Origin of the sequence: Xanthomonas dyei (genome assembly GCF_002939865.1) — a bacterium.
Taxonomy (GTDB): Bacteria; Pseudomonadota; Gammaproteobacteria; order Xanthomonadales; family Xanthomonadaceae; genus Xanthomonas; species Xanthomonas dyei.
Genome location: NZ_MDEE01000004.1, coordinates 111915 through 168445, shown reverse-complemented (window position 1 = coordinate 168445; position 56531 = coordinate 111915). Strand labels below are relative to the sequence as shown.

48 protein-coding genes, 1 tRNA gene, 2 other RNA genes and 2 pseudogenes (2 of these 53 cut by a window edge) are annotated in these 56531 nt (G+C 65.7%); 26 read left to right on the top strand and 27 right to left on the bottom strand.

From position 1 onward, the window contains the following. Together XdyCFBP7245_RS05420 and XdyCFBP7245_RS23695 are read left to right on the top strand one after the other, a co-directional pair. Positions 1-290, top strand: partial view of an efflux transporter outer membrane subunit gene (locus XdyCFBP7245_RS05420; RefSeq protein WP_170068533.1) — the 3' end only. The gene continues 1201 nt to the left of window position 1, outside the view; 290 of the gene's 1491 nt are visible here — the last part of the coding sequence; its start codon lies beyond the left edge, outside the window; its stop codon occupies positions 288-290. A gap of 3 nt (positions 291-293) precedes the next feature. Then, on the top strand, positions 294-476 hold the full coding sequence (locus tag XdyCFBP7245_RS23695; protein WP_146091646.1) for a hypothetical protein: 183 nt from the start codon (positions 294-296) through the stop codon (positions 474-476). 109 nt (positions 477-585) lie between these two features. Here the strand turns inward: XdyCFBP7245_RS23695 and XdyCFBP7245_RS05415 are convergent. Beyond that, positions 586-664, bottom strand: a non-coding RNA gene (locus XdyCFBP7245_RS05415) — sX9 sRNA. Positions 665-1005: 341 nt separating this feature from the next. Between XdyCFBP7245_RS05415 and XdyCFBP7245_RS05410 the strand changes: the two genes are divergently transcribed. The 4 genes from XdyCFBP7245_RS05410 (at position 1006) to XdyCFBP7245_RS05395 (ending at position 5558) form a co-directional block, all read left to right on the top strand. Then, entirely contained in the window at positions 1006-2133 is a 1128-nt protein-coding gene (locus XdyCFBP7245_RS05410; protein WP_170068529.1) for an ABC transporter ATP-binding protein, read from the top strand. Beyond that, a complete protein-coding gene (locus XdyCFBP7245_RS05405; RefSeq protein WP_104614717.1) occupies positions 2130-3044 on the top strand; it encodes an ABC transporter permease subunit in 915 nt (304 codons plus the stop codon). Before XdyCFBP7245_RS05410 ends, XdyCFBP7245_RS05405 begins: the two co-directional genes overlap by 4 nt. Next, a complete protein-coding gene (locus tag XdyCFBP7245_RS05400) occupies positions 3041-3889 on the top strand; it encodes an ABC transporter permease subunit (protein ID WP_055851842.1) in 849 nt (282 codons plus the stop codon). The genes XdyCFBP7245_RS05405 and XdyCFBP7245_RS05400 overlap by 4 nt, the downstream gene beginning before the upstream one ends. Positions 3890-4193: 304 nt before the next feature. Further along, entirely contained in the window at positions 4194-5558 is a 1365-nt protein-coding gene (locus XdyCFBP7245_RS05395) for an NAD-dependent succinate-semialdehyde dehydrogenase (RefSeq protein WP_104614744.1), read from the top strand. Positions 5559-5819: 261 nt separating this feature from the next. On the opposite strand, the gene XdyCFBP7245_RS05390 is transcribed toward XdyCFBP7245_RS05395, so the two are convergent. The 10 genes and pseudogenes from XdyCFBP7245_RS05390 to XdyCFBP7245_RS05345 form a co-directional block, all read right to left on the bottom strand. Then, positions 5820-6821 carry a magnesium and cobalt transport protein CorA gene (locus XdyCFBP7245_RS05390; protein WP_104614716.1) on the bottom strand — a complete coding sequence of 334 codons (1002 nt, stop codon included), beginning with the start codon at positions 6819-6821 and terminating at the stop codon, positions 5820-5822. A 14-nt stretch (positions 6822-6835) separates the two neighbouring features. Next, positions 6836-8101, bottom strand: coding sequence for a lipoprotein N-acyltransferase Lnb domain-containing protein (locus XdyCFBP7245_RS05385; RefSeq protein WP_170068528.1), 1266 nt, complete (start codon positions 8099-8101; stop codon positions 6836-6838). Next, entirely contained in the window at positions 8098-8976 is an 879-nt protein-coding gene (locus tag XdyCFBP7245_RS05380; protein ID WP_104614742.1) for a CorC family transporter, read from the bottom strand. The genes XdyCFBP7245_RS05385 and XdyCFBP7245_RS05380 overlap by 4 nt, the downstream gene beginning before the upstream one ends. Positions 8977-9072: 96 nt before the next feature. Then, positions 9073-9591, bottom strand: coding sequence for a hypothetical protein (locus XdyCFBP7245_RS05375; protein ID WP_104614715.1), 519 nt, complete (start codon positions 9589-9591; stop codon positions 9073-9075). Then, positions 9591-10076 (bottom strand): rRNA maturation RNase YbeY, encoded by a 486-nt coding sequence (ybeY, locus tag XdyCFBP7245_RS05370; protein WP_055851860.1) that lies wholly within the window; start codon positions 10074-10076, stop codon positions 9591-9593. Before ybeY ends, XdyCFBP7245_RS05375 begins: the two co-directional genes overlap by 1 nt. Positions 10077-10170: 94 nt before the next feature. Further along, on the bottom strand, positions 10171-10728 hold the full coding sequence (locus XdyCFBP7245_RS05365) for a hypothetical protein (RefSeq protein ID WP_104614714.1): 558 nt from the start codon (positions 10726-10728) through the stop codon (positions 10171-10173). Next, the gene (locus XdyCFBP7245_RS05360; protein ID WP_104614713.1) at positions 10725-11711 is read right to left on the bottom strand and encodes a PhoH family protein; all 987 of its coding nucleotides are present in this window, start codon (positions 11709-11711) and stop codon (positions 10725-10727) included. The genes XdyCFBP7245_RS05365 and XdyCFBP7245_RS05360 overlap by 4 nt, the downstream gene beginning before the upstream one ends. Positions 11712-12352: 641 nt before the next feature. Further along, a non-coding RNA gene (locus tag XdyCFBP7245_RS05355) (sX9 sRNA) lies at positions 12353-12419 on the bottom strand. Positions 12420-12513: 94 nt separating this feature from the next. Then, positions 12514-13983, bottom strand: coding sequence for a tRNA (N6-isopentenyl adenosine(37)-C2)-methylthiotransferase MiaB (gene miaB, locus XdyCFBP7245_RS05350; RefSeq protein WP_104614712.1), 1470 nt, complete (start codon positions 13981-13983; stop codon positions 12514-12516). Positions 13984-14049: 66 nt separating this feature from the next. Continuing rightward, positions 14050-14669: pseudogene (locus XdyCFBP7245_RS05345) on the bottom strand (glutathione S-transferase family protein). A gap of 109 nt (positions 14670-14778) precedes the next feature. On the opposite strand from XdyCFBP7245_RS05345, the gene XdyCFBP7245_RS05340 reads away from it, so the two are divergent. The 8 genes from XdyCFBP7245_RS05340 to XdyCFBP7245_RS05305 all read left to right on the top strand — a co-directional run bounded on the left by XdyCFBP7245_RS05340 (position 14779) and on the right by XdyCFBP7245_RS05305 (position 21781). Beyond that, complete coding sequence (locus XdyCFBP7245_RS05340; RefSeq protein ID WP_104614711.1) at positions 14779-15744, top strand: helix-turn-helix transcriptional regulator; 966 nt, start codon at positions 14779-14781, stop codon at positions 15742-15744. 49 nt (positions 15745-15793) lie between these two features. Next, positions 15794-16777, top strand: coding sequence for a lytic transglycosylase domain-containing protein (locus tag XdyCFBP7245_RS05335; RefSeq protein ID WP_104614710.1), 984 nt, complete (start codon positions 15794-15796; stop codon positions 16775-16777). A 366-nt stretch (positions 16778-17143) separates the two neighbouring features. Continuing rightward, positions 17144-17788 (top strand): ubiquinol-cytochrome c reductase iron-sulfur subunit, encoded by a 645-nt coding sequence (gene petA, locus XdyCFBP7245_RS05330; RefSeq protein WP_104614709.1) that lies wholly within the window; start codon positions 17144-17146, stop codon positions 17786-17788. Next, positions 17788-19047, top strand: coding sequence for a cytochrome b (locus tag XdyCFBP7245_RS05325; protein WP_104614708.1), 1260 nt, complete (start codon positions 17788-17790; stop codon positions 19045-19047). Before petA ends, XdyCFBP7245_RS05325 begins: the two co-directional genes overlap by 1 nt. Beyond that, the gene (locus XdyCFBP7245_RS05320) at positions 19040-19798 is read left to right on the top strand and encodes a cytochrome c1 (RefSeq protein WP_170068527.1); all 759 of its coding nucleotides are present in this window, start codon (positions 19040-19042) and stop codon (positions 19796-19798) included. The genes XdyCFBP7245_RS05325 and XdyCFBP7245_RS05320 overlap by 8 nt, the downstream gene beginning before the upstream one ends. A 422-nt stretch (positions 19799-20220) precedes the next feature. Further along, complete coding sequence (locus XdyCFBP7245_RS05315; RefSeq protein ID WP_024939278.1) at positions 20221-20856, top strand: glutathione S-transferase N-terminal domain-containing protein; 636 nt, start codon at positions 20221-20223, stop codon at positions 20854-20856. 78 nt (positions 20857-20934) lie between these two features. Further along, positions 20935-21375, top strand: a complete 441-nt coding sequence (locus tag XdyCFBP7245_RS05310) for a ClpXP protease specificity-enhancing factor (protein WP_104614707.1) — start codon at positions 20935-20937, stop codon at positions 21373-21375. A gap of 31 nt (positions 21376-21406) precedes the next feature. Then, positions 21407-21781 (top strand): hypothetical protein, encoded by a 375-nt coding sequence (locus XdyCFBP7245_RS05305; protein ID WP_104614740.1) that lies wholly within the window; start codon positions 21407-21409, stop codon positions 21779-21781. Positions 21782-22008: 227 nt separating this feature from the next. Here XdyCFBP7245_RS05305 and XdyCFBP7245_RS05300 read toward each other — a convergent pair whose 3' ends face one another. Further along, positions 22009-22389 carry a DUF3301 domain-containing protein gene (locus XdyCFBP7245_RS05300; protein WP_170068532.1) on the bottom strand — a complete coding sequence of 127 codons (381 nt, stop codon included), beginning with the start codon at positions 22387-22389 and terminating at the stop codon, positions 22009-22011. Positions 22390-22936: 547 nt separating this feature from the next. Here XdyCFBP7245_RS05300 and XdyCFBP7245_RS05295 point away from each other — a divergent pair. Further along, positions 22937-27331 (top strand): DEAD/DEAH box helicase, encoded by a 4395-nt coding sequence (locus XdyCFBP7245_RS05295; protein WP_104614706.1) that lies wholly within the window; start codon positions 22937-22939, stop codon positions 27329-27331. Here the strand turns inward: XdyCFBP7245_RS05295 and XdyCFBP7245_RS05290 are convergent. Beyond that, positions 27271-27889: pseudogene (locus XdyCFBP7245_RS05290) on the bottom strand (DNA-3-methyladenine glycosylase). The gene XdyCFBP7245_RS05295 and the pseudogene XdyCFBP7245_RS05290 sit on opposite strands and share 61 nt — an antisense overlap. A 301-nt stretch (positions 27890-28190) precedes the next feature. Between XdyCFBP7245_RS05290 and XdyCFBP7245_RS05285 the strand changes: the two are divergent. Further along, positions 28191-29849 carry a methyl-accepting chemotaxis protein gene (locus XdyCFBP7245_RS05285; RefSeq protein WP_104614705.1) on the top strand — a complete coding sequence of 553 codons (1659 nt, stop codon included), beginning with the start codon at positions 28191-28193 and terminating at the stop codon, positions 29847-29849. Positions 29850-29860: 11 nt separating this feature from the next. Next, positions 29861-30370, top strand: coding sequence for a chemotaxis protein CheW (locus tag XdyCFBP7245_RS05280; protein WP_104614704.1), 510 nt, complete (start codon positions 29861-29863; stop codon positions 30368-30370). Positions 30371-30713: 343 nt separating this feature from the next. On the opposite strand, the gene XdyCFBP7245_RS05275 is transcribed toward XdyCFBP7245_RS05280, so the two are convergent. From XdyCFBP7245_RS05275 to rnd, 5 genes are all read right to left on the bottom strand, one after another. After that, positions 30714-31799: a GGDEF domain-containing protein gene (locus tag XdyCFBP7245_RS05275; protein ID WP_104614703.1), complete on the bottom strand. Its 1086-nt coding sequence runs from the start codon at positions 31797-31799 to the stop codon at positions 30714-30716. Positions 31800-31988: 189 nt separating this feature from the next. After that, complete coding sequence (locus XdyCFBP7245_RS24130; RefSeq protein WP_170068526.1) at positions 31989-32165, bottom strand: hypothetical protein; 177 nt, start codon at positions 32163-32165, stop codon at positions 31989-31991. A gap of 153 nt (positions 32166-32318) precedes the next feature. Continuing rightward, positions 32319-32394, bottom strand: a tRNA-Ala gene (locus XdyCFBP7245_RS05270). Positions 32395-32479: 85 nt separating this feature from the next. Next, positions 32480-32881 carry an H-NS histone family protein gene (locus XdyCFBP7245_RS05265; protein WP_104614702.1) on the bottom strand — a complete coding sequence of 134 codons (402 nt, stop codon included), beginning with the start codon at positions 32879-32881 and terminating at the stop codon, positions 32480-32482. Between the two features lie 521 nt (positions 32882-33402). After that, positions 33403-34497, bottom strand: coding sequence for a ribonuclease D (gene rnd / locus XdyCFBP7245_RS05260; RefSeq protein WP_104614701.1), 1095 nt, complete (start codon positions 34495-34497; stop codon positions 33403-33405). A 118-nt stretch (positions 34498-34615) separates the two neighbouring features. Between rnd and XdyCFBP7245_RS05250 the strand changes: the two genes are divergently transcribed. Both XdyCFBP7245_RS05250 and XdyCFBP7245_RS05245 read left to right on the top strand, forming a co-directional pair. Further along, positions 34616-36463, top strand: coding sequence for a formylglycine-generating enzyme family protein (locus XdyCFBP7245_RS05250; RefSeq protein ID WP_244907768.1), 1848 nt, complete (start codon positions 34616-34618; stop codon positions 36461-36463). Positions 36464-36909: 446 nt separating this feature from the next. Then, the gene (locus XdyCFBP7245_RS05245; RefSeq protein WP_104614700.1) at positions 36910-38157 is read left to right on the top strand and encodes an AcvB/VirJ family lysyl-phosphatidylglycerol hydrolase; all 1248 of its coding nucleotides are present in this window, start codon (positions 36910-36912) and stop codon (positions 38155-38157) included. A 317-nt stretch (positions 38158-38474) separates the two neighbouring features. On the opposite strand, the gene xseA is transcribed toward XdyCFBP7245_RS05245, so the two are convergent. Together xseA and queG are read right to left on the bottom strand one after the other, a co-directional pair. Further along, a complete protein-coding gene (gene xseA, locus XdyCFBP7245_RS05240; protein WP_104614699.1) occupies positions 38475-39812 on the bottom strand; it encodes an exodeoxyribonuclease VII large subunit in 1338 nt (445 codons plus the stop codon). A gap of 54 nt (positions 39813-39866) precedes the next feature. Further along, entirely contained in the window at positions 39867-40934 is a 1068-nt protein-coding gene (gene queG, locus XdyCFBP7245_RS05235) for a tRNA epoxyqueuosine(34) reductase QueG (protein ID WP_104614698.1), read from the bottom strand. A gap of 24 nt (positions 40935-40958) precedes the next feature. On the opposite strand from queG, the gene XdyCFBP7245_RS05230 reads away from it, so the two are divergent. The 6 genes from XdyCFBP7245_RS05230 to XdyCFBP7245_RS05205 all read left to right on the top strand — a co-directional run bounded on the left by XdyCFBP7245_RS05230 (position 40959) and on the right by XdyCFBP7245_RS05205 (position 48638). Then, the gene (locus tag XdyCFBP7245_RS05230) at positions 40959-42446 is read left to right on the top strand and encodes an NAD(P)H-hydrate dehydratase (RefSeq protein ID WP_104614697.1); all 1488 of its coding nucleotides are present in this window, start codon (positions 40959-40961) and stop codon (positions 42444-42446) included. Then, positions 42443-42943: a tRNA (adenosine(37)-N6)-threonylcarbamoyltransferase complex ATPase subunit type 1 TsaE gene (tsaE, locus tag XdyCFBP7245_RS05225; protein WP_104614696.1), complete on the top strand. Its 501-nt coding sequence runs from the start codon at positions 42443-42445 to the stop codon at positions 42941-42943. The genes XdyCFBP7245_RS05230 and tsaE overlap by 4 nt, the downstream gene beginning before the upstream one ends. 70 nt (positions 42944-43013) lie before the next feature. After that, positions 43014-44690 carry an N-acetylmuramoyl-L-alanine amidase gene (locus XdyCFBP7245_RS05220; protein WP_211287641.1) on the top strand — a complete coding sequence of 559 codons (1677 nt, stop codon included), beginning with the start codon at positions 43014-43016 and terminating at the stop codon, positions 44688-44690. Between the two features lie 138 nt (positions 44691-44828). Then, the gene (gene mutL, locus XdyCFBP7245_RS05215; RefSeq protein WP_104614736.1) at positions 44829-46700 is read left to right on the top strand and encodes a DNA mismatch repair endonuclease MutL; all 1872 of its coding nucleotides are present in this window, start codon (positions 44829-44831) and stop codon (positions 46698-46700) included. Beyond that, positions 46700-47635 carry a DUF1684 domain-containing protein gene (locus XdyCFBP7245_RS05210; RefSeq protein ID WP_104614737.1) on the top strand — a complete coding sequence of 312 codons (936 nt, stop codon included), beginning with the start codon at positions 46700-46702 and terminating at the stop codon, positions 47633-47635. Before mutL ends, XdyCFBP7245_RS05210 begins: the two co-directional genes overlap by 1 nt. Before the next feature lie 40 nt (positions 47636-47675). After that, entirely contained in the window at positions 47676-48638 is a 963-nt protein-coding gene (locus tag XdyCFBP7245_RS05205) for a TraB/GumN family protein (protein ID WP_104614694.1), read from the top strand. 47 nt (positions 48639-48685) lie between these two features. Here XdyCFBP7245_RS05205 and phaR read toward each other — a convergent pair whose 3' ends face one another. From phaR to gluQRS, 3 genes are all read right to left on the bottom strand, one after another. Continuing rightward, positions 48686-49261, bottom strand: a complete 576-nt coding sequence (gene phaR / locus XdyCFBP7245_RS05200; RefSeq protein WP_104614693.1) for a polyhydroxyalkanoate synthesis repressor PhaR — start codon at positions 49259-49261, stop codon at positions 48686-48688. Positions 49262-49420: 159 nt separating this feature from the next. After that, positions 49421-50161, bottom strand: coding sequence for a beta-ketoacyl-ACP reductase (gene phbB / locus XdyCFBP7245_RS05195; RefSeq protein WP_104614692.1), 741 nt, complete (start codon positions 50159-50161; stop codon positions 49421-49423). A gap of 85 nt (positions 50162-50246) precedes the next feature. Continuing rightward, positions 50247-51146 carry a tRNA glutamyl-Q(34) synthetase GluQRS gene (gene gluQRS / locus XdyCFBP7245_RS05190; protein ID WP_104614691.1) on the bottom strand — a complete coding sequence of 300 codons (900 nt, stop codon included), beginning with the start codon at positions 51144-51146 and terminating at the stop codon, positions 50247-50249. A 97-nt stretch (positions 51147-51243) separates the two neighbouring features. On the opposite strand from gluQRS, the gene htpX reads away from it, so the two are divergent. Continuing rightward, complete coding sequence (gene htpX / locus XdyCFBP7245_RS05185; protein ID WP_104614690.1) at positions 51244-52122, top strand: protease HtpX; 879 nt, start codon at positions 51244-51246, stop codon at positions 52120-52122. A 228-nt stretch (positions 52123-52350) separates the two neighbouring features. Here htpX and XdyCFBP7245_RS05180 read toward each other — a convergent pair whose 3' ends face one another. From XdyCFBP7245_RS05180 to XdyCFBP7245_RS05165, 4 genes are all read right to left on the bottom strand, one after another. Further along, entirely contained in the window at positions 52351-54420 is a 2070-nt protein-coding gene (locus XdyCFBP7245_RS05180; protein WP_104614735.1) for a GGDEF/EAL domain-containing response regulator, read from the bottom strand. A gap of 117 nt (positions 54421-54537) precedes the next feature. Continuing rightward, positions 54538-55719 carry a BaiN/RdsA family NAD(P)/FAD-dependent oxidoreductase gene (locus XdyCFBP7245_RS05175; protein ID WP_104614689.1) on the bottom strand — a complete coding sequence of 394 codons (1182 nt, stop codon included), beginning with the start codon at positions 55717-55719 and terminating at the stop codon, positions 54538-54540. After that, positions 55716-56264, bottom strand: coding sequence for a YaeQ family protein (locus XdyCFBP7245_RS05170; protein WP_104614688.1), 549 nt, complete (start codon positions 56262-56264; stop codon positions 55716-55718). Before XdyCFBP7245_RS05170 ends, XdyCFBP7245_RS05175 begins: the two co-directional genes overlap by 4 nt. A 56-nt stretch (positions 56265-56320) precedes the next feature. Further along, positions 56321-56531 carry the end of a YaiI/YqxD family protein gene (locus XdyCFBP7245_RS05165; protein ID WP_104614687.1) on the bottom strand. 275 nt of this gene lie beyond the right edge of the window, so only the last 211 of its 486 coding nucleotides appear in the window; its start codon lies beyond the right edge, outside the window — the gene reads right to left on this strand; the stop codon is at positions 56321-56323.

Below are 56531 nucleotides of genomic sequence, written 5' to 3'. Positions count from 1 at the left end.
TGGCGGCGTTGCAGGACGCCAACGCCGCGTTGTCGCGCTTCGGTTCGGCGCGCAAGCAGCTGGTGGTCGCGCGCCAGGCCGAAGCCTCGGCCACGCGCTCGGCCGGGCTTATGCAGCAACGCCGCGATGCCGGCGCAACCTCGTCGATCGATCTGCTCGACGTGCAACGCCAGCAGTTGTCCGCACAGGACGCCGCCGCGCAGGCGCAGGTGCAGCTATTGGTCAACTACGTCGCGCTGCAAAAAAGTCTGGGTCTGGGCTGGAGCGAGGCGCCGCAGGAGACGCGTTGACTGTTGTCGATGGTCGATGGGCTTCAAGCAGGCAAGCAAGCATGCATGCGCTGCCATTGCGGCGCGCCGGTGATGGTGGCGCATGCGGTCGGCATCAGGAGTATTGGTGGCCAGGAGTTCATCGGATTAATGGGGTTTGCACAAGCCCCGTCAGTGAGTGTGGAGACCAAGACTTTGCTGGACTGAAACACGCACCGACGAGGACGGCTTGCATACCGATCTACGCATCGTCTTACACGTTTGCACGGCGTGCGTTTTGCACCCGAACATCCGGTTGATCAGACCAACTTGGAGCGGCTAACAAAAAAACGGAGCCAGCAATCGTCAGGTGGGTGCGGACGGCCCGGAGGAACCGGAATGTACGAGTGGTAGATGCCGCAACGAACACTGAGCACTGAGCACTGGCCGCCTGGCGTTGAGCACAGTTGTTTTGTTAGCTGCTCGTCTAGCGTTGGCCCCGCTTGATTGGCTGGTATTGCCCGGCGATGTCTTCTCCAATCGAAACAAGTCGCCACTGATGCAGTCGCGGACACTTGCCGCGATGCCCGTTGATCGTCACTCTCAGCCGCAGACGCGCAGACGCGCAGACGCGCAGACGCGCAGACGCGCAGACGCGCAGACGCGCAGACGCGCACGACAGCCGATACATGCTTTTGCCATCATGGTGCGCAGGCTCTGCCCCCGGCGCCTGCGTTTGCCGTCATCGAGAGGAACCATGTCACTGACCGACGCCTTGCCGCCCCTGTCCACCCCTGCGGATGCCGGCTACCTGTCCATCAGCGAGGTCCGTAAGGAATTCGATGGCTTTGTCGCGGTAGACGATGTCAGCCTGCAGATCCGCAAGGGCGAAATCTTTGCGCTGCTGGGCGGGTCGGGCAGCGGCAAATCCACCTTGCTGCGTTGTCTGGCCGGCTTCGAGCGACCCACCAAGGGGCGCATCACACTCGATGGCCAGCCGATCGATGCGCTGCCGCCGTACGAGCGCCCGATCAACATGATGTTCCAGTCCTACGCACTGTTTCCGCATATGAGCGTGGAGCAGAACATCGCCTTCGGGCTGAAGCAGGAGGGCTTGTCGAAGGCCGCTATCGCCAGCCGCGTCGGCGAGATGCTGGAGCTGGTGCAGCTGGGCGCGTTGGCCAGGCGCAAGCCGCATCAGCTCTCCGGCGGCCAGCAGCAGCGTGTCGCGCTAGCGCGCTCGCTGGCCAAGCGGCCCAAGCTGCTGCTGGACGAACCGATGGGCGCGCTGGACAAGAAGCTGCGCTCGCAGATGCAGCTGGAACTGGTCAACATCATCGAAACCTCCGGCGTCACCTGCGTGATGGTCACCCACGACCAGGAGGAGGCGATGACCATGGCCACGCGCATCGCGCTGATGGATCAGGGCTGGATCCAGCAGGTCGGCACGCCCGATGAAATCTACGAACAACCGGCCAACCGTTTCGCCGCCGAATTCATCGGCTCGGTCAATCTGATCGATGCCGTCATCGCCGAAGACGCGCCCGATTACGTCACGCTGAAGACGCCGGCCTTCGACGCCCCTATCCGCATCGGCCACGGCATCACCGGCTTCGAAGGCCAAGCGGTGGCGTTTGCGCTGCGTCCGGAAAAACTCGCCATCGGCAAGGACGAACCCACGCAGGCCTGCAACAAGGCGCAGGGCGTGATCGAAGATATCGCCTATTTCGGCAGCCATTCGGTCTACCACGTGCGGCTGCCCAGCGGGGTCAAGCTGATGGCCAACTTTGCCAATCGCCAGCGCTGGGCCAGCGAAGCGCTGACCTGGGGCGATGCGGTGTGGGTGGGTTGGGGCGAGGACGACGGCGTGGTGCTTACCGCATGAGGCCGCGTCTTTTCCGTCGCGGCTTGCCGGGTGCACGTTGGGGCGTGATCGCCGCACCGTACCTGTGGTTACTGGTGTTCTTCGCGATCCCGTTCCTGATCGTGCTGAAGATTTCGTTTGCCGAGCGCGCCACCGCAATGCCGCCATACACGCCGCTGTTCGTATCTGCGGCCGATGGCGCCGTCAGCGTCAAGCTGCATCTGGGCAATTATCTGGCGCTGCTGCGCGACAGCCAGTACGTGGCCGCGTACCTCAGCTCGATCAAGATCGCGGCGATCTCCACCGTACTGGCGTTGTTGATCGGCTACCCCATGGCGTCTGTGATCGCACGCTTGCCGTTGGCTACCCGCAACGTGGCGATGATGCTGGTGGTGCTGCCATCGTGGACCTCGTTTTTGATTCGTGTCTACGCATGGATCGGCATTCTCGACAGCAACGGCCTGCTCAATCAGGCGCTGCTGGCGCTGGGCCTGATCAAGCAGCCCTTGCAGTTGCTGTACACGCCCATCGCCGCCTATATCGGCATCGTCTACTGCTATCTGCCCTTCATGGTGTTGCCGCTGTACGCCAATCTGGTCAAGCACGACAACCGTTTGCTGGAAGCGGCCTACGATCTGGGCGCGCGTCCGTGGCAAGCGTTTGTGCGCATCACCTTGCCGCTGTCGCGTAACGGCATCGTGGCCGGCTGCATGCTGGTGATGATCCCGGCGGTGGGCGAGTTCGTGATTCCGGAAATGCTGGGCGGCCCCAACACCTTGATGATCGGCCGCGTGCTGTGGGGCGAGTTCTTCAATAATCGCGATTGGCCGGTGGCCGCTGCCGTGGCCACGGTCATGCTGGTGTTGTTGCTGGTGCCGATCGTGATCTTCCATCGTTACCAGCAGCGCGAGCTGGAAGGGCGGCTGACATGATGCGCGCCTCGCGCGGTGGGCGCGTGCTGGGCGGCAGTGTGCTCGCGCTGGGGTTCGGCTTTTTGTATCTGCCGATCCTGTTGCTGATGGTGTATTCGTTCAACGCCTCGCGTCTGGCCACGGTGTGGGGCGGGTTTTCGACGCGCTGGTATGGCGAGTTGCTGCGCGACCGGCAATTGCTGGAGGCGGCCTGGGTCAGCCTGGAAGTTGCGTTCTGGACCGCCTGTGCGTCGATGGTGCTGGGCACGATGGCCGCGATGGCGATGGTGCGCATGCGGCGGTTTCCCGGCAAAACGCTATTCGGTGCGCTGATCACCGCACCGCTGGTGATGCCGGAGGTGATCATCGGCTTGTCGATCCTGCTGTTGCTGGTCTCGATGGGTGGCGTGCTCGGCATCGCACCGCGCGGCGCAGTGGCGATCTGGGTCGCGCATGTCACCTTCACCGTGTCGTTTGTCACCGTGGTGATTTCCTCGCGCCTGCAGGAGCTGGACCGCTCGCTGGAAGAAGCCGCGATGGATCTGGGGGCCACGCCGCTGAAGGTGTTCTTCCTGATTACCTTGCCGATCATCGCCCCGGCACTCGCATCGGGGTGGCTGCTCGCCTTTACCCTGTCGCTGGACGATGTAGTGATTGCCAGCTTCCTGGCCGGACCGAGTTCGACCACGCTGCCGATCAAGGTGTTCGCCTCGGTGCGGCTGGGCATCAGCCCCAAGATCAACGCACTGGCCACAGTGATGGTGCTGGCGGTGTCGGTGGCCGCGGTGATCGGGTGGTGGCTGCTGGCCCGCAGCGAAAAACGCCGTCTGCGCGATCAGCAACTGGCGCTGCAAGCGGCTCCCTGAGCACGTGCCCGCGGTGGTGTGGCCAATGAACTGCAGCAGGCGGCCATCAAAATGGATGGATGAATCTGCCGCCGCGCAATGCTAGAGCAATGCGCGGTTGGACCGTCTGAACAGGGCAAGGCTGCTTTCGTTACCTCGTCTGGGGGCGTTATCCCAGCGGTCATTGATCAAAGAGTTGTGCGATCAAGGTGCGGCACTGCGTCGCGGTGCGGGTAAACACAGCGTTGCAGCGGTTTGCAGCGGTTGTGACGCGGCTGCAACTTCCCGGCGACTAGCATTGGGCGCCTTGCAACTGGAGACCGCCATGTCCTACGACACCGTCAACCCGGCCAACGGCCAGGTCGAACATACCCAGCAGACGCTGGACGCTGCCGCCATCGAGGCGCGTCTGGCTGCGTCCGCCAAGGCGTTTGCGCAGTGGGCAGCGCTGCCTTTGGCCGAGCGCAGCGCCTTGCTGCGCCGGGTCGGCGAAGAGCTGACCACGCGGCGCGAGGACCTGCAGCGCATCATGACCGCCGAAATGGGCAAGCTGCGCCGCGAGGCGCTGGCCGAGGTCGACAAGTGCGCGCAGGCCTGCGCGTATTACGCCGACCACGCTGCCGAGTACCTGGCGCCGCGGGAGATTCCAACCGAGGCGCAGTCCAGCTATGTGCGCTATGAACCGCTGGGCTGCGTGTTTGCGGTGATGCCGTGGAATTTCCCGCTGTGGCAGGCGTTTCGCTTTCTTGCGCCGGGCCTGATGGCCGGCAATGTGGCGCTGCTCAAGCACGCCAGCAACGTGCCGCGTTGCGCCGATGCGATGAAGCAGGTGCTCGATGCCGCCGGCATTCCGCCGGGTGTCTTCGACGTGCTGCATATCGACAACGACCAGGCCGCCGATGTACTGCGCGATGACCGCATCGCGGCAGTCACGCTGACCGGCAGCGAACGTGCCGGCCGCTCGCTGGCCGCCAACGCCGGCGATCAGCTGAAGAAATGCGTGATGGAACTGGGCGGCAGCGACGCTTTTGTGGTGCTGGAAGACGCCGACCTTGAACACACCGTGCAAGCGGCCGTGCAGTCGCGCTTCGACAATAGCGGGCAGACCTGCATCGCTGCCAAGCGCTTCATTGTGGTCGATGCCATCGCCGACCAGTTCATCGAACGCTTCGTCGCCGCCGCCTCCAAGCGCGTGGTCGGCGACCCGCAGCAGGAACGCACCACGCTCGCACCGATGGCGCGCGCCGATTTGCGCGACGAATTGCACAAGCAGGTGCAGGCCAGCGTGGAGAAGGGCGCCAAGGTATTGCTGGGCGGCGCACCGGTGCCGGGCTCGCATGCCGGCTACCCGGCCACGATCCTCGACCAGGTCGCCCCCGGCATGCCTGCCTACGACGAAGAATTCTTCGGCCCGGTGGCTTCGATCATTCGTGTGGCCGACGAGGCCGAAGCGGTACGTGTGGCCAACGACACCACTTTCGGCCTGGGCGGCAGCGTGTGGACCGCAGACGCCAAACGCGGCGAGCGCGTGGCGCAGCAACTGCAGTGCGGCGCCGCCTTCGTCAATTCGGTGGTCAAGAGCGATGTGCGGCTGCCGTTTGGCGGCATCAAGCGCTCAGGCTTTGGCCGCGAACTCGCCGAACACGGCATCCACGAGTTCATGAATATCAAGACGATCTATGTGGCTTGAGAGCGGGGATTCGGGAGTGGGGATTCGCAAAGGCCAAGGCGTTTCCCTTCTCCCATCGGGAGAAGGTGCCCGAAGGGCGGATGAGGGTACGCATCAGCAGGTATTTGGCTAGCGCGCGCCAACAGAAACCACCGCCCATCAAACAATCTTGATCAAACGATCAAACGCAACAGCGATCAAACTCAACCATCACTCAAGCTCGATCAGCAACCAGCCAACCCGCTCCAACCAATCCCGAATCGCCACTCCCCAATCCCCGCCCTACAGCCACCGCGCGCGCTTGAACAGGCGATACAGCACCAGGCACGAGGCCACCACGCCGCCCACCAGCAAGGGGTAGGCGTAGGGTTTGTCGAGTTCGGGCATGTGGCTGAAGTTCATGCCGTACCAACTGGTGATCAGGGTCGGTGCGGCGAGCAGGGCGGCCCAGGCGCCCAGGCGCTTGACGGTTTCGCCCTGCGCCAGCGTCACCATCGACAGGTTGACGCTCAAGGCGGTGCCCAGCATCTCGCGCAAGGTGTCGATGGCGTCGTTGATGCGCACGGCGTGATCGAGTACGTCGCGCAAGTAGATGCCGACCTCGTCATGGATCAACGCGCCCGGATTGCGTTTGAGATGCGAGAGCACGTCCTGCAACGGGGCGACCACCAGGCGCATCTTGTTGAGTTCGCGCTTGAGTTCATACAAGCGCACCACGGTTTCGCGCTTGTAATTTTCGGCGAAGATGTCTTTTTCCAGGCCTTCCAGCGTGTCGCGGAACTCGTCCATGATCGGCAGATAGTTGTCGACCACAAAGTCCAGCACGCCGTACAGACAGAACGAAGCGCCCTTGCGCAGCATCGCCGGGTCACGTTCGACGCGATGACGCACCGGCGCATACGACAACGAGGCGCCATGGCGTACCGTCAACAGAAAGCGCCTGCCCAGGAACGCGTGGGTTTCGCCGTAGCGGATGCGCTCGTTGACCAGTTGCGCTGTGTTGACCACCACAAACAACGAATTGCCGTAGCTCTCGGCCTTGGGGCGTTGATGCGCCTTGAGCGCGTCTTCGATGGCCAGATCGTGCAGGCCGAACTCGTCCCGCAACTTGTGCAGCACCGATTCCTGCGGCTCGTACAGGCCAACCCAGACGAAGCCGTCCGGGCGCTGCAGCACATCGCTGATCTGCTCCAGGCTGATATCGTGCCGCGTGCCTTCGTCGTCGTAGTAGGCGCAGGTGATGACGCAGGACGGGTTGTCTGGATGGCGACCGTGATTGTTCATGCGCGCATCCTGGATCAGCGCGTGCGCAGCGACAAGTCGCGCGGTTGCAGCGCGATCGCGAGCGCGACATGGATCGGCAACAGCAGCATCACCCACTGCAGGTTGTCCTGCGCCTGGAACGAAAGCCAGTGAATGACCAGGGCCAGCAACGCTCCCGCGGCCACCACCCAGCGCAGCCCAGCGAACCAGCGTCCGGGCCGGCGACCACGCAGCACCTGCAGGCCGCCGATCAACAGCACCACGCACAGCGGATTGACCAGCAACAGATTGCGATTGGCCCACGCGGATTGATGGGCGGTAAAGCCCCACAGATACACCAGCAGGCCGCCGCCAATGGCGCATAGCAACCACAATGGCAGCGCAAGGCCGGCCAGTAAGCGCGGTTTGCGGCGCAGTGCCAGCACGCCGGCGGCAAGCGCCAGGCCGACCAGCAACCACGGCCACCAATGGCGTTGCTGTTCGGCAGGTTCCGGCGCGATGCGATGCGGCAGCAGCACCTGCGTGGCTTGCACCAACGGGCGGCCGGCGCTGTTGTGCACCTGGGTCAGGCTGTCGGCCAGCCGCATCGGCACGAAGGCTTCTTCCCAGCGCGACAACGGGCGATCTGCATACGGCCCCAGCCCCAGGTCGAAGCCCAGCCACATCCACGGGGCAGGGGAGGCCAGGCGCACCGCTTCGCTGCGGAAGGTATTGCCGCGCGAGCGGCCGGCCAGTTGCGACTTGAGCGCGCCGCCCATCGCACGGTCCAGGGTGTCGCGCACCATGGTGGCGCAGTTGGCTTCGAAATAATCGTAGTGATAGCGGGCGTTTTCCGGCCGGCTGCGGACCGCCAGGCCATCGGCAAGCGCGCGCGCCTGCTCCGGCGGCAGATCCAGCCACTGCACGCTGACGCCGCGGCCAACGTTGCGGTATTGCGACAGATCTTCTGCCAGCGGCAACGCCACCAGGTAATACATCATTTCGCCGCGGGTGAAGCGCGGCACGAAGTCCGGCTCGCTCGGGTCGAAGAAGCCGAAGTTGTACGAGGTCGCCTGCTGGGTCAGCGGGTCGACCACCACGATGGCGTCATGCCCGAAGCGTTCGAAGAACACTTCGCCCGGTTGCATGGTGACTACGCCTATGCGCGGTGGCGGTGTGCTGCTCGGAGCAGCAGCCTGCGTCATCTGGGCCGACGCAAGCGGCGCCACCAGCAGCGTCAGCAGGAGCAGCGCCCAGGACGCAACCCATTGCCAACCACCACGGCCGCATCGCACCGTGGCGTGACGGCGTGCGAGGTTCAAGCGTCGTCCTGCGGGTCGGGCGGCAGGATGGTGACGTGGAAGGCGTGCACACGGCGCGCGTCGGCCTTGGCCACGCGGAACGCAAACCGGCCCAAGGTCAGCTCTTCGCCGGTTTCCGGCAGGTGCCCGATCGCATCGGTCACCAAGCCACCCACGGTGTCGTACTCGTCGTCCGGAAATTCGGCGCCGAAGCGTTCGTTGAAGTCCTCGATCGGCGTCAGCGCATCGACCACGTAGCGGCCATCGGCCTGGATCGCGATCAGCGAATTTTCTTCTTCGGCGTCGTCGTGCTCGTCGTCGATCTGGCCGACGATCTGCTCCAGCACGTCCTCGATGGTGACCAGCCCGGCGACGCCGCCGTACTCGTCCACCACGATCGCCATGTGGTTACGCGACAGGCGGAATTCCTTGAGCAGCACGTTGAGCTTCTTGGACTCGGGGATCAGCACCGCCGGGCGCAACAGCTCGCGCACGTTGCCGGGCCCGTTGTCGGCGACTACGCCGCGCAACAGGTCCTTGGCCAGCAGGATGCCGAGCACTTCGTCCTTGTTTTCGCCATGCACCGGGAAGCGCGAATGGCCGGATTCGACCACTTGCTTCATCAGGTCGATGAAGCGCGCTTCCACCGGCAGCGAGACCATTTGCGAGCGCGAAATCATCACGTCGCCCACGGTGAGCTCGGACACGGAGATCGCGCCTTCCATCATGCGCAAGGTGTCTGCGGCGATGAGACCGTCTTGTTCGGCGGTCCGCAGCAACGCGACCAGTTCGTCGCGGGTATGGGGTTCGCCAGAGAAGGCCGCGCTCAGGCGTTCGAGCCAGCTGCGGCGTTTTTCGGGGGTTTCTGAGGTGTGGCTACTGTCGTCTTCGGACATCATGACGGGGAAGGGCACCCGGCAAACCAGGCGATAGGTTGCAGTCTAGCAGGAAGCCGGCAGGGCGCTGTGGATCCGCTGCCCGGCGCCGGGGTGTCAGGGCAGGTCCAGGCTGTAGCCGCAGCCGACCACGGTCTTGCCGGGGTGCGATTTGACGTTGGTCACACTGAGCACCACCGACTCGATCATCGCCTCGCCGGTCTTCGGGTTGGTGGTGTCTTCGCTGACCAGCTCGCGGCCGTACATGACCTTTTCGGCGTTATCCACGCCCAGTTCCAGGTCCAGTTGCTTGGCCAGCGGGCGCGGGTCGGGCAGGTCCAGGATCGCCATGATGCTGGCGCCGGAAAATGCGATATGCGTGGTGCTGTGGCCGAACACGCTGATTGGCGTATTGAGCGTGTATTCGGTCATGAACAGGTTGGACTGATCCAGCGGCGTCCAGCCCAACGCCACTGCCTTGAGCGGGTCGGCCAGCACCGGCGCCAGCGCGGTGAAATCGCCGATACGCTGCCGGCACTCGATCAATGCCGGCAGGTCCGGGCGCACCGGTGCGCTCTGTGCCAGCACCGTCGAGGGGTTCAGCAGCAGGCAGGTCAAGGCGAACGACGCGCGCATCAGCGCTCCCCCGCATACGGATCGTCGATGCCCAGATCGGCCAGGATTTCGCGCTCCAGTTGCTCCATCGCATCGGCTTCCTTGTCGTCTTCGTGGTCCCAGCCCAGCAGATGCAAGGTGCCATGCACGGTCAGATGCGCGTAATGCGACGCCAGCGATTTGCCTTGCTCGGCCGCTTCGCGTGCCACCACCGGCGCGCAGATCACCAGATCGCCGAGCAGCGGCATCTTGATGCCTTTGGGCAGGCCTTCGGGCAGCTCGGCCGGAAAGCTCAGCACGTTGGTGGCGTAGTCCTTGCCGCGGTAATGATGATTGAGCGAGCAGCCTTCCTTCTCGTCGACCACACGCACCGCCAGGTCGGCCTCGCGGATGCGGCCCTTCAGCGCCGCAGCCACCCACTTGCGAAAACTCACCGCCGACGGCAGGCCGGCGCGCGGTAGCGCGTAACTGACGGCAACGTCGAGGCGGACGGGGCCTTTGGTCATGGGGGCACGTCTGATGTGGGCAGCTGAAAGGAGTCGACAGTATCGCGCGTGTGACGCTTCACCGCGACCTCTGGCAACGAGGCCGGCGTAGGCCTCATCGGACACATTCGGTCACCTCCATCAGTAACGGTCCACCATCGGCGATGCGATACAAGATCCAGCCATGCGGACCCTCCTGGCATTGCGGGTCGGTATGTTGGACGGTGATCGCAGGTGCGAAGCCACTCGGCGCGCGCGTCCACACCGCAGCTTGCCCGCGTTCGAGCAGGTCTCCCACCAGGTACATGCCGTCGCCAGACGCCTGCGCAGCGTCCACTGCGGCGCAGCCGAATCGGTCTTGGGTGTCGCCGGCTGCCGCCAATAGCGCCTGCGCCCGGTCGCCGGCGATCCAGGCCAGCCGCTGTCGCTCACTGCCTCTGGGGACGCTGGCAAAGCTGCGCCGGAACGCTGCAGCGCGCTGGAGTTCCGATTCGGGGAGAACGATGGTGCCTTCTTCGAGCGCGATCGACAGGCATGGCAGGGTGACGGTCTGATTGAGGGCGATGCGCTGTTGCGTGTTCGCCTCAGCCTCTGGTGGCTGTGCCGAACCGCTAGGGCTACATGCAATGCCAAGCAGGGCGGCCAGCGCCACCCTGATGAGACGCCGGCTCATGCAGCCGGACCTGTCTCTTTGTCGATGCTGTCGCGCTTTTCGTAGGCATTGACGATACGTGCCACCAACGGATGCCTCACCACGTCGCGCGCCTCGAAGAAGGTGAAGCTGACCCCGTCGACCTCGTGCAGCACCTCGATCGCATCGCGCAGGCCGGATTTGACATGCTTGGGTAGGTCGATCTGGGTCAGGTCGCCGGTGACCACAGCGGTGGAGCCGAAGCCCAGGCGGGTCAGGAACATCTTCATCTGTTCGATGGTGGTGTTCTGCGCCTCGTCCAGGATCACATACGCATCGTTGAGCGTGCGGCCGCGCATATAGGCCAGCGGTGCGATTTCGATCACGTTGCGTTCCAGCAGCTTGATCACCTTTTCCACGCCCAGCATTTCGTACAACGCGTCGTACAGTGGGCGCAGGTACGGGTCTACCTTCTGGCTGAGGTCGCCTGGCAGGAACCCCAGCTTTTCGCCGGCTTCCACTGCCGGGCGCACCAGGATCAGCCGTTGCACGCGCGATTCGTTCAGCGCCTCCACCGCGCTGGCCACTGCCAGGAAGGTCTTGCCGGTGCCGGCCGGGCCGATACCGAAATTGATGTCGTGGGTAGTGATCGCGTGCAGGTACTTGGCCTGGTTGGCACCACGGCCGCGCACGGTGCCGCGCTTGACCTTGATCGCCACGTCCTGTGCCTGGTAAGCACGTTCGGCCACATGCTCGACGTTGGCATCGTTCAAGCGCAGGTGGATCGCATGGTTATCGAAGGTGGTGGAGGCGGCTTCGTCGTACAGCGCGGTCAACAACGTCTGCGCGGCGGTGATCGCCGGTTCCGGGCCGGTGATACGGAAGATATTGCCGCGGTTGGCGATCTCCACGCCAAGCTTGAGCTCGATCTGGCGCAGGTGCGCGTCGAACGGGCCGGCCAGATTGGCCAGGCGCTCGGTGTCGTCGGGTTCCAGGGTGAAATCGCGGTAGGCAGGTGAGTTCATGGTCGGATCGGACAGCGCGCGCGGGGCGTCGGTAGGGTGGCAGACGAGGGTAGCGCGCAGGATGTGATCCCACCAACACGCCGGGCGTCGTGGCATGGCCAATACGCGCGCGGGCGGCTTTTCCACAAGCGCTGTGGAGTCACGCATCACTAACCTGTGGATAGATTGCGTCAGCCTTACTGGTATAAGGCTTGGACGGCATGTGGTGAAAAAATCGCCAGTGCGCGCAGGGTTGTCCACACGCGGTGTGGATCGAATTCGGCAAAGCCTGTGGGTAAGTGGCACCATCCCTTGTGCTGCAAGGTGTTGCGGCGGTGTGGTGAATTTTTGATCACTGCCGCAGACGCTGCACACTGCTGCTTGCCGTGATACAGCCGCTGCGTCGCCCAGCATCGGATGCGTGGGCGGCGGCGCGGCCGTGCATCGCGCGCGGCCAACACAAGCAGCTAAGCGGTGAGTGCGCCGCGCTGCCGTAAAGACAGGGGTAACCCACACCAGCATGCGCGCAACACAGCACAGCGCACGCGCTGGTACGCAATGCTCCGAGCAGCGTGCGTAGAACGTTCAATCGTTGATCGCCCACACGGCATGACGCGTGCAACGTACGCGCGACGTGCATCTGCCGCGGTCATCCTCAGAGCGGCTGACAAGATGTAGCGAGCAGTCGTCAGGTAAGTGCGCAAGAACCGGAATGTACGAGTGGCACATGCCGCATCGAGCGCCGGCCGTGCACGCCTGGCGGCGAGCACAATCGTTTTGTTAGCTGCTCTCAACGCAACGCCGCACAGATGCGGCGCGCGTGTCAGCTGGTGCTGTCGTCCAGGTGGATGCGACCACGCAGCGAATTGCTCATCGCCTCGGTGATCAACACATCCACAAACTGCCCGATCAGACGCGGATTGCCGGGGAAATTCACCGGGCGCATGTTCTCGCTCTTGCCGGTCAGTTCGTTCGGATCGCGACGCGACGGGCCTTCCACCAGCACCCGTTGCACGCTGCCGACCATGGACTGCGAGATAGTCGCCGCATGCGCGCTGATATGCGCCTGCAAGCGGGCCAGACGCGCCTGCTTGACCGCATCGGGCGTGTCGTCTTCCAGGTCTGCGGCCGGCGTGCCGGGGCGACGCGAATACACGAACGAAAAGCTCTGATCGAAGCCGACGTCTTCGATCAACTTCATGGTCTTTTCGAAATCCGCTTCGGTCTCGCCGGGAAAACCGACGATGAAGTCCGAGCTGATCGAAATATCCGGGCGCACCGCGCGCAACTTGCGGATCTTGGATTTGAATTCCAGCGCGGTGTAGCCGCGCTTCATCGCCGACAGAATGCGGTCGCTGCCTGCCTGCACCGGCAGATGCAGATAGTTGGCCAGCTGCGGCACGTCGCGATACGCATCCACCAGCGAATCGGAAAATTCCAGCGGATGCGAGGTGGTGAAGCGGATGCGGCCAATGCCCTCGATCTGCGCGATGGTGCGGATCAACAGGCCCAGATCGGCGTACTGCGCCGCCTCGCCGGCATCGGCGCCACAAGCGCCGCGATACGCGTTGACGTTCTGGCCGAGCAGGTTGATCTCGCGCACGCCTTGCGCCGCCAGTTGCGCCACTTCCACCAGCACGTCCTCGAACGGGCGGCTGACTTCTTCGCCGCGCGTGTAAGGCACCACGCAGAACGAGCAGTACTTGGAGCAACCTTCCATGATCGATACGAATGCCGACGGACCATCGGCGCGCGGTTCGGGCAGGCGATCGAACTTCTCGATTTCCGGGAAGCTGATGTCCACTTGCGACTTGCCGGACTGGCGCCGTGCACGGATCAGTTCCGGCAGGCGATGCAGGGTCTGCGGCCCGAACACCAGATCCACATACGGCGCGCGCTTGACGATGGCTTCGCCTTCCTGCGAGGCCACGCAACCGCCCACGCCGATGATCACCGGCGTGCCGCCGGCCTTGGCGCGGCTTTCCTTGAGCAAGCGCCAGCGGCCCAATTGGCTGAACACCTTTTCCTGCGCCTTTTCGCGGATGGAACAGGTGTTGACCAGCACCACGTCGGCGTCTTCGGGGTTGTCGGTCAGCTCCAGCCCTTCGGAGGCCGCGAGAACGTCGGCCATCTTGGCCGAGTCGTACTCGTTCATCTGGCAACCGTGGGTCTTGATGTACAGCTTGCCGCGTACCACGGCAGGCGCCGCCGGGTGGGCGACCGGCAACGGCAGCAGGGCGGGGGCGTCCACGGCGGTGGCCGCGGACAGATCGGAATCGGGTGTCCCGGGCATGGCGCTTATTCCAGGCGGGTAAGAGATAGCCGCGCAGTTTACCCGCTCACGGCAGCGCTTGCGCTCCTAGCTTGCTGCCTGCGCGTCGACGCCGGCTGCGCGCGCGACTGCCGGGCGCTCGGCCATCCGTGCGATGTAGGTGTGGGTCGGGGCCGGCGGGTCGATCATGCCGAACTGCACCATCCATGCCAATGCGCCGCCCATAGCACGTCGGCTGCGCTGCAGCGCGTGCCCAGTAGGTAGTCGCCTTGCGCCAGCTGTGCATAGACCACGTTCAGGACGGTGTCGGAGTCGGCATAGGGCGAGAGCGAGCGCGGTGGGGGCGAGCGCTTGAGCGCAAGGTCGACGATTGCCGGTTCGAATGCCGCGCCATAGAACGCCAACCAGCGCAGGTAGGCACCGCGGTCGGCATCGCCCGGCGCAGGCGACAGGCCGGCTTCCGGGTAGAGCTCGGCCAGGTACTGATAGATGGCGCCTTGTTCGGTGACCACGCTGTCGCCGTGCACGATCGTCGGGATCTTGCCCATCGGGTTGATCGCGAGGAACTCCGGCGCAAGCTGCTGCTCCTTTTCCAGATCGATGATCTGCAGGCTGTAGCTGGCGCCCAGCTCTTCCAGCAGCACCAGGACACCGCGTGAGCGTGAGCGGGGATTGTGGAACAGGGTGATATGGCGGTCGGCGGACATGGCGGGCTCCTTGAGATCGGTTGTTGAGTGGTTGAGTGCGGGGTGATTGCTGGTATGACGATCCTAAGGGGCCCTTGCGGACAGTTTCTGTCCGCAATACCGTCTCGCCATGGCCTCGACCGCTGCCCGTCTGTTGCGACTGCTTTCCTTGCTGCAAGGTGGCCGCAGCTGGCCGGGCGCTGCACTGGCCGAGCGCCTGGAGGTGCACCCGCGCAGCCTGCGGCGCGATATCGAGCGACTGCGCGCGCTTGGCTATCCGGTGCATGCGGCGCCGGGATCCGGCGGCGGTTACCGGCTGGGGCAGGGCGCGGCCGCCCTGCCGCTGCTGTTCGAAGAAGAAGCAGCGCTGACCGTGGCGATCGCCCTGCGCGCAGCCGCCCCGGCCATCGCCGGCATGGATGCGGCCGCCGCCCGCGTGCTGGCGAAGCTGGACCCGCTGCTGCCACGCCGGAGCGGTCAACGCGCCAGCGCCGCACACGCCGCCATGGCGAGCATGCCGATTGCCGAGGCGGGCACCCGGGTGGACGCGGCCTTACTGGCGCAGCTTGCCGGCGCCTGCCGCGACCGCATCACGCTGCGGCTGGACTATCGACGTCACTCCGGCGTGGCCATCACCCGCTGCGTCGAGCCGGCGCTGCTGGTCAACTACGGCCGGCGTTGGTACCTGCTGGCCTGGGATTGCGAACGCCAGGATTGGCGCACGCTGCGCGCAGATCGTATCGATCTGGCGGTCATGACCGGGGCCCGGTTCGCCGCGCGTGCGCTGCCGGAGGAGCCGCTGCAGTTGCTGCGCACAGCCATCGGCGAAGCGCCGTTTCCGTGTCGGGCGCGGGTGCGCCTGCCCGGCACGCTGGAGGTGTTGGCCGCGCAGGTTCCACCCTGGCTGGGCGCGCTGGAGGCAGACGGGGCAGGCCATTGCTGGCTTGGGCTGGGCGCGCCGAGCATGCCGGCGCTTGCGGCCAATCTGCTGTTGCTGGAGCTGCCGTTCGAGGCGATTACGCCGGACACCCTGCGGCAACCGCTGCTCGATGCGCTGGACGCCTTGCGGACGCGGCTGCACCGGCCGTCGGCCTGAGACTTGCAGCCTCTTGGCAAGCCCGAGGCAAGCTGTGACACTCCGCCGCATGAAGGGGATGTCAAGATTGCTGGGGCTGTTGCTTGTCACGTTGTCGGCTGCGCCGGTCAGCGCCGGCACGCTGTACAAATGCGTCAGCGGCGATGGCATCACCAGCTACCTGAGCAAGCGCCAGAGCGGCGCCACCTGTAGCGTCATCAGCAGCTATACCCCGGATCGTTCGGCACGCCGCCTGCCATCTTCACCTGTGTATCCAGCGTCGGCAGTGTCCAATGCGTCGGCCCGTTCCGCCGCCAATCTCGACAGCGGTGCACCCGCCACCATCATCAGCCCGCCACCACGCCGCACTGCCGAGGCCGCTGTGGCCGCGCCGCGTGCATTGCCGATGGCAGAGCGTGCGACATCGATCATGCCCGCCGCCGTGCCGGCCGCTGCGGTCAACCCGCGTCGGGTGGTCAGCGGACAGGTCTATTCGTATATGAAGGACGGCGTGCGCCATTACACCAGCGCACGTCCGCGCCAGGTGGCCAGCGTCGAAGGGCTGCGCACCATCCACTACAGCTTCATCGAGACCTGTTACGCTTGCGGCGCCAAGCCGGGCGTCAACTTCGGCGCAATCCGGCTCAACACTGCGGCCTATCAGCAGGAGATCGCGTCGGCGGCGCGCGAGTTCGGGGTCGAAGAAGCGATCGTGCGGGCCATCATCCATGCCGAGTCGGCCTATAACCCGTTGGCGCTCAGTCGCGCCGGCGCGCAGGGATTGATGCAGTTGATGCCGGGCACCGCCCGCCGCTTCGGCGTCAACGATGCGTATGACGCATCGCAAAATATTCGCGGTGGCGTGCAATATCTTTCGTGGTTGCTGAAGCGCTTCAATGGCGACCTCACGCTAGCGGCCGCTGGCTACAACGCCGGCGAAGGTGCCGTGGATCGCTACGGTGGCGTGCCGCCCTACAGCGAGACCCAGCGCTACGTGCAGCGTGTCGGCCTGCTGGCCGGCCGTTATCGCGGTCAGAGCGCAACTGCCAACTGAGCAACGTGCTGCGCCCCAGCGCTTGCAGATGCAGGCAGCGCCGAGGCGGTCACGCCATGAGTCCTTGTCGTTCGCATGGCCGCCAATGCTGCACCTGCGTAGCGATGCCATCGCTGCGGCATCGCGCCCGCGCACCGATACGCTGTCTGCGCGCACTGCGTCACAGCCATTGCATGGGGCATCGCGCTTGGCCCGCATCACCTGAGGCGACCGCGCACGTCGGCCATTGCATCGCACATGCCCGACTGCGTACATTGCATTGTCTGTGCATTAAGCGTTCCGCTACACTGCGGTCGACTCATCGCGGCTGGACCCCCCGCCAGCCGTTGGCAGCCTCACGCTACCTAATCAAGATCGGAGAGCCGGATGGCCAACGATGGGGTTAACGCACCTGCTGATATCGGGCGTCGCCGGTTTTTGACCGCGACGACGACCGTGGTCGGTGCGGTCGGAGCAGGATTTGTTGCAGTTCCGTTCGTGAAGTCGTGGAATCCCAGTGCACGCGCCAAACTGGCCGGTGCACCGGTGACCGCCGACATCAGCGCCTTGCAGGAAGGGCAACGGCTGGTCCTGGAATGGCGCGGTCAGCCGATCTGGATCGTCAAGCGCTCCAAGGCGATGCTCGATGCATTGCCGTCGTTGGACGACCGGCTCAAGGATCCCAAGTCCGAGAACAAGGACCAACAGCCCGAGTACGTGCTGAAGAATCCCGAGTACCGCTCGATCAAGTCCGATATCTCGGTGCTGGTCGGGCTGTGCACGCATCTGGGGTGCTCACCGGAAATGGTGGCCGAGATCCGGCCCGAGCCCTACGACCCGCAGTGGAAGGGCGGCTATTTCTGCCCGTGCCACAAATCGCGCTTCGACATGTCCGGCCGCGTCTTCGATGGCGTGCCCGCACCGATCAATCTGCTGGTGCCCCCGCATCACTATGTGGACGACAACACCCTGGTGATCGGCGTCGATCCGGATGGTGCCGGTACGTCGGCCAAAAGCACGGGGGCTGCCTGATGAGCAATATTCTGGTTCGTACCGCCAACGGCGTGTTCGAGTGGGTCAACGAACGCGCGCCCGGGCTGATGCCCACGTACCGCAAGCACATCAGCGAGTACTACGCGCCGAAGAACTTCAACCTCTGGTACTACTTCGGGTCGCTGGCCATCGTGGTGCTGGTGAATCAGATCGTCACCGGCATCTTCCTGACGATGCACTACAAGACCAGCGCCGCCGATGCGTTCGCGTCGGTCGAATACATCATGCGCGACGTGGAGTGGGGCTGGCTGATCCGCTACATGCACAGCACCGGCGCCTCGCTGTTCTTCATCGTGGTGTATCTGCACATGTTCCGCGGGTTGATGTACGGCAGCTACCAGAAGCCGCGCGAGCTGGTGTGGATTCTGGGCATGCTGATCTACCTGGTGCTGATGGCCGAAGCCTTCATGGGCTACGTATTGCCGTGGGGCCAGATGTCGTTCTGGGGGGCGAAGGTCATCATCTCGTTGTTCGGCGCCATCCCGGTGATCGGCAACGGGCTGACGGAGTGGATCATGGGCGATTACCTGCCTGGCGATGCCACCCTCAACCGCTTCTTCGCGCTGCACGTGATCGCACTGCCGCTGGTGCTGTTGCTGCTGATCGTGCTGCACATCGGCGCGCTGCACGAAGTGGGCTCCAACAACCCCGACGGCGTGGATATCAAGAAGGGGCCGAAGGGCAACCGCTGGGATGCGCACAAGCCCGCCGACGGCATCCCGTTCCACCCGTATTACACGGTGAAAGACCTAGTTGGCGTCGGCTTTTTGCTGCTCATTGCTGCCTTCATCATCTTCTTCGCCCCTGCGTTCGGCGGCCTGTTTCTGGAGCACGATAACTTCACCGAGGCCAATCGGCTGGTAACGCCGGAGCACATCAAGCCGGTCTGGTACTACACGCCGTACTACGCGATGTTGCGCGTGGTGCCCAACAAGCTCGGCGGCGTGCTGGTGATGTTCTCGGCGATCGCCATCCTGTTTCTGGTGCCGTGGCTGGATCGCGCCAAGGTGCGCTCGGTGCGCTATCGCGGCTGGATCTCAAAGGCGGCGCTGGGCGTGCTGGTGGTGTGCTTCGTGTGGCTGGGCGTGATCGGCTCCGGCCCCGGCACCGATGCGCACGAAACCTATGTGGGACGCGTGCTGACCTTCCTGTACTTCGCCTTTTTCATCACCATGCCGGTGTGGACGCGGCTGGACAGGACCAAGCCGGTACCAGAGCGGGTGACGACCCATGACTAAGCGCATCGTGATGTCATGGAAGTCGCGCGTGGCGGCAGTGCTTTGCGGGCTGACGCTGGCTGCAGGCGCGATGGCGGCCGAAGGCGGGAAAGTACAGCAGGCCGGCAACGATCTGGGCGACCGCGCATCGCTGCAACGCGGCGCGCAATTGTTCATGAACTACTGCTCCGGCTGCCATTCGTTGAAGTACCTGCGCTATTCGCGCATGGCCAGCGACCTGGGATTGAGCGAAGCCGAGGTCATGGCCAACCTCAACTTCACCGGGGCCAAGGTCGGTGAGCACATCGAAGGCACCATGCCGCACGATGCGGCGACCAAGTGGTTCGGCAAGGCGCCGCCGGATCTGACCTTGATCGCGCGCGTGCGCGGCACCGACTGGGTGTACACCTACCTCAAGTCGTTCTATCTGGATCAGACCCGCCCGTTGGGCTGGAACAACCAGTTGTTCCCGAACGCGTCCATGCCCAATCCGCTATGGGAACTGCAAGGCCTGCAGCAGGCGCAATTCGGCCCGCCCGACAAGGCCACCGGCGACAAACCGGTGGAGGCGCTGAAACTCGGGCAGCCGGGACGTCAGACGCCGGTGGAGTTCGACCAGACCGTGCGCGATATCGCCAACTTCCTCGAGTATGCAGGCGAACCGGCCGTATTGAAGCGGCAGAGCATGGGCGTGTGGGTGATCCTGTTTCTGGCGTTTCTCACCTTCATCGCGTATCTGCTGAAGAAGGAATACTGGAAGGATGTGCATTGAGACTTGAAGGACGTGCATTGATCGGGGCGTGATCTCCGATCAATGTCTGCACCAACGGCACGCCTCAAATACGTACCAAGCCAGGCACCAAGCAGCGGATGCCAGGCGCAGACACTGGCCTGCATGCTCAAGCCCCTCTCCCCGTGGGGAGGGGTTGGGGTGAGGGGGCGGAGAGCACGCCATGCATGGCCGGCCAGTCGTCCTGATCGTACTGCCGCAGCGCGATATCCAGTCAAAACGGCGCAAAGCGTCGGCCATACCTGACAACTCCGCAACGTCATCCGTTACCTGTGCATTAATAAGGCCTATCACTCTTGGCTTTTGCGTGACGTGATTGCACACTCGAAGGACCGTGGTGACGGTCGGCGTTGGGCCGGCCGCGCCGATGCGGCCGGCGGATTCCGGTCGTCGGAGAGCCTTGAATGGCGACGAGTGTGCGTATGCGGAATACCTTGACTTTGTTTTCGTCCAACGACGACGTGTTGTGCCACCGGGTCCGTCTGGTCCTGGCGGCGAAAGGGGTGACCTACGACCTGGTGCCGGTCGACCCGCAAAATCCTCCCGAAGATCTGATCGATCTCAATCCCTATCATTCGGTGCCGACGCTGGTCGAGCGCGACCTGGTGCTGTATGCCGCATCGGTGGTCAGCGAATATCTGGACGAGCGCTATCCGCATCCGCCGCTGATGCCGGTCGACCCGCTATCGCGCGCGCGCCTGCGTCTTGCGATGTTGCGTATCGAACACGACTGGGTGCCGCAGGTGCAGGCGATCCAGCTCGGCAACAAGACCCAGGCCGAAGCCGGCCGCAAGCGGCTGAAAGAACTGCTCACCGCCTCGGTGCCGTTGTTCAAGGCCAGCAAGTTCTTCCTCAATCCGGAAATGAGTCTGGCCGATTGCGCGATGGCGCCGATCATCTGGCGACTGGATGCATTGGAGATCGGCCTGCCCAAGGATGGCAAGGCGATCGAGGACTACGGCAACCGGATCTTCCGCAATCCTGGTTTCATTCGCAGCCTCACCGATCAGGAAAAAAAGCTGCGTGATTTGCCGGGCTGATGCGACGGCTGTATGCCAACAGACCGACTTGCGCGCGCGTCGCCGCCGTTGCGGGCCATGTCCGGGTAAAATGACGTCATGAGCGAAGATTTCCCCCGCATGACCAGCCATCGCCCGTACCTGTTGCGGGCCTTGGTCGAATGGATCAACGACAACGGCATGACGCCGCACGTTTTGGTGGATGCAGGACTGCCCGGCGTGCAAGTGCCGGCCAGTGCTGTCAAAGATGGCCGCGTTGTGTTGAACATCGCCGAGCGCGCCGTGGTCGGGCTGCAGGTCGACAACGAGAGCGTGAGTTTTACCGCACGCTTTGGTGGCGTCAGCTATCCGGTGATGGTGCCGATGGCGGCCGTGTTGGCGGTCTATGCGCGCGAAACCGGGCAGGGCATGGCATTGCCGGACGACATCCCCGGTACCAGCAGCGAGCCGCCGGATCCCGGTGCACCGCCGCCGAGCGCGCCGACGCCGGATGAGCCGCCCAGCGGTGGTAAGCGCCCGCACCTGCGCGTGGTCAAGTAACGCGCGCAAGGTGACCGGCGGCGACGTTCCCGTGCAGGTGGAGCGCGCGCGTCATGTCGATTGCAGTGAGCCGGATGCGTCCGGCGCAGTCGATTACCACTACGAGTACGACCTCTATCGCTTCACGCAAGGCGCGCGCTGTCTTGTGGCGCGCAGCTATGTCGATACGCCCGATGAAGCGCACTTTCTCAGCATCGAGGTGGATGGAAAGTCGCGGCTGTTGAAGCGGGCCGACATGCAGCATCCGCTGTGCCTGTTCGCACAGGCACAGCTGCGTCGCGAGGGTAAGCAGCAGCTGCGCTGGTTGAGCGGCAGGGGGAACGGATACGAGCCGGTGCCGGGTGGCGCGGTAGCTCCGGTCGCCGGATCTGGCTGGAGGGCTGCCATTCGTCGACTGATGGAGTGAGCCAAGGGCAACGCACGACGACAGTTGCGACTAAGAGCGTGCGCTTACCTCCAAGCGGGTGGTGGCCGGCGCTCGGTGTGGCATCTGCCACGCAAACGCTGCAGTTCTGAGCGCAATCCACGCCGAGCTGACGGTTGCTCGCTGCGTCTTTCAGCCGCTCCAGGCCGGCATCCGGCACAGACAGACATCGGTAACAGTTGCCAGACGCGGATGCCAACGCGGCCCGCTCATTCCAGCCGCTCTTGCTCCGGGTGCAGCGCACGCACCGTCGCGACCTGCGGCCCGGTGAACGCAATCAATTGATCGCCGCGCAGCACCAGCTTGCCGCTGTGGCGATCTGCGCCATCGTAGGAATATTCGAAACGGAACGTGCGCTCGAAACCCAGCCATCCATTGGGCATCCTGCAGATGCGCAGATTGGTGGAGTGCACGCTCTGATCCAGCCACTGCACATCAGCAGCACGGCAGGCATTGCGGCCGAGGATATCGGCGCGTTCGGCGGCGGCCCGCGACGAGTTCCAGAACGCGAACAGCGCGGCACCGGCAATCATGAAGAGGATGAGGCTGGGCATGCCGTCAATGTGCCACGGCTTGCGGCCGATCGACAATCGTCCGCTCGGCCCGCAACGTTGCGTCAGCGACGCGATCATCGCCAAGCAACCGGCGGTGCTCCAACTTCCGCACCCCGCACCCCGCAGTCCGGCCCCAGCCATACCGCACCAGGAGCTGCTATCAGAACGTAGCGACCCGCTGAGAAGCGGACGCGGACGGGTACACGGGCACCAGAGTGCAAGCGCGATGCACAAGAGTCCGGGCACCGGCCGCGCCCGTTCGGTGCTTGCGCTTTAGCCTTGCTTGCGCGCACCAAGAGCGGCCAGCACAACGTAGCGAGCCACCACGAAGCGGACGTGGACGGTACACGGGCACCAGCGTGCAAGCGTGGTAAACAGGATTTCGGGCACCGAGCGTGTCCGCCTGGCGGCTGTATCCGTCCAATGGTCGCGGCGTAGTCTTGTCTAGTTCGCTCTAAATCGTTCACTGCCAACGCCGCATCCGGCTTGTGTGGGCTGCTGCCGACCCCCATCCATTGCACTCTCGTCGAGTTGAATCCGATTGCCGGGCGGCCGGTTGGCGTCGTGGTGTCGGGCATCGCCCATGCATCCTGTTCTGCAGCACTTCCATCCTGTGGTCGCCGCGTGGTTCGCGCAGGCCTTTGCTGCGCCCACGCCGGCGCAGATCGCTGCGTGGCCGGCGATCCAGGCAGGGCGGCATACGCTGGTGGCGGCGCCGACCGGGTCGGGCAAGACGCTGACCGCGTTCTTTGCAGCGATCGATGCGCTGATCCGCGACGGGCTGGACAACGGCGGTGCGCTGCCTGACCAAACGCGGGTGGTGTACGTGTCGCCCCTCAAGGCACTGTCCAACGACATCCATCTCAATCTGGAAGCGCCGTTGCAGGGCATCCGCGCGGCCCTGGCCGCCGAAGGCCTGCCGGACGTGGCAGTGCGCACGGCGGTCCGCACTGGCGACACGCCGCAACGCGAGCGGGCTCAGGCGCGGCGGGTGCCGCCGCATATCCTGGTGACCACACCGGAGTCGTTGTACGTGCTGCTGGGCTCGGCATCCGGGCGCAGTGCGTTGCGGCATGTGCGCACGGTGATCGTGGATGAAATCCATGCGGTGGCGGCGGACAAACGTGGCAGCCATCTGAGCCTGAGCTTGGAGCGGCTTCAGCGAGTGGCCGGGCAGCCGATCACGCGGGTGGGGTTGTCGGCAACGCAGAAACCGATCGACACCGTCGCGCAGTTCCTGGTCGGCGTTGGCGAAGACGGCGTGCCACTGCCCTGCGAGATCGTCGATATCGGCTACACACGTGAGCGCGATCTGGCGTTGGCGTTGCCGCCCACACCGCTGAGCGTGGTGATGTCCAACGACCAATGGCTGCAGGTCTATGCCGACGTGGCCGCGCTTGCGCAGCAGCATCGCACCACACTGGTGTTCGTCAACACGCGGCGCATGGCCGAGCGTGCGGCGCGGCATCTGGGCGATCTGTTGGGCAAGCAACGCGTTGCCGCCCATCACGGCAGTCTGTCGCGCGAGACGCGTCTGCTGGCCGAACAACGGCTCAAGGCGGGCGAGCTCACCGTGCTGGTGGCCACCGCTTCGCTGGAGCTGGGCCTGGATATCGGCGATGTGGATCTGGTGTGCCAGCTCGGCTCGCCGCGCTCGATCGCCACCTTCCTGCAACGCGCCGGCCGCTCCGGTCACAAGGTTGGCGGCACGCCGAAGGCGCGGCTGTTTCCACAGACCCGCGACGAACTGGTGGAATGCGCGGCGTTGCTGGACAGCATCAGACGTGGCGAACTGGATGCGCTGCGTATCCCATTGGCGCCGGTGGATGTGCTTGCGCAGCAGATCGTGGCCGAAGCGGCCTGCGAGGACTGGGACGAAGATGCGCTGTTTGCGCTGATGCGGCGCGCGTGGCCGTTCGCTCAGTTGAGCCGCGCCACCTTCGACAACGTGGTACGCATGCTGTGCGAGGGCTTCAGCACCCGGCTCGGCCCGCGCGCCGGGTATCTGCACCGCGATGCGGTGCATCGGCGGCTGCATGCGCGCCGCGGTGCGCGCATGACCGCGCTGACCTCCGGCGGCACCATTCCCGAAACCGGCGATTACAGCGTGGTGCTGGAGCCGCAGGCCGAAAAGATTGGCACGGTGAACGAAGATTTTGCGATCGAAAGTCTCACCGGCGACGTGTTTCAGCTCGGCAATGCCAGCTACCGCATCTTGCGCGTGGATGCCGGGCGCGTGCGCGTGGAAGATGCCAAGGGCGCGCCGCCGAATATCCCGTTCTGGTTGGGCGAAGCGCCTGGCCGCAGCGACGAGCTGTCCGCAGCGGTGTCGCGCCTGCGCGGCGAGATCGCAGCCCGACTCGACAACGCACCGCATCAGGCAGCACGCGATTGGCTATGCAGCGCGCTGGGCTGCTGCGCAGAAGCGGCGCAGCAACTGGTGGACTATCTGGCGCATGCCTGCGCGGCGCTGGGCGCCATGCCCACGCAGCAGTGTTTGGTGATGGAACGGTTCTTCGATGCCAGCGGCGGTACGCAACTGGTGATCCACTCGCCTTACGGCAGCCGCATCAATCGTGCTTGGGGGCTGGCATTGCGCAAGCGCTTCTGCCGCACCTTCAATTTTGAATTGCAGGCCGCAGCGACAGAAGATGCGATCGTATTGTCGCTGTCTACCAGTCACAGTTTTGCGCTGGAAGAGGTTGGCCGTTATCTGTATTCGTCGTCGGCCGAGCATGTGCTGATCCAGGCGCTGCTGGATGCGCCGCTGTTCGGCGTGCGTTGGCGCTGGAACGCCACCAATGCGATGGCGCTGCCGCGTTTCACCGGTGGCAACAAGGTGGCGCCGCAGCTGCAGCGGATGAAGTCCGAAGACCTGTTGGCGACCGTGTTCCCGGATCAGGTGGCCTGTGCGGAAAACCTGGTCGGCGAGCGCGAGGTGCCGGATCATCCATTGGTGACGCAAACGCTGGACGATTGCCTGCATCAGGCGATGGACAGCGAAGGCTGGTTGCAGGTCTTGCGTGGGCTGGAATCGGGTGCCATCACCCTGGTGGCGCGCGATCTGGCGGCGCCGTCGCCGCTGGCGGCCGAAGCCTTGAATGCGCGCCCATACGCATTTTTGGACGATGCGCCGCTGGAAGAGCGCCGCACCCAGGCCGTGCAGAGCCGCCGTTACGCTCCGCAGAACAGCGACGACCTGGGGCGCTTGGACCCACAGGCCATCGCGTCGGTGCGTGAGGAGGCCTGGCCGCAGCCACGCGATGCCGAAGAGATGCACGAGGCCCTGGTCGGGCTGGGCGTGCTGCCGGTCGATGAAACGGCCGGTGCGCAGTGGCAGCCGTGGTTGACGGCACTCGCCGCCGACGGCCGCGCCAGTTGCCTGGTGATGGACGGCGCGCCTGCACTGTGGATCAGCGCCGAGCGGATCGATTGGTTCATGCGCCTGTATCCGCACGCATCGGCGCAGCCGCCGTTGCAGGCACCGGACGACTGCCGCGTGGCCGACTGGGAGCGCGACAGGGCGGTGCGCGAGCTGTTGCGTGGGCGCTTGTCGGCGGTTGGCCCGGCGCAGGTGCCGGCCTTGGCCAGTGCATTGCGCTTGCCCGAAGACGAGATCGCGCTGGCATTGCTGGCATTGCAGCGCGAGGGCTATGTCATGGCCGGCCAATTCAGTGCGCACGCGCCGTCGGAAGAATGGTGCGAACGCCATCTGCTGGCACGCATCCATCGCTACACGCTGGGGCGCTTGCGGCGCGAGATCGAGCCGGTATCGCAGCGCGATTACGCGCGCTTTCTGTTCGAGTGGCAGCATGTGGACAGCGAGAGCCGGGTTGCCGGACCGGACGCGTTGGCTGGCGTGGTCGGGCAATTGGAAGGCTTCGAAGCGCCGGCCGTGCTGTGGGAAAGCGAAGTGCTGCCGGCGCGTGTACGCGACTATCAACCCGCCTGGCTGGATGATTTATGCACCGCCGGACGCACCGTGTGGGCGCGCTTGCGGCCGGGCGGTGGACGCAGCGGCGCCGCGTTGCGGGCGACCCCAATCGTGCTGCTGCCGCGACGCGACGCGCAGCGCTGGAGTGGCCTGGCACGTGCGGTCGACGACGCGCCGCTGGGGTCCCGCGCGCAGCGCGTGGTGGAGGTCTTGCAGCAGCAGGGTGCGTTGTTCTTCGACGAGATTTCCGATGCCGCGCACCTGATGAGCACCGAGCTGGAAGACGCCCTGAGTGAACTGGTGATGCGTGGCCGTGCCCATTGCGACAGTTATGCCGGGCTGCGCGCGCTGCTGGTGCCGGCCTCCAAGCGGCCGTCGGCGCTCTCGCGGCAGCGGCGTCGTGCCACTGCTCTGGGCATACGCGATGCCGGGCGATGGGCGCCGGTGCGTGCGCTTGCCGAGCTGCCGCTGGCCGAAGCCGGCGAACGGCATCAAGAGATGCTCGAACACGTTGCGCGCACGTTGCTGCGCCGCTACGGCGTGGTGTGCTGGCGCTTGCTCGAGCGCGAGGCGGCGTGGTTGCCGCCCTGGCGCGAATTGCTGCGCATGTATCAACGCCTGGAAGCGCGCGGCGAAATCCGCGGCGGCCGTTTCATCGCCGGTCTGTCTGGTGAGCAGTTCGCCTTGCCGGATGCGATCGCGGCCCTGCGCCGCGTGCGCACCCAGGTTCCGCAACAACGCTGGGTGTGCGTGAGCGCAAGCGACCCCAGCAATCTGTTGGGCAGCATCCTGCCTGGCGAGCGCGTGGCACGGGTGCCGGGCAATCGCGTCGCATCGCTGGACGGCCTGCCGATGGCGGTGTGGGCGGCCGATCGCTTCCAACCGCTGCAGGACCTCACCGCCGAACACACCGAGCAAGCCTTGCGCGTCCTGCAACGCGGGCCAGGTGCGGCCGAGCCGACGCCGATGCAGCAATGGCTGGCTCAGTCGCCCGGCAGCGCCGCACACGTGCCGGTCGCGCGCGGGAGCGGGCGCGACAAATAGGCGCTGTCGGGCACCACCCAGCGCCATGGCTGATCGACGGCCTTGCGGATGCCGATGCGCGGTGTCGCAAGCGGAACTGCCGGCGGCGGGGTGCCATCGTCTTCGATCCACAGACGTGCGCCAGCATCGGTCAGGTCCAGTCCGTTGTCGGCCGCAGTGACGCCGAATGCCTGCGCCAGACGGCCGGGGCCGGTGGTCAGTGCCTTGGCCGTCGCCGCGCCGCGTGCTGCCTGCATGGCCCGCACGCCGGCGAGCGGCTGCAGCGCGCGGATCAGGACCGCATGGCCGGGGGCGCCGCCACACACCGCATTGATCGCCCAGTGCATGCCGTAGATGAGACACATACAGATGCCCGGGTGGGCCGAACATCACCTGAGTGCGCGGGGTGATGCCACGGAACGAATGCGCGGCTGGATCGTCGCTGCCGCAATAGGCCTCGACCTCGGTGATGCGTCCGCGGCGGCCATCGGCACTGACCAGCACCTTGTTGAGCAGGCGCGGCGCAACCTCGCGCGAATCGTGTGCGTAAAACCTGCGGGGCAGTGGCGTGGGCGACATGGCGTCAGCCTAGCTGCACGGACGTGATGTCTCTGCGGACTGTCCCGGACAGCCTGCAGAGCAGGGGTAGGGTTTTTCCGAATGCCCCAGGTCAGGAGCGCTGGACCTGTCACAAAACCGCAGATCCAGTTGCATGAATGCGCGCTGTACCGACGGTTACATATCAAGCGTGTTTTGCCACCGCCGATAGCTGTTAACGATTGGTTAGACAAGTCCGCATCGTGCGATCGGCACGCGCAGCGCCGTCGATTGCCCATGCACTGCATGCATGCAGCCCACGCATCACTTAAGAGAACTCCCAATGTTAGGTAACTTCAAAATCGGAACCAGGCTGATCGTGGCGTTTCTGATCGTCTCGGCGATCGGCGCGTGCATCGGGTGGGTGGGCTATTCGAACTCCGGACGCATCAGCGACCTGTCGACCTCGCTGTACGAGCGCGAGTTGCTGGGTTTATCGAACGTGAAAGAGGCCAATATCAACCTCATTTACGCCGGCCGCGCACGCGCCAACCTGATGTTGGCCAGTAGCGCGGAAGAGCGCCAGTCGCACGTGCAGAACATCGACAAATACACCGCCAAGGTGGTCGAGCACATGACCCGTGCACGCGGCAGCTTTCAGACCGACGAAGGCAAGACCAAGCTCGCGCAGTTCGACCGTGCGTGGCAGAAATATCTGGACGAGCGCGGGCGCTTTATCGAAGCCGCCAACCGCGAGGCCTTGCGCGACGCCAATCCCGAACTTGCCGCATTGTCGCGTGCGGTCCGCGTAAGTTCGGATGAGGTCGATAATCTGATGACCGACTTGAGCGGCCTGCGCGAGCGCAGCGCGGCATCGGCCAACGCCGAAACCAGCGCGATCCATGCGCGCAGTTCCAGATTGCTGATGGCCATCATCTGCGGCGGCGTGTTGCTCGGGGGTGTGCTTGGCGTGGTGATCAGCCGCAGCGTCACCGGCCCGATCCGTCGTGCGGTTGCAGTCGCCAATGGCCTGTCGGAAGGCGATCTGACCATGCGCATCGACGTGCACGGTCGCGACGAAACCGCGCAGTTGCTCGAAGCCATGCGCACCATGGTGCAGAAGTTGTCGCAGGTGGTGGGCGAGGTGAATACCAGCGCCGAGACCCTGGCCAGCGCGTCCGAGGAAGTCAGCGCCACCGCGCAGTCGTTATCGCAGGCCGCCAGCGAACAGGCGGCCGGCGTGGAAGAGACCAGCGCTTCGCTGGAGCAGATGACCGCATCGATCAGCCAGAACACCGAAAACGCCCGCATCACCGACGGCATGGCCACCCAGGCCGCGAAGGAAACCATCGAAGGCGGCGAAGCGGTGGTGGCCACCACCCAGGCGATGAAGCAGATTGCGCAGAAGATCGGCATCATCGACGACATCGCCTATCAGACCAATCTGCTCGCGCTCAATGCCGCCATCGAAGCGGCGCGCGCCGGCGAGCATGGCAAGGGATTTGCGGTGGTGGCGGCCGAAGTGCGCAAGCTCGCCGAACGCAGCCAGGTGGCCGCGCAGGAAATCGGCGAGGTGGCCAGTTCCAGCGTGGAACTGGCCGACCGCGCCGGACGCCTGCTCGACACCATCGTGCCCAGCATCAAGCGCACCTCGGATCTGGTGCAGGAAACTTCCGCCGCGTCCGAAGAACAATCCTCGGGCGTGAGCCAGATCAACTCGGCGGTGGTGCAGTTGAGCCAGACCACCCAGCAAAACGCCAGCGCCTCCGAGGAACTGGCCGCCACCGCCGAAGAAATGAGCACGCAGGCCGAGCAACTGCAACAGAGCATGGCGTTCTTCCGGCTGGGCGGTCAGGGCGCTGCAAGCACGCCGCCCAAGCGCGGCAAGCAGGCGGCCGCGCATCCTGTACGGGCCGCAGCTGCGCGCGGTTGGCGCACCACTGTAGCGCCGGCGTACGCGCTGTCCGAGGGCCCGGACGAAGGCCAGTTCGCTCGCTTCTGAGAGATCGATCGATGACCGCACAAACTTTCGATGTCATGCCGGGCGATGCCGATGCGGCCGCCCAGTACCTCACCTTTCAACTGGACGGCGAAACCTTTGCCACCAGCATTCTTGGGATTCGCGAAATCATCCAGTACCGCACTCCGACGCCGGTGCCGTCGATGCCGGCGTGCGTGCGCGGCGTGATCAATCTGCGCGGCGCGGTGGTGCCGGTGGTGGATCTGCAGGCACGGCTCGGGCGTGCCGACAGCGCCATCAACAAGCGCAGCTGCATCGTGATTCTGTCCACCGAGCAGGCGCAGGGCACACAGGTGATCGGCGTGCTGGTCGACGCCGTCAATGCGGTGATCGAACTGGCCGATGACGATATCGAAGCGGCGCCTGCGTTCGGTACGCATATCCGCCGCGACCTGCTGCGTGGCATGGGCAAGGTGGGCGAGCGCTTCGTGGTGCTGCTGGAGATGGAACAGGTGCTGCAGGTGGACGAGATTGCCGGCAACGCCGATGCGCTGGCTGCCTGACGGCTGCGTGGAATTCTGGCGAGCCGATGCCGGTCGATTGACAGTGCAGACGACTGCAAGCGCTTAGACAGACTGCGTGTCGTGAGTCGCGGTGATTCGTAAGCGGGGCGCGTTGGTCGGTCGGGCAGCGTGCGCGGGCGGTAGGTTGTCTGCCGCTGAGTGCCCAAGGCAAATCACGTAGCGCAAAGGCGTTCGGCGTCAGAACTGCGCAGGCGCGCATCAACCAATGTTGAGCACGTGTTATGCAGCGCCGTCTACCCGCAGTCCTACGTGCATGGCACTGCAACGACTGTCGCTCAAGGCACGAAGAAAGACAGCTCAAGCAATTCAGCTCGAGCGAATTTCAGCCTTGCAGATGCCAGCCGCTGAATCGCTGCACGCGGTTGCGTCCGTCGCAGATTGCGCCTTGCAGCGCATGCCGTGCACGTGCCAGCAAAGTATTGCTGTCGAGCGTCTCGCTGGCAGGCACATCGACCAGCCCGATGCTGACGGTCAGCGTTCCGGTGGGCCAGTGCGCGGTTTCGACAGCTTGACGGATGTCTTCGGCAGCCTGCATTGCAGCAGGCGCTACCGCAGCCGGCAGCGCCACGCACAACCGACCGCCGTCGAGCCGCGCCACAATGGTGGAGGGCGGCAACTGCGCCTCGACCAGTCTTGCCGCCTGCGCCAGCGTCGCTTCCGCTGCGGCAACGCCCGATTGCAGCTTGTGCCGCTTGAAGCCATCCAGATCGATCAGCAAGAAGCTCAGCGACGCTTCCGGCGCCGCGGCGCGTGTGTCTTGTAGCTGCTGCAGGCCATGCTCCAGCCCGGCACGGTTCCAGAGGCCGGTGAGCGCGTCGCGTAATTCATCCAGCTCGACCAGCTCGGCCGCGCGCCGTAATTCGATGGTGTCCACGACTTGCCGCGCCAGTGCCCGCAACGCCTCGCGCTCGGCACCGGACAGCCGCCGCGGCGTACGATCCAGCACGCACAAAGTGCCCAATGCGACGCCGTCGGAGGTCAGCAACGGGGCGCCGGCGTAAAAGCGGATCTGCGGCTCGCCGGTGACCAGCGCGTTGTTGGCGAAGCGCGCATCCAAATGCGTATCGGCCACTTCCATCAGCTGATCGGGCGCAAGGATGGCGTGCGCGCAGAACGACAGCGTGCGTGGCGTCTCGCTCGGCTGCATGCCGATCTTGGACTTGAACCACTGCCGCTGCGTGTCGACCAGCGAGATCAACGCCATCGGCGTGCGGCACAGCGCGGCGGCATCGGCAGCCAGCGCGTCGTACCGCGGCTCGGGCGCCGTATCCAGAAGCTGGTAAGCGTGCAGCGTGGCCAGACGATCGTCTTCATTTGCCGGCGCGCGCGCGCCCAGCAAGGCGCCAACGTCGCCCGGCAACAAGGTCGCGTGGATCAGGTGCAACGCGGGTGCGTCTGGAAGCTGCATGCAAGGCCTTTGCAACAAGCGCCATCAAGGCGATCGAGTGTCTGCGTCAGTGGTCGCTGCCACTGCGTGCGCCACACCGTCCGATGAAACGTCGGCAGCCCCAGCGGCCGACGTTTCAGGATCTTGCCACATCGGCGGGCGGCGGTAAGCGCTGGCGATTCCACTCCGACGCGGCAGTCCTGCCAGCAGTCATTCGCCCTGGCCGGCATTGCCCTTGGGGCGGCGGCTGTGCTCGTCATGCACTTTCAGGTCTTCCTGGCCCTGACGCTGCTTGGCAGCTTCGTCCTGCTTGTGCGAGTCCTGGCTGTCGGAGACGCCGCTGGCGTCGTCGCCGGCATTGTCGGGTTGGCGTTGTTTGTTGCTCATGGCGAAGGGTCCGCTGTGATGGAGAGGCGGACGTTAGCGCGCGCGATGTGATATCGGCGGCATGGCCCGCACCTCAGTGTTGCGGCGTCGCTTGCGACGGCAGAAACGAAAGAGCCCCGGACGTGAACGTCCGAGGCTCTTCGCTTGATGCGGTGGTGGAGCGGAAGGGGATCGAACCCTCGACCTTCGCGATGCGAACGCGACGCTCTCCCAGCTGAGCTACCGCCCCACGTGCTTCGATTCTAACCACATGCCGCACCGTTCGCCAAGGCGACCGGTAGCGGACCACGCTAACCGGCGCAGTCCAGCAAGGATTACTCGCGCACCAGCGGGAACTTGAGGTCCGGATTCTTGGCCTTCCACTCCTTGTACGACACCGAGCCTTCCCAGGCCGCAAAGGCCTTGGGGGTCCGGCCGCGGCCGGACCAGGTATCGCCGGTGTGCGGCAGTTCGTACTTCGGCTTCACTTCGCTGCGGCCGCTCTTCGCCACTTCCTTGCGCGCAGACGTAGTCCCCAGATAGGCGGCGATATCGTTGCGCTGCTTGGTGTTGAAGTGACCGGCAAACTGCTCGAGCAGCGAGACGATGGTGGCATGCGCAGAGGATGCCTCGCTCGCGCGCTCGGCTTTCTCCTGTTCTTCCAGCTTCTGCAGCTCGTCCAGCAGCTTGGCTTTGGCTTGCGCGATGGAATCCAGTTTCGAAGAGGTATTGCTCACAGAGGTATGGCCTCGGAATAAAGAGTGGAGACGCCGCCCTAGGGGCGCGCGCCATTATGGCATGCGGCCCGGGGGGGACCGCTGCGTGTGCAGGTGCTTGCACATGGCGTGAACAGCCTTTTCACAAGCTCTGCTCGGCCGCTTTCGCATTGTCGTTGCGGGCGCTGCCCAGCTTACACGCAGGCTAGCAAATCCGACCATGACGATAGCAGGAGCAGGCGATGAGCGATGACCAGCGCAGCACCGGCTCACGCGAGCATGACCGCATCATTCTGCCGACGAAGACGATGCGCCGCAGTACCGGACCACGACGCTAGGAGCGAGCGACCTCGCACTGCGCGCAAGAGTGATGTCTGTGGCTGCTACCAGCGCACGGACCCGTGGGTAGGGATGGACTGTTTCCAACACACTCTGGCGCGTTGGGCAGCGCCGGATTGACCGGGCGCATCGCTTCGAGCAAACCGCATCTGGCAAAAAGAAAGCCCGCATCGCTGCGGGCTGTCGTCTGCGTAACGCCGGGTTCACTGCGCCGTATGGTCGGCCAGCAACGGCATCAGCTGCGCTTCCAGCATTTCGCGACGCCACTGCCCCAGTGCGGCAGGCCAGCTGTGCTGCTCGATCAGGGTTTCCAGATGCCGACGCGAGGCGAGCAGGCCGTCCGGCAAGCCGAGCTCGCGGCTGCGCTGGGCCACCGCATCCTGCAGCCGCTTGAGCACGGCCTTGTTGCCGTCGGTGGCGGCTTGCGCCAGCGGTGCGGTGTCTTCGTCCGGCAATGGCGTGTTGAGCGCATCCCATACCGCGTTGGCGAGCTTGCGTGGGGCCTTGGGGAATTTGTCGAACTGGCGCAGCAAGGCATCCAGATCCGCGGGCGGAAAGCGCGCCAGCTGGCTGGCCAGTTCGTTATCCAGAATCCAGCTGCGCGGGCGGTCGCTCTGACGCGCCTGCAGATCGCGCCAGCGCAGCAGCCGCAGCAACCGACGTTGCGCGGCCGGCTCCAGAAACTGCGCAGTGCGCAGGCTCACATGCGGCCAGCGCTCGCCGTCATCGTGCTCGACCGTGGCAAGCAGGCGCTCGGCGTCTTCGGCCAGCCAGCTCAGGCGATCCTGTTCGGTGAGGCGACGGGTCAGCTCGTCGTGAATCGCGAACAGGTAACGCACATCGTCGGCGGCGTATTCCAGTTGCGATGCCGACAGCGGGCGACGCATCCAGTCCGAGCGCGTCTCGCCCTTGGTCAGCAAGGTGCCGGTCACTTCCTGCACCAGCTTCTGGTAACCCATGCCGCCGCCCACACCGGCCAGCGCAGCAGCGATCTGGGTGTCGAACAGCGGGCGCGGCAACACGCCGCATGCGCACTTGAAGGTGACCAGGTCTTCGCTGGCGCTATGCATCACCTTGACGATGTCGGTGGCGGTCAACCACTCCTTGAGCGCCTCGTTCATGCCCGGGATCAGCGGGTCGATCAACAGGATCTCCTCGCCGATGGCCATCTGCACCAGTGCCAGTTGCGGCCAGTAGGTGCGTTCGCGAATGAATTCGGTATCCAGGCCGATGCGCGAGGGACGCGCCGCCTGCAGGCGTTCGGTCAGCTCGGAGGGGTGGGTGATCCAATGGGGCACGTGATTTCCGTCGACAGCAAGGGTTTGCGCAGAACGCGCAGAATAGCCTAACGTCGCGATCGCCTGTCGTGCGGCAGAGCACTGGAAGGAGCAGGTGGTGGGCAAGTGCGGTAACCGGATGGCAGCGTGGGCACTGGTCGCGCTCAGCATGTGCGCCTGTTCGCGTGCCCCCGCGCCGACACCGGCGCCGGCCGCTGCGCGGCAGCCGGCAGCGTCCGCGCAGCCGAACAAACCGAATGTGTCCATCGGTGGCGAAGAATCCGCCGAGACGATCGCGCAGTGGCAACCGCCGGCGGTGGAGCTGGGCGACGAGCCCTTGGCGCAGGCACGCAAGCGCGCCGACCAAGCCTTGCAGGACGATCGCCTGTATCGCGATGCGGACGATGCGATCCCGCTGTATCTTGCGATCGAACAACGCGCCGGTGGCAAGGATGCGGCCAGCCAGCGTGGCCTAGAACAGGCACGTGCACGCTTGATCGAACGCGGGCAGGCGCTGGTTGCGCAGACCGATCGACAGGACGATGCGCTCGAACAGGCGCGCGAGCTCGCCATCGTGGCCTTGGCGCTCGCACCCAACGACCCCAAGGTACGCGCCCTGCAAAGCGAGGTTGAAACCGCGCAACGCGTGCTCGGTTTCAACCGCGCCGGCGAAGAAGATCTGCGCGGTGGCCGTCTGGGTGAAGACGGCAATGGCGCGCTGGCGAACTTTCGCGATGCCGCGCAACTGGACCCCGACAACCCACGCACGCGCCAGGGCCTGGCCGCAGTGGAAAGCGGCCTGCTGGAGCGCGCCGAACACGCCGCCGACGCTGCCGATTTCATCGGCGCGCGGTACTGGTTGCAGATGGCCGGGCAGGTGCGCGAGCGCGCGCCGACCATTGCCGATGCGCGCGCGCGTATCGAGCGCACGCGACGCGGGCAGATCGCCGCCTTGCACGACGCCGGTCTGCACGATCTGACCTCGCCGCGCGGGCTCAAGGCGGCCGGCGAGAAACTGGCGGAAGTGCTGCGCATCGCCGACCCGGGCGACCCGATGGCCGGCGAGCTGCGGCGTCGCCTGGAATTGGCCACCCACTACGGCAGCTTCCGCCCCGGGCAGGTGTTCACCGATGGGCTCAAGGTCGGTGGCCGTGGGCCGCAGATGATCGTGGTGCCGCATGGCGCCTTTCAGATGGGTGCAGGCGACGCCGAACCGGGGGCATCCGACAACGAGCGCCCGGCGCACTACGTGCGCTTTGCGCGCGGCTTCGCGCTGTCGATCACCGAAGTGACGGTCGCCGAGTTCCGCCAGTTCGTCGAAGCCACCGGCGCGCGTCCGCGCGCTACCCGGCGCGGACACTCGGTGGTGTACGACGAGCGCAGCGGCAACTTCATCCGCCGCAGCGGCGTGGACTGGCAATCCGACTACAACGGCGCGCAGGCCGCGCCCAACAGCCCGGTGATGCACGTCAGCGTCCGCGATGCCGAAGCGTATGCGTCGTGGCTGTCGGAACAGACCGGTCGCCATTACCATGTGCCCAGCGAGGCCGAGTTCGAGTACGCGGTGCGCGCCGGCACCACCGGGCGCTATCCCTGGGGCAATGCCGGCTCGCCACCGCCCGATGCGGGCAATGTCACCGGCGGCAACGACGTCTCGCGCAGCGGCCGGCACTGGAATAACGGCTTCGTCGGCTACGGCGACGGGTTCTGGGGGCCGGCACCGGTGGGCAGCTTCCGCGCCAATGCCTGGGGCCTGCACGACATGGGCGGCAACCTGAGCGAATGGGTCGCCGATTGCTGGCACGCCAGCTATCGGCGTGCACCGGCCGACGGCGCGGCGTGGTTCAACCCGGGCTGCCGGCAGCGCATGATCCGTGGCGGCAGCTGGGCCAATTCGCCGCAGCAGACGCGTGCGGCCTGGCGGCAATCGCAGGACTCCGATACCACCAGTGCGCGCATCGGCTTCCGGCTGGCACGCGGAATTTAGGCGCGTGGTTGCGGGTGCGGGGCACGCCGAGCGTGAGTGCTGGTGATCCAGGTAGGGCGCGGGGGCGCTGCAGATTCTCGCCTGGCCTAGTGAAGGTGCCTTCGCTGCCATCCAGCGGCGCTGCAGCAGCACCTTGCCGTGTGGACGACACACTGGCCGGCTAGGCAACCCGGCCCAGAACAGACGCAGCGGCAACAGCGCACGCACGCCAGCGCGGAGGACGTCGGGATCAAGGTAGGTCAATCCGACAATACTGCCGCTCCAAGGCAACATGGCCGATAACGCCTGCGCCCTTTGCCGCTTTTCAGGGCCCGGAGCTAACCAGCCGCCATCTGCAGTGTCCCTGGGTCCCATGGCTTAACCGCAGCGAACACCCGCCCGCAGCAAGCCGGAACCGTTGGCGCAGACCGAGGTCCAAGCGCCAGCGCTTCTGAAGGACTGCTGCGATGGGCATGGGGATCAAACTGTTTCGTTGGGTCGTTGCGATCCTGCTGATCGGCGGCAGTGGCTTTGCCGTGGCGCGGCATATGCAGGACGGCAACACCGCCGGGCATTACCGCTCGGTGGAAGTGGTCCGCCCGGAAGGCACGCCCAAGGCGATGGTGGTGCTATTGCCCGATAGCGGCCATCCGCAGCAGGCGCAGCAACTGGCCGACATGCTGAGCAACGACGGGGCCCTGGTGGCGGTGATCGATACCGCCAGCTACCGCGAACGTGTGCGGTCGCATCACGCCGCGTGCAGCTCGCTGGCCGACGACGCCGAGCGGCTCGGCAAGAAATTGCTGCGCGCCGAACACGTGGACGCCTTCCTGCCGCCGGTGCTGGTGGGGCAGGGCGATGGCGCGGTGCTGGCGCGTCAGGCCTTGGCGTCTGCCGCACCCGACGTGCTCGGCGGCGCAGTGGTGGCCGATGCCGGCACCAAGGAGGCGGGCCTGGCCTGTTCGCGCGATGTACCCGATGCCAATCAGGGCTTCCTCGATGATTTGGTCGACGATGCCAGCCCGATGCAGATTGCCGCAGCCACGCGCGGCCACTTCCAGGCAGCGCAGGCGCAGGGTCTGGGCGATCTGCCGCTGGTCGAAATGCACGCACCCGGCAGCGACAAGCTGGTGGTGATGCTGTCCGGCGATGGCGGCTGGCGCGAGCTGGACAAGGGCATTGCCGCGCAATTGCAGCAGCAGGGCGTGTCGGTGGTGGGCTGGAACAGCCTGCGCTACTTCTGGGCCAGTCGCACGCCGCAACAGGTGGGCGCCGATCTTGACCGGGTGATCGCCGCCTATCGGCAACGTTGGCATATCCATCACGTGGCGCTGGTCGGTTACTCGTTCGGCGCCGATGTGCTGCCGTTCGCCTACCCGGAAGTCTCGCCGCAGCAGCGTGCCTCGGTGCAGTTCGTCAGCCTGCTCGGGCTTGCCCATCAGGCAGACTTCAAGGTACGCGTCGGTGGTTGGCTGGGTTGGCATAACGATGCCGAGCGCGATGTCGAACCTGCGATCCAGTCGCTGGATGCGCATCGTCTGCAGTGCATCTACGGCAGCGAGGAAAAAGACACCCTGTGCCCGGAGCTGCGCACGCGCGGGGTAGAGGTCGTGATGCGGCCCGGCGGGCATCACTTCGATCACGATCCGGTGGTGCTGGCCGGATTGCTGATGCAGGGCTGGCAGCATGCGGCGCAGATACCTGCCCACGGCTAGCGCGTGTTCATGCCTTTGCCATGAGTGCAACGCCTCATGGCGGTTTGCGATGTCGCCAGGCGGTTGTGGCCGCGCGGGCAAAGTACCCAACGCAGTGGCGACGCACACGCGGGCATTGCTGCGAGCCTCCGCTGCTCATCATTGCCGCGACCACGCAGGATGTGGTCGCCAACGCGCTGTCGGTCATACGGCACAAGTACCCGCATCCGCGCTACGACGAGCAGCCGCTGCACGTCATTCTCGCGACGAGACCGCCTGCGCTCTGTCAATGCGCCGTCGGTCACCCGGCACAAGCACCCGCACCTGCGTTGCCGCCGTCAGCCGTCGCTCGGCTCGACCCGCACGGCGATGCTGCCATCGGCCAGTTGCGCACGCAGGCGCTCGCCTGGCGCCACGTCGGCGGCGCTGCGCACCACGCTGCCGTCGGCGGGCCGGGTGACGATGGCGTAACCGCGCGCCACGGTGGCGAGCGGGCTGACCGCTTCCAGCGAGCGCACCAGGCCGCGCAAACGTAATTGATCGTGCTGCAGCCGCCGTTGCATGGCCGCCTGCGGGTGCAATGCACGCAGCCGCTGCTGCAAATTGACCAGATTGCGTTGCGGGTTGTGCGCCGCAAGGCGGGTCTGCCCGCGTTGCACGCGTGCCTGCAGACGTTCCAGCAGCTGGGTCATGCGCGCACGCAACTGCCGGCCGGCTTCTTCCTGGCGGCGCTGCAGCAGCTGCAATCGTGCCTGCGGGCTGTGCGCCCGCAAGCGCAATGCAAGCCGGTCGGCGCGCTGCATCGCATTTCCCAGCGCGTGCTGTTGCAGCTGGGCGATGCGCGCGCGCGCGCGCCGCACCCGTGCCACCAGTTCGCGTTGATCGGGCACCAGCAATTCGGCCGCCACCGACGGGGTGGGGGTACGCACGTCGGCGACAAAATCGCTCAGGCTGAAGTCGGTCTCGTGGCCCACCGCCGACACCACCGGTGTCTGCGCAGCGGCAATCGCGCGTGCCAGGCGCTCGTCGTTGAACGCCCACAGATCTTCCAGCGAGCCGCCGCCCCGGGTGATCAGGATGACGTCATAGCGCCCGGACGCATCGGCGCGCTGCAGCAGCGAGGTGACTTGCGCCGCAGCACTGTCGCCTTGCACCAGCGACGGCAACAAGTCCACTTCCAGTAGCGGGAAGCGCCGTGCCAGCACGCTGAGTACGTCGCGCACCGCCGCACCGCTGGGCGAGGTGATCACCGCCAGTCGCCGCACGTGCGCAGGCAACGGCTGCTTGCGCTCGGCATCGAACAGGCCTTCTGCCGCAAGCCGCGCTCGCAGTTCATCGAAAGCCCGCCGCAGCGCGCCTTCGCCGGCTTCTTCCATGTGGTCGAGCACCAGCTGGTAGTCGCCGCGCGCTTCGTACAGGGTCAAGCGGCCGCGTGCGAGCACGCGCAGGCCTTCGCGTGGCTGAAACTTCAGCCAGGTGCTCTTGGGCTTGAACATCGCGCAGCGGATCTGCGCGCGCGCATCCTTGAGCGTGAAATACAGATGGCCGGAAGACGGGCGGGTGACGCTGCTCAGTTCGGCTTCCACCCACACTAGCGGGAAGCTGCCTTCCAGCAGGTCGCGCGCCAATGTGTTGAGCTGGCTGGGAGTGAGGATCTGTTGGTTGCGGTCTGCCATCGCTGCATTATCCCGCAGTGGCGATGCGCATGCGTGAGCACAGCGGCTGGAAACTCAGATGCCGTGCTGCGCCAGTGCCCAGCCCACGTGTTCGCGGACCAGCTCCGACGCGTCGTGGCGACGGGCTTCCAACGCCGCCAGCACCTCTGGCGTGCCGGGCGCATTGCCCAGGCCGACGGCGATATTGCGCAACCAACGCTGATGGCCGCTGCGGCGGATCGGGCTGCCTTCGGTGCGTTGCAGGAACTCGCCCTCGTCCCAGGCGAACAGTTGCGGCAGCGTCGCCACATCCAACGCGTTGCGTGCGCGGAAGTCGGCCTCATCGGTGCGCTGGGCGAACTTGTTCCAGGGGCAGACCAGCTGGCAGTCGTCGCAGCCGAAGATGCGGTTGCCGATCGGCTTGCGCATTTCTTCGGGAATCGCACCATCGTGCTCGATGGTGAGATAGGCGATGCAGCGGCGCGCATCCAGCCGATACGGCGCAATGATGGCCTGGGTCGGGCAGATGTCGATGCAGCGCGTGCAGCTGCCGCAATGCGCAGTGGCGGGCGTGTCGACCGGCAGCGGCAGATCCAGGTAGATCTCGCCCAGAAAGAACCACGAGCCGCCGTTGCGGTCGATCAGGCAGGTGTGTTTGCCGATCCAGCCCAGCCCGGCGTTGCGCGCCAGCGCACGCTCCAGCACCGGTGCGGAATCGACGAACACGCGGTAGCCGAAGGCGCCGATCTCGCCCTGGATGCGCTCGGCCAGTTTCTGCAGACGGTTGCGCATCAGCTTGTGGTAATCGCGGCCCAATGCATAACGCGCCACGTACGCACGGCTGCCATCGTGCAAGGTCGTCCAGGCCTCGGTGTCGTCCTTGCGGCCGTAATCCATGCCCACCGACAACACCCGCAAGGTACCTGGCACCAGCTCCTGCGGACGCGAGCGCTTGTCGCCGTGCTGGGCCATCCAGTGCATCGTTCCGTACAGGCCTTCTCCCAGCCAGCTGCGCAGATGCGCCTCGTCTTCGCCCAGCTCGATACCGGTGATGCCGCAGCGTTGAAAGCCCGCTTCGCGCGCAAGCGCACGGATGCGCGCGGCAGCATGGTTGGGGTCGGGGTGGGCGAGGGCGGCAGACATGGCGACAAGTATAGAATTCCCGGCATGTACGCACCGCTCGCTCTTTACGACACCGCTGCCGCGCGCACGCTCGATGCGCAGGCCACCACGCTGCTGGGTGGCGATGGCTATACCTTGATGCAACGCGCCGGGCAGGCCGCCTGGCAATGGTTGCTGGAACGCTGGCCGCAGGCGCGCCGCATCGTGGTGGTGTGCGGCACCGGCAACAACGGCGGCGATGGCTACGTGCTGGCGCGACTGGCGCAGCGCGCCGGACGCCAGGTGTGCGTGGTGCATTTGCCCGAGCACGGCCCGGCCTCGGCGCTGGCCCAGCGCGCCTGCACCGAGTATCTGGCGGTTGGAGGTGCGATCGAGTTGTTTCCAACTCCGCTGGCGCAGGCCGATGTCATCGTCGATGCGCTGTTCGGTATCGGCCTGAACCGCGCGCCCGATGCGCAGACCGCCGCCTTGATCGAGGCCATCAACGCGGCAGGTACCCCGGTGCTGGCGCTGGATGTGCCCAGCGGGATCGATGCCGACCACGGCGTCGCTTTCGAGACCGCGGTGCGCGCCGATATCACCTTGCAGTTCATCGTCCCGCATGTCGGCCTGTATACCGGCGACGCACTGGAATATGCAGGCGAACGCGGCATTGCGTCGCTGGACGTGCCGGCCTCCGCATTCGAGGGGCTGCACCCGGCTGCACACAGCTGGGACAGCGATGCCCTGGCGGCGCACTTGCGGCCGCGTCGTCGCAATACGCACAAGGGCGAATCGGGGCGTGTGCTGTGCGTAGGCGGCAATCTCGGCAGCGGAGGCGCAATCCTGCTGACCGCAGAAGCCGCATTGCGCAGCGGTGCCGGGCTGGTGCAGGTCGCCACCCGCGCCGAGCATGTCACCGCGCTGCTGGCCCGTTGCCCCGAAGCGATGGTGCGCGCCGTGCAGGCCGGCGACGACATCGCCGCACTGGCCGATGCCGCCGATGTCGTTGCGCTTGGGCCGGGACTGGGCCAGGACGACTGGGCGCGCGCGTTGTGGCAGGGCGTGCTGGGGTCGGACAGCGCGGTCGTCATCGATGCCGATGGCCTGAATCTGCTGGCGGCCACCGCCGCGCCACCGCGTGGCCCGCGCGTACTGACCCCGCATCCCGGCGAAGCAGGGCGGCTGCTGGGGATCTCCACCGCGCAGGTGCAGCGCGACCGGCTAACCGCCGCTGCCGCGTTGGCCCAGCGCTTCGATGCAGTGGTGGTGCTCAAGGGGGCCGGCACGGTGGTGGCTGCCCCACGTGCGGTGCCGCGCATCATCGACGCCGGCAACCCCGGCATGGCCGTCGGCGGCATGGGCGACCTGCTGACCGGGGTGATCGCCGCCTTGCTGGGGCAGGGCTGGTCGACCTTCGATGCCGCCAGCCTTGGCGCCTTGCTGCATGGCTGCGCCGGCGATGCGGCCGCACGCGATGGCGAGCGCGGCCTGTTGCCCACCGACCTGCTGCCGCAGCTGCGTCGTCTCGCCAATGCCGGAGCCGGCGCATGAATCAGCTCGATGCACATTTGATCGACACCGAAGCCACCGAAACACTTGGTCGCGCCCTGGCCGCGGTGCGGCCCGCCACGGCGATGGTCCAGTTGCATGGCGACCTGGGCGCCGGCAAATCCACGCTGGCGCGCGCGCTGCTGCGGGCGCTTGGTGTCACCGGCCCGATCCGCAGCCCCACCTACACCCTGGTCGAGCGTTATCCGCTGAGCAGCGGCGGCGAAGCCTGGCATCTGGACCTGTACCGCATCGGCAATGCCGGCGAGCTGGATTTCCTCGGTCTGGACGAGGGCAGCGCCAGCCTGTGGCTGGTCGAATGGCCGGAGCGCGGCGCAGGCATCTTGCCGCCGGTGGATCTGGACGTGGAACTGGCCGTGGAGGGCGACGGGCGCAGCGTACGGTTGCTGGGCCGCAGCCCAGCCGGGCGCGATTGGCTGCATGCGGTGGCCCAACAAGCCGAGTTGCAGCCTCTTTTTGTCAGTGGACGAGAAGAATGAACGCCAGGTTACGGATTATTAAGGGAAATCACCTTGCAATTCACCCGGTTGGATGATTGAATCCAGCGCCATGACACCGGGGATCCGACATTTCTGCGCTTCCGCCCTGACCGCCAGCCTCAGCCTGGCGGTTTTTGCTGCGTGGGCCGGCGAAATCAAGGGTGTTGGTGTCAGCACCGGCGCCACTGGCACGCGTGCAGAAATTCAGCTGGTCGGTAGCGGCGGTTTCAAGACGCTGTCGCTGGCCAACCCCAACCGTTTGGTCGTGGATTTTCCGGATTCGGCAGCCGCACGCGGCTTGAAGTTGCCGCCGGCGAGCGGTCTGGTCACTTCGGTGCGCACCGGGCAACCTGTGCCGGGTACGTTCCGGGTGGTGTTCGAGCTGGCAAGTCCGGTCACCGCGCTCAAGCCGCAGATGCAGACGCTGGGCAGTGCCTCCACCCTGGTGATCGAATGGCCGGGCGATCCGGCGCCAGCCGCTGCCACACCCGTTGCGGCCGGCACGCCTGCCGCACTGCCGCCGCCGCGTCCCGTCAACGCGCAGGCCGAAGCCGCACGCGCAACCGCGGCCCTGGCTGCGTCCGCGCAGCGTGCCTCGTCTGTACCGCCAACACCTACGCCGCAGCCGCCCGCGCCGGTCGTCGTGCCTGCTTCGGCGATGCCCACTGTCACGCCTGCAGCGGTGCCAACCACCGTTGCCACCGGTGTGCCGACGCCGCGTCCGGGAACGCCGGCCGCCACGCAGACGGCTCCGGTCGGCAATCCGGCGAATCGTGTCGCCGTGAATCCCGCCACTCCTGCGACCGGTGCAACGTCCGCAGGCAGCGCATCCGCTGCCGCAATCTTGAATGGCGGCAGCACGCCGATGGCGGCGGCCGGCGGCTCGGTCGTTTCTGGCACTGCGCCCGGCGCCAGTGCAGACGACGATCTCCCGCCGCGCCCGGTGCTGCCCAGCGAGGCCTCGCGGATCAAGATGGCGCCCGGCATGCGGCCGCTGATCGTCGCCATCGACCCCGGCCACGGCGGCCAGGATCCGGGCGCGATGGGCCCGACCGGCAAGCGCGAAAAAGACGTGACCCTGGCGGTCGGCCGCGAACTGGCGCGCCAGATCAACGCCACGCCCGGCATGAAGGCGTACCTGACCCGCGATAGCGACGTGTTCATTCCGTTGCCGATGCGTGCGCAAAAAGCGCGTGCCGCCAAGGCCGACATTTTCATTTCCATTCATGCCGACGCTGCAGAAAATCGCAGTGCAACTGGCTCGTCGGTGTATGTGCTGTCGACCAAGGGCGCCTCCTCGCAACGCGCGCGCTGGCTGGCCGACAAGGAAAACGCCGCCGATCTGGTCGGTGGCGTGCGTCTGCAACAGACCGAAAGCACGCTGGCCAATGTGCTGCTCGACCTGGCACAGAGCGGCCACATGAAGGCCTCCGAAGATGCCGCCGGGCACGTGTTGGGTGGCCTCAAGCGCATCGGCAACAATCACAAGCCGCAGCTGGAACGCGCCAACTTCGCGGTGCTGCGCACCTCCGACATGCCGGCCATGCTGGTGGAAACCGCCTTCATCTCCAACCCGGACGAAGAGCGCCGGCTGATCGACCCGGCCTACCAGCGCAAGATCGCCGCCGCCGTGCTGGATGGCATCGATACCTTCTTCACCCGTCAGCCGCCTCCGGGCACCTTGTTTGCCGCGCGCGCGCAGGCCGAAGCCGATGCCGTCGGCACCGTGGCCGGCGGCAGTCGCTGACCCGCTCGGCTATCATTCCGCACTGATTCCTTGAGCGACGGCGCCTGCGCGCCGCCGGATTGCCGTGCCGACGTTCGTCTTGCCTGCTACACCCGCGATGCACCCTGTTTTGCGCTGCCAGCGCCAAAGCGCGCGCTGATGGCGATCCGTCAGTTACCCGAGATCCTGATCAATCAGATCGCTGCCGGCGAAGTCGTCGAGCGGCCCGCATCGGTGGTCAAGGAGCTGGTCGAAAACGCCCTCGATGCCGGCGCCACTCGCGTGGATATCGATTTGGAAGAGGGCGGCGTGCGCCTGATCCGCATCCGCGATAACGGCGGCGGCATTCCGCCCGATGAACTGCCGTTGGCGGTGTCGCGGCATGCCACCAGCAAGATCGCCTCGCTGGACGATCTGGAAACCGTCGCCACGCTCGGCTTCCGCGGCGAAGCCTTGCCTTCGATCGCCTCGGTCAGCCGCTTTACGCTGATGTCGCGGCGTCACGATGCCGAACACGGCTCGGCCCTGCAGATCGAAGGCGGGCGGCTTGGCGAAGTAACGCCGCACGCGCATGCGCCCGGCACCACGGTGGAAGTGCGCGAGTTGTTCTTCAACGTGCCGGCGCGGCGCAAGTTTCTGCGTGCCGAACGCACCGAACTCGGGCACATCGAAGAGTGGCTGCGCTCGTTGGCGTTGGCGCGCCCGGATGTGGAATTGCGCGTCTCGCACAACGGCAAACCGTCGCGCCGCTACAAGCCGGGGGATCTGTACTCGGATGCGCGGCTGGGCGAAACCCTGGGCGAGGATTTCGCGCGCCAGGCCTTGCGGGTCGATCACAGCGCTGCCGGCCTGCGCCTGCATGGCTGGGTCGCGCAACCGCATTACTCGCGGGCCAGCACCGACCAGCAGTATCTCTACGTCAACGGCCGCTCGGTACGTGATCGCAGCGTGGCGCACGCGGTCAAGATGGCCTATGGCGATGTGTTGTTCCATGGCCGCCAACCGGCATATGTGCTGTTTCTGGAGCTGGACCCGGCGCGCGTGGACGTTAACGTGCACCCGGCCAAGCACGAGGTGCGCTTCCGCGAAGCGCGGCTGATTCACGACTTCGTCTATCGCACCCTGCAGGATGCGCTGGCGCAGACGCGCGCCGGCGCCACGCCCAACAGCATCGGCAGCGACGGTGCCGGCTACGCGCCTGCTGGTGAAATGAGCAGCACCGTCGGCGGCGGTGCCGCACCGTATGCCGGCGCACCTGGCAATGGTGGCGGCTCAGGTAGCTACGCCAACTGGACGCCCTCGCAGACGCCGTTGGGTCTGCGTGTGGACGAAGCGCGTGCAGCCTATAGCGCGTTGTATGCGCCGCCATCTGGCAGCGCGCAGCAGTCCGCCAGCCTGCTGCAGTTCTCCGGGACCGGCCTGCCAGCCACGGCCGAAGACAGCGGCGTGCCGCCGCTGGGCTACGCCGTGGCGCAATTGCACGGCATCTACATCCTGGCCGAAAACGCCGAAGGCCTGATCGTGGTGGACATGCACGCTGCGCACGAACGCATCGGCTACGAGCGGCTGAAGAACGCACACGACAGCATCGGTCTGCATGCGCAGCCGTTGCTGGTGCCGATGACCTTGGCAGTGGGCGAGCGCGAAGCAGATACCGCCGAGCGCGAGGCCGAGACGCTGGCGACCCTGGGCTTCGAGATCACCCGCGCCGGCCCGCAATCGCTGCACGTTCGCAGCATTCCCGCCTTGCTGGCCAATGCCGAGCCGGAGGCGTTGCTGCGCGATGTGCTGGGCGACCTGCGCGAGCACGGTCAGAGCCGCCGCATCGCCAGCGCACGCGACGAACTGCTGTCGACCATGGCCTGCCACGGCGCGGTGCGCGCAAATCGACGTCTCACCGTGCCTGAAATGAACGCGCTGCTGCGCGATATGGAAGCCACCGAGCGCTCGGGTCAATGCAACCATGGCCGACCCACCTGGGCTCGGTTTACGCTGAGCGATATCGATCGTTGGTTTCTCAGGGGGCGATGATGGCAGTGCACACGGGGAAGGGCTGGCTGCTCGGCATGCTGGTGGCAGCGGCGCTGGTCGGATGTGGGCGCGATGCGCCGCCGCCTGCCGCGCCGGTGGCGTTGGACAAGACATTCCTGGCCGACAACGCCGCCTGGCGCGAAAGCCGGATCAATGAACTGCGTGCGCCCGATGGCTGGACCAGCCTGGTCGGGCTGCATTGGCTGTCGCTGAAAGCGCATTACATCGGCAGTAGCGCCGATAGCGGCATCCGGCTTGCGGTCGGGCCGCCGAAGATGGGCATGGTGTCCAGCGAGGGTGGGGCGGTGTGGTTCGTGCCCGAACGTGGCGCTGCGCTCAGCGTGGATGGCAAGCCGCTGACCGGCAAGATCCGCTTCCAGTCCGATCGCGATCCGCAGCCCACGTTCATCCACTTCGACGATGGCAAGGGCGTGCTCAGCCTGATTCATCGCGGCGACCGCGACGCGCTGCGGGTCAAGCACGCCGACGCGCCATCGCGCAGCAAATTCGCCGGGCTGGAATACTGGCCGGCAGATCCTTCCTGGCGCATCACCGCACGCTACGTGCCCAACGATGTCGGCAAGACCATCCCGATCATAGACATCGTCGGCATCAGTAGCGAGCAGCCCAACGCCGGCGCCATCGTCTTCGAGCGCGATGGCAAGACATATCGGCTGGAAACGATCGGCGAACCTGGGCGGCCGGCCTTCGTCGTATTCGCCGACCGCACCAGTGGGCACGGCAGCTATCCGGCCGGGCGCTTCCTGGACGTGGACGTGCCGGATGCGTCCGGTCATGTGGTGGTGGACTTCAATCGCGCCTACAACCCGCCGTGCGCGTTCACTCCCTTCGCAACCTGCCCGTTGCCGCCGCCGGAAAACCGGATCGATCTGGCGGTCTCGGCCGGCGAGAAAACCTACAAGGTGCCGCACTGACGTGATGAGGTGGATACGGTGAACGGTGAACGTTGATGCGATGACGGTGCGCCTGCGTGCGCGCATTGCCGCCTGGTGCAGTGGCGCGCTGATCGGCCTGGCGCTATGGAGCGGGGCGGCCGCACCGGCCTGGGCGCGCGGTGCCAACGACGCACCTGCCGGCCCGCCGGTGCCGCTGTTGTGGAAAGTCGACGGCAAGGGCGGCACGCTCTATCTGCTGGGCTCGTTCCACGTGCTCAAGCCCAGCGATTACCCATTGTCGCCGGATGTGATGCAGGCATTCGCCAAGGCCGACCGTCTGCTGTTCGAGCTGCCGCCGTCGGATGCGCAATCGCCGCAGCTGGCCAGCCGCATGCTGCAAGTGGCACGACGCACCGATGGCCGCACCTTGCAGGACGTGCTGGACGCAAAGACCTGGCAGGCGCTCAGTGCCTACGCGCGCAAGTACGGCATGTCGATCGACGCCCTGCAGTCGCTCAAACCCTGGTTCGTCGCGCTATCGATCAGCCTGGCCGAGATGAGCCGGCAAGGCATGGACGCGAACGCGGGTCTGGATCATTACCTGATGGATCAGGCGCAGGCCAAGGGCAAGCCCACCGACGGCCTGGAGCGCGCCGAAGAACAGATCGCCCTGCTGGATGGCATGTCGCCCACCGAGCAGCATCAGCTGCTGGAAGAGGCGCTGGACGAAGCCGAGACCACCGATCAGCTGCGTCGGCTGCATGCGGCCTGGCGCGACGGCGACGTGCATACGCTATCCACGCAAATGGCCGAAGACATGCGCCGCCAGTACCCGGCGCTGTATCAGGACATCAATGTCGAACGCAATGCGCGTTGGGTGCCGCGGCTGGAAAAACAGCTGGGCAAGGGCAGCGGAACCACCTTGGTCGTGGTAGGCGCCCTGCATCTGTTGGGGAACGACGGTGTGGTGGAGCGCCTGCGTGCGCGCGGCTACCACGTAGAGCGGATCTGCTCGGCTTGCGCGCAGCAGGCTGGCCACTGACCAGTCGCGCCTCCAGCCGCTCAGGCTGGAAGGCGCGAGCAGTGGCTTCATCCGCGGTTGCGGGCCTTGCCGGTGGTGCTGCTGTGGCTGTTGGACGCACCGTGCGTACCGGTGCCCATCGGGCCGCTGCCCATGCTGCCGGCGCCAGGCGGGGTCGGCGGTGTGCCAGGGCCACCCGGACGACCGAAACCGGCGCCGAAGTTGCGCTGGAACTCCTGCCATAGCTCCAGGTTGCGCTCGGTGAGCTGGTTCATCATCGCCCACGGGGTCTGCCCGAGCAGGTTGCCCATCTGCTGGCGGAACTGCTGCTGCTGGTCCAGGAACACCTGCATGCTGCGCTCCAGGTAGTTACCCATGAAGCCCTGCAGCGAGTCTCCGTAGAACCGGATGATCTGGCTCAGCAACTGGGTGGAGAGCATCGGCTCGCCGTCCTGTTCCCGGTCGGCAATGATCTGCAACAAGACGGCACGACTTAAATCTTCGCCACTCTTGGCATCGCGGACTTCGAACTCCTCGCCGTCGATGATCAACTGGCGCACATCTTCGATGGTGATATAGCTGGAAATCTCGGTGTCGTAGAGACGGCGATTGGGATACTTCTTGATGATGCGAAGTCCGGCCATGGAACGTTCACTCACACTGATAGTGCGCGCAGGATGGCGCAGCGCAGCAGCGGTTGCAACAGCCAAAAGGCCTTATTTGCTGAAGCGGACACATTAAAAATGTTGCGCAACATGGTTTTTGGCTCGAATCCATGCTGCACCGCAAAGTTGCAGCAAACGTTACCAGCCCATGTGGTGCCCGCCGTTGATGTCCAGATTGGAGCCGGTAATCCAGGCGGCCTCTTCCGCCACCAGAAACGCCACGGCATAGGCGATCTCTTCCGGGCGTCCCAGCCGGCCGGTGGGGATGTCGGCCACGATCTTGGCGCGGACCTCTTCCGGCACTGCCATCACCATGTCGGTGGCCACATAGCCGGGCGAGACCGTGTTGACCGTGACCCCGAACGCGGCATTTTCGCGCGCCAGCGAAATGGTGAAGCCATGCATGCCGGCCTTGGCAGCTGCGTAATTGGCCTGGCCGTACTGGCCCTTGAGCCCGTTGATGGAACTGATCTGGATCACCCGGCCCCAACCGCGCTTGCGCATGCCCTCGATCACCGGGCGGGTGACGTTGAACACCGAGTTGAGGTTGGTGTTGATCACGTCGTGCCATTGCTCGGCGGTCATGCGGTGGAAGGTGGTATCGCGGGTGATGCCGGCGTTGTTGACCAGAACCTCGATCGGCCCCAGCGATGCTTCCACTTCCTCGACCAGGGCGCGCGCATGCTCGGACGACGCCACATCGCCACGGAACAAGGCAAATGTGTAGCCCTGCGCCTGCATGCGCTGCTGCCAGTCGCGCGCCTTTTCGTCGTTGCGGAAGTTGCTGGCCACCTTGTGGCCCTGGTCGGCCAGACGCTTGCAGATGGCGGTACCGATACCGCCGGTGCCGCCGGTGACCAATGCGACGCGAGATGTCATGACGACTCCAATAAGCGGGTAAGGCCGGGGCGATCAGGGTGCCGGCGCAGGCGCCGCGCCCGGATGCCGGTGCTGGGTCGCAATTCTAGTCACGCCCGGGCTGCGATGCGCGCCCATTGCTGCCCTGGGTGGCCGTGCGCGTCAGCAGCTCGGGCGAAAAATGCTGCACGGCATGCTGCAGCAGCGCATCGATGCCCGCATGCCGCGGCAGGGCGGACGCCAGCTGGCCCAGCGCCTGCCAGGCGGCACGCAGCGCAGGCAACGGGTCGGCGTCGTCCAGTGCGGGCGCACCATGCGATTTGGACAGCTTGCGGCCATCGGCATCCAGGATCAGCGGCAGATGCAGATAGCGCGGCTGCGGCAGGTTCAGGGCGCGCTGCAGCAGGAGTTGGCGCGGGGTGGAGTCGAGCAGGTCGGCGCCGCGCACGACATCGGTGATGCCTTGCAGTGCATCGTCCACCACCACCGCCAACTGGTACGCCCAATAGCCATCGGCACGGCGCAGCACCACATCGCCAACGTCGGTGTAGACGTCCTGCAGCACATGGCCTTGTAAGGCATCGTCGAAGCCGACCGGCGCCTGTGGCGGCACCCGAAGGCGCACCGCGCGCCGGTCGCCCAGCGCCGCCACGCAGGCGTGGTGGATGCCGCCCATCTGCGCCAGATCGGCGCGGCTGCAGCTGCATTCGAACGCCAGCCCGGTCTCCAGCAGTGCGGCGATGGCGTCGCTGTAGTGCGCATCGCGGTCCGATTGCCGGATCACCGGCAAGTCCGAGACCAGCCCGAACGCGGCCAGGCTGCGCAGCTGGCGTTCGGACGCGCCTGGCTCGGCGCGCGGCGGGTCGATGTCCTCGATACGCACGCACCACTGCCCACCGGCATGACGAGCGAGCAACCAGCTGCCGAACGCCGCCAGCAGGGAGCCGAAGTGCAGGGGGCCGGTCGGGGAGGGCGCGAAGCGGCCGCGGTAGGGAGGCGATGGCATAAGCAGCTGAATCGTCGGTCAGGTGCTTGCTTGATTTCAAGCCGCGACGGCCGCAACTCCGCACCAGTTCACCCCGCATGAGTGGAGCAAGCGCGTCATGTTCAACCGCATTTTCCTGTTCCTGCTGACCAACCTGGCGGTGTTGTTCCTCGCCAGCATTGTGATGTCGGTCCTGGGCGTCAACTCTGCGCAGATGAGCGGCTTGCTGGTGATGGGCGCCATCTTCGGTTTCGGCGGCGCGTTCATTTCCCTGCTGCTGTCCAAATTCATGGCCAAGTGCAGCACCGGTGCGCAGGTGATCACCGAGCCGCGCACCCCGACCGAGCGGTGGTTGCTGGAGACGGTGCGGCGCCAGGCGCAGGCCGCCGGCATCGGCATGCCGGAAGTGGCGATCTACGAGGGCCCGGAAATCAATGCCTTCGCAACCGGCGCCAATCGCAACAATGCCCTGGTCGCGGTCTCCACCGGCCTGCTGCAGAACATGAGCCAGGACGAGGCCGAAGCAGTGCTGGGTCATGAAATCGCCCACGTTGCCAATGGCGACATGGTCACCATGGCGTTGCTGCAAGGCGTGCTCAATACCTTCGTGATCGTGTTGGCGCGCGTGGTCGGCGGCATCATCGACAGCACCTTGTCGGGCAACCGCGAGGGCGGCCGCGGCTTTGCGTACTACATCATCGTGTTCGCGCTGGAGATGGTGCTTGGCATGTTCGCGACCATGATCGCGATGTGGTTCTCGCGCCGTCGCGAGTTCCGTGCCGACGCCGGTGGCGCGCAGCTGGCCGGACGCAACAAGATGATCGCCGCGCTGGAGCGGCTGTCGCTCAACCATGGCCAGAGCACCTTGCCCTCGCAGGTACAGGCGTTCGGCATCTCCGGTGGGGTGGGCGACGGCTTGCGTCGGCTGTTCCTGAGCCACCCGCCGCTGACCGAGCGCATTACGGCGTTGCGTGCGGCCAATGGTGCGGCACTGTAAGCGGCCCCCGAGATCGCAGCGGCGCCGTGTGATGCGCAAGGCGCTGCCGTGATCAGCATCGATCGTTGGTGCAACGGCCACACGAGCGCGCCGCCCATGCTCAACGCAACAGTGCCCGCTGCATCGCCTGGTTGGAAACCGGTCGACTGCGTATCGGCTTGAAAGACAACAAAAAACCCGCGCATTGCGGGTTTTTTTGTTGTGCTGCGTTGCCGGCTTTCGGTTGGGTCAGCCGAATTCGTAGTTCATCAGCGGGCCGGTCGGTGCGACAAAATCGCCCTGCACATAATCCACTCCCGCACTGAAGAAGCTGCTCATCGACTGCGCATCGGCCACGAATTCGGCCACGGTCAAAATGCCGGCCGGCTGCGCGCGCGAGGTGATTTCGCGGATCTTTTCCTGGCTCTCGCGGGCCGAGGCGACGTCGCCGGTGATGCCTCGGTCCAGCTTGAGGAAGGCCGGCTGGAAATGCGCCAGCAGCTGGAACGAGTCCAGGCCCGAACCGAACTGCTCCAGCCCGACCTTGCAGCCCATCGCCGACACCGCCGCCAGAAATTGCTGCGCATTGCGCAGGTGCGTAAACACCTTCGATTCCGGCGTCTGCAACCACAAGCGCTCGCCGGGCACGCCGTATACCGCCAACTGTTCGCGGATGGTGTCGATCATCTGCGGGTCGGAGAACGAGTTCGGCCCGATGCGCACCAGCAGGTGCGTCTTGTGCCCCGCACGCTGCCGCTCGCCGAGCTGACGGATGGCGCGCGCCACCACCCAGCGGTCGATTTCGGTGATCAGGTCGTGCTCTTCGGCAATGGCCATGAAGGCATTGGGCGACATCATCTCGCCATTGCGATCCAGGCGCAGGAACGCCTGATACAGCTCCAGCGGCTCGCCCTGCAGATTGAGCACCGGCTGGTAATGCAGCAGGAAGCCATCGCCAACCAATGCCTCGCGCAGTTGCTCGACCCAGCGTTCGATGCGCTCTTCCTCGGCCCGGTCGGAGGCGGCCGGGTCGTAGATGCTCACCGCGTTGCCGCCGAGTTCGGCGGTGGTGCGCACCGCCTCGGTCCCGCGATTGAGTACCTGGCCGATGCTGGCGATCTTTTCGCCGATCTGCACGCCGCCGATGCTCACCGTGACCGTGGCCGAGCGCGAACCGACGCTGAAAACATGCTGCGCAAACGCATCGCGCACCGTTTCGGCCAGCGCGTGGGTGCGTGCGTAGTTGCCGTCCAGCAGCAAGGCAAAGCTGTGCTCGCCGAAGCGCGCAGCCACCACGCTTTCATCGACTATACCGGCCACATGCGCGGCCATGGCCGCGATCAAGGCGTCGGCCGAGTCCAGGCCGATCTCGGGAAGGATGCGCGCGTAGTGATCCGGCTCGATCAGCAGAAAGCCGGACTGGCCTTCGCTGCGGCCGGCGCGCGCCACCGCCTGTTCCAGCGCCACCATGAAGGTGGGCCGGTTGAGCAGGCCGGTGACCTGATCGCGCTGGCGCAGGTCTTCGACCTCGCGCGCCAGTTCCGGGTCGAATTCCTCGCGGCGGCGGAACACCACCTGGATGCACGGCTCGCCTTCGTAGGTGGCGGTGGCAAATTCCATCGTCGCCGGGAAGGTGTCGCCTTCCAGCCGGCGCGCGTCGACCTTGTACTGCGCCGGCGGCGGCTCGCCCTTGGCCATGGCCTTGAGCAATTGCTTGAAGTCGTCGACGTACTGCGCGGCGATCATGTCCAGCAGCGACACGCCTTCGACATCGTCGAACGACTCGAAGCCGAACATTTCCAGATACGCCTCGTTGGCGCGGATATGCATGCCTTCGTGCACATAGGCGATGGGATCGCGCGAGGAGGCGATCAGGGCATCGCAGCGGCGCTCGGTTTCGCGCATCTGCGCTTCGATGCGACGCAGGCCGCGACGCGCCTGCAGGTCGGCCCATTCCGAACGCACCAGGGAGAGCAGGTGTTCGGGGCGGTGGCGCAGCACGATTGCGCGGATGCCGTGCGCAGCGGCCTCGACCAATGCGTTTTCTTCGATGCGCTCGGCCAGCAGGATGATCGGAATGTCCTTGCCGCTGCCGGCGATCTGCTGCTGCAGGGTGCTCATCGGAATCTGCAGCGCCTGTCCATGCAGGGCCAGATCGATCTGCCCGGCAAGCATGCTGGCGAGCTCTTCCGGAGATTGCGGGCGCGAAGGCCGCACCGCGATGCCGCCGTTGCGCAGCGCTGTCACGATCGCCTCCGCACGCTCGACACTGTCGTCGACGATCATCAGGCGGAGGGTGAGATCTTTACCTCTTTGCATGCGCAACTCCCTGGCGACGGGCTTTAATACACGAAGGTCATCGACTGCGTCCATGTCTGTGGACAAGACCGCATCCGGTGTGAGACTTGGGCCACGCTTCCACGCGACGAAGAGGCATCAGGCCACGCTACCGGCGGCATGTCCCGACGCCCAGGCCCATTGAAAGTTGTAGCCACCCAGCCAGCCGGTGACGTCCAGCACTTCGCCGACGAAGTACAGGCCGGCCACCAGCTTCGACTCCATGGTCGCACTGGAGAGTTGATCCGTGTGGATACCACCCAACGTGACTTCAGCCGTGCGGTATCCCTCGGTGCCGCTGGCGATCAGCGGGAAGGCGGAAAGCAGCTCGGCCGCGCTCTGCAGCTGCGGCGGATCCAGCTGACGCACAGGTTTGTCCGGCAACCACACCTCGCACAGGCGCTGCGCAAAGCGTCGCGGCATCACATCGCCCAGCACATTGCGCAGCTCGGTGGCCCCGCGTTGCTGCTTCTGCTCGCGCAGCCATGCGCCCGCGTCGTGTCCCGGCAGCAGGTCGAGCCGCAAGTCGTCGCCAGGTTGCCAATAGGACGAGATCTGCAGGATCGCCGGCCCGCTGACGCCGCGGTGGGTGAGTAGCATGAAGTTGCGGAAGCTGGTCCCGTTGCAGTGCGCCTCCACCGGCAGGGCGACGCCGGACAACTCCTGCAGACGTTCCTGATGCTTGCCGCTCAGGGTGAGCGGCACCAGTCCGGCGCGCGTCGGCAGCAGCGCATGGCCGAATTGCTTGGCCAGGGTGTAGCCGAAGCCGCTGGCGCCCATGCTGGGAATCGACAGCCCGCCGGTGGCGACGATCAGCGATTGCGCCTGCACGCGTCCCAGGCTGGTGTCCAGCGTGAAGCCGTCGCTGTCGCGGCGGACCGAGCGCACCTCGCATTGGGTGTGGATCTGCACCCCGGCTGCCTCGCACTCGTCCAGCAGCAGCCGCACGATCTGCTTGGACGAGATGTCGCAGAACAACTGGCCCAGCTCTTTCTCGTGATAGGCGATGCCATGGCGCTCGACCAGCTCCACGAAATCGCCCGGGCTGTAGCGCGCCAGCGCGGACTTGCAGAAATGGCGATTGGCGGAAATGAAATTGCCCGGCGTGGTGCCGGTATTGGTGAAATTGCAGCGCCCACCGCCGGACATCAGGATTTTCTTGCCGACCTTGTTGGCGTGGTCCAGCACCAGCACCTGACGGCCGCGCCGGCCGGCGGTGAAGGCGCTCATCAGCCCGGCAGCCCCGGCACCGATGACCAGCACGTCGCAACGCATGTTCATTCGGCTGGCGCTTGCCGCACCATCGGGGTCAGGGTGACGCTGCCGTGGTCGGCCAGCATCTGCACTTCGCCGTCCTGGATGATCACGTCAAAGCGCATGCCGCGCTGGATCAGCGCCCCCAGGGCCTCGGTGGCCTGCGATTCGAGTTCGATCACGCGCAGGTTGCGGTGCCGGCCCATGGCATTGGCACGCTTCTTCCACCAGGTTTCGGTGGCCTGGCCGCCGTAACCGATCACCACCGCTTCGCGCGAACGGTTGCAGGCCTTGCGCACGCGACTCTCGTCGGGCTGGCCGAGGTCGATCCATAGATCCGGGTCGCCGGTGTAGTCGCGCAGCCACAGGTCGGGCTCGTCGTCGTTGCTGAGACCACGGCCAAATTCCAGGCGGTCGTCGGCGAACAAGGCGAACGCGAGCAGCCGCACCATCAGGCGTTCGTCGGTTTCGGAGGGGTGTTGGGCCAGGGTCAGCGAATGGTTGGCGTAGTAGCCGCGGTCCATGTCGCTGATCTGAAGTTCCGCCCTGCGGACGGTGGCGGTGAGAGCCATCAGGATGCCGATTGCAAAGGGCGCTCATGATACGCGCCCGCTCCAGCTGCGGCGCGTTAGGTCGGCGTGCGCGGTTGCGCGGCCAGCCAGCGGTCCAGTTGGGCGGCGAATGCCTGACGATCGCGTGCGTGCAGTGCCGGCGGCCCGCCGGTCGCGATGCCTGCACCGCGCAACTCCTCCATGAAGCCACGGACCGATAGGCGCTCCTTGATTGTGTTGCTGGTGAACGCTTCGCCGCGCAGGCCCAGGGCAGTGGCGCCGGCTTCC

Bases quoted from the DNA above. Each gene is read 5' to 3' on its own strand.
- XdyCFBP7245_RS05410 (WP_170068529.1), top strand. From the start codon at position 1,006: ATGTCACTGACCGACGCCTTGCCGCCCCTGTCCACCCCTGCGGATGCC.
- XdyCFBP7245_RS05405 (WP_104614717.1), top strand. From the start codon at position 2,130: ATGAGGCCGCGTCTTTTCCGTCGCGGCTTGCCGGGTGCACGTTGGGGC.
- XdyCFBP7245_RS05400 (WP_055851842.1), top strand. From the start codon at position 3,041: ATGATGCGCGCCTCGCGCGGTGGGCGCGTGCTGGGCGGCAGTGTGCTC.
- XdyCFBP7245_RS05395 (WP_104614744.1), top strand. From the start codon at position 4,194: ATGTCCTACGACACCGTCAACCCGGCCAACGGCCAGGTCGAACATACC.
- XdyCFBP7245_RS05390 (WP_104614716.1), bottom strand. From the start codon at position 6,821: ATGAACAATCACGGTCGCCATCCAGACAACCCGTCCTGCGTCATCACC.
- XdyCFBP7245_RS05380 (WP_104614742.1), bottom strand. From the start codon at position 8,976: ATGTCCGAAGACGACAGTAGCCACACCTCAGAAACCCCCGAAAAACGC.
- XdyCFBP7245_RS05375 (WP_104614715.1), bottom strand. From the start codon at position 9,591: ATGCGCGCGTCGTTCGCCTTGACCTGCCTGCTGCTGAACCCCTCGACG.
- ybeY (WP_055851860.1), bottom strand. From the start codon at position 10,076: ATGACCAAAGGCCCCGTCCGCCTCGACGTTGCCGTCAGTTACGCGCTA.
- XdyCFBP7245_RS05365 (WP_104614714.1), bottom strand. From the start codon at position 10,728: ATGAGCCGGCGTCTCATCAGGGTGGCGCTGGCCGCCCTGCTTGGCATT.
- XdyCFBP7245_RS05360 (WP_104614713.1), bottom strand. From the start codon at position 11,711: ATGAACTCACCTGCCTACCGCGATTTCACCCTGGAACCCGACGACACC.
- miaB (WP_104614712.1), bottom strand. From the start codon at position 13,983: ATGCCCGGGACACCCGATTCCGATCTGTCCGCGGCCACCGCCGTGGAC.
- XdyCFBP7245_RS05340 (WP_104614711.1), top strand. From the start codon at position 14,779: ATGGCCTCGACCGCTGCCCGTCTGTTGCGACTGCTTTCCTTGCTGCAA.
- XdyCFBP7245_RS05335 (WP_104614710.1), top strand. From the start codon at position 15,794: ATGAAGGGGATGTCAAGATTGCTGGGGCTGTTGCTTGTCACGTTGTCG.
- petA (WP_104614709.1), top strand. From the start codon at position 17,144: ATGGCCAACGATGGGGTTAACGCACCTGCTGATATCGGGCGTCGCCGG.
- XdyCFBP7245_RS05325 (WP_104614708.1), top strand. From the start codon at position 17,788: ATGAGCAATATTCTGGTTCGTACCGCCAACGGCGTGTTCGAGTGGGTC.
- XdyCFBP7245_RS05320 (WP_170068527.1), top strand. From the start codon at position 19,040: ATGACTAAGCGCATCGTGATGTCATGGAAGTCGCGCGTGGCGGCAGTG.
- XdyCFBP7245_RS05315 (WP_024939278.1), top strand. From the start codon at position 20,221: ATGGCGACGAGTGTGCGTATGCGGAATACCTTGACTTTGTTTTCGTCC.
- XdyCFBP7245_RS05310 (WP_104614707.1), top strand. From the start codon at position 20,935: ATGAGCGAAGATTTCCCCCGCATGACCAGCCATCGCCCGTACCTGTTG.
- XdyCFBP7245_RS05295 (WP_104614706.1), top strand. From the start codon at position 22,937: ATGCATCCTGTTCTGCAGCACTTCCATCCTGTGGTCGCCGCGTGGTTC.
- XdyCFBP7245_RS05285 (WP_104614705.1), top strand. From the start codon at position 28,191: ATGTTAGGTAACTTCAAAATCGGAACCAGGCTGATCGTGGCGTTTCTG.
- XdyCFBP7245_RS05280 (WP_104614704.1), top strand. From the start codon at position 29,861: ATGACCGCACAAACTTTCGATGTCATGCCGGGCGATGCCGATGCGGCC.
- XdyCFBP7245_RS05275 (WP_104614703.1), bottom strand. From the start codon at position 31,799: ATGCAGCTTCCAGACGCACCCGCGTTGCACCTGATCCACGCGACCTTG.
- XdyCFBP7245_RS24130 (WP_170068526.1), bottom strand. From the start codon at position 32,165: ATGAGCAACAAACAACGCCAACCCGACAATGCCGGCGACGACGCCAGC.
- XdyCFBP7245_RS05250 (WP_244907768.1), top strand. From the start codon at position 34,616: ATGGCAGCGTGGGCACTGGTCGCGCTCAGCATGTGCGCCTGTTCGCGT.
- XdyCFBP7245_RS05245 (WP_104614700.1), top strand. From the start codon at position 36,910: ATGGGCATGGGGATCAAACTGTTTCGTTGGGTCGTTGCGATCCTGCTG.
- xseA (WP_104614699.1), bottom strand. From the start codon at position 39,812: ATGGCAGACCGCAACCAACAGATCCTCACTCCCAGCCAGCTCAACACA.
- queG (WP_104614698.1), bottom strand. From the start codon at position 40,934: ATGTCTGCCGCCCTCGCCCACCCCGACCCCAACCATGCTGCCGCGCGC.
- XdyCFBP7245_RS05230 (WP_104614697.1), top strand. From the start codon at position 40,959: ATGTACGCACCGCTCGCTCTTTACGACACCGCTGCCGCGCGCACGCTC.
- tsaE (WP_104614696.1), top strand. From the start codon at position 42,443: ATGAATCAGCTCGATGCACATTTGATCGACACCGAAGCCACCGAAACA.
- XdyCFBP7245_RS05220 (WP_211287641.1), top strand. From the start codon at position 43,014: ATGACACCGGGGATCCGACATTTCTGCGCTTCCGCCCTGACCGCCAGC.
- mutL (WP_104614736.1), top strand. From the start codon at position 44,829: ATGGCGATCCGTCAGTTACCCGAGATCCTGATCAATCAGATCGCTGCC.
- XdyCFBP7245_RS05210 (WP_104614737.1), top strand. From the start codon at position 46,700: ATGGCAGTGCACACGGGGAAGGGCTGGCTGCTCGGCATGCTGGTGGCA.
- XdyCFBP7245_RS05205 (WP_104614694.1), top strand. From the start codon at position 47,676: ATGACGGTGCGCCTGCGTGCGCGCATTGCCGCCTGGTGCAGTGGCGCG.
- phaR (WP_104614693.1), bottom strand. From the start codon at position 49,261: ATGGCCGGACTTCGCATCATCAAGAAGTATCCCAATCGCCGTCTCTAC.
- phbB (WP_104614692.1), bottom strand. From the start codon at position 50,161: ATGACATCTCGCGTCGCATTGGTCACCGGCGGCACCGGCGGTATCGGT.
- gluQRS (WP_104614691.1), bottom strand. From the start codon at position 51,146: ATGCCATCGCCTCCCTACCGCGGCCGCTTCGCGCCCTCCCCGACCGGC.
- htpX (WP_104614690.1), top strand. From the start codon at position 51,244: ATGTTCAACCGCATTTTCCTGTTCCTGCTGACCAACCTGGCGGTGTTG.
- XdyCFBP7245_RS05180 (WP_104614735.1), bottom strand. From the start codon at position 54,420: ATGCAAAGAGGTAAAGATCTCACCCTCCGCCTGATGATCGTCGACGAC.
- XdyCFBP7245_RS05175 (WP_104614689.1), bottom strand. From the start codon at position 55,719: ATGAACATGCGTTGCGACGTGCTGGTCATCGGTGCCGGGGCTGCCGGG.
- XdyCFBP7245_RS05170 (WP_104614688.1), bottom strand. From the start codon at position 56,264: ATGGCTCTCACCGCCACCGTCCGCAGGGCGGAACTTCAGATCAGCGAC.